The sequence below is a fragment of the Spirosoma arboris genome, assembly GCF_009754945.1.
In the GTDB taxonomy this organism is placed as follows: Bacteria; Bacteroidota; Bacteroidia; order Cytophagales; family Spirosomataceae; genus Spirosoma; species Spirosoma arboris.
The window spans coordinates 1-57,671 of the sequence record NZ_WPIN01000028.1; the positions used below are offsets into that span (position 1 = coordinate 1).

The following is a 57,671-nucleotide window of genomic DNA, read 5'->3' on the forward strand; positions in this document are numbered from 1 at the left end:
TGCCGAGTTCACGGTAAAATGCTTTCGTCAGTTCGTATCCACTGCCAACCATGGGTAATAAAGTTTAGCGATTCGGCAGCTATAAAGCTTGCAGGGCGCGTTTGGAAGAAAGAGAATTTAGCCAGGTTTGCAAACTCTGAGTATCCGAAACGACGTGAGTTTGGTAGCTCGGTTCCGACGGTATACTGCGAGAAGATTGGCATGTAGAAAGTGAAATGATCCGACATTTGCTTTGGCCGACCTCAGCAAAAAAAACGTATCCGAATGGCTGATTTCCGCAAAGAAGAACATGACCGCCGACATTGCGAATGGCTTGGCTAATAGCATAGAGGGTCATACGCTTTTTTGTCCCCCCTTACGTTGATGCTGACTGGCAAATTGTACGTCTATTTCTTGCGCTAATGTTTTGCTCGACTTTCTACGCTTCTCGATCTGATCTTGTTCTATCTCATCTCGATCCAACAGAATGCGTTTGCCTACTTTCGTGCGACTTAAATGAGCGGTAAGCTGTCGCACAGTAGATTCAGGAATATTGGGGTAGTACTCGTCCCTAGCAGCCTGAAAGTCAATCTTTTTGCTCCGGCTTAAGGATTGTGAAGTAGGGCCTGGGCTTGGCCTGTGCTTAATATCAAGCAGTAGGTCTTCAATATTGCTTAACCGCCGGGCAATTATTTCAAATGGATTTTCCATTGCATCAGTGTTTGTTTGACAGATGCAATGTTAAGGGCCTAAATAGGTGGTAAGGGGCAGGTAAGGGTTACGTAATGGGGTTACGAGTTTGAGCTACCTTTAAATCATCTTTTGCCAATTCTAGGACTTCAGGGTAATCCTGTAACATCTTTATTGCCTCTAAGAGGGCTTTTCGGTTGCTTTCTGCTAACCGGTTAGCCCTTTTTTTAAACCGGTTGTAATGTTGCTGAAATGGCTTCCAAGCTAAATTATACGGGGCAGTAGCATCCTTATATGCTTGTACCAATTTTCCAGAAGGAAAAGGAGGCAAACTATCCTTTTGGTGACAATAAAAATAGAATAAGGCTAATTGTGCTTGCGTAACTGTTCCCTGTTTGGCGTTAGGTGACTGTACCAGAACACTCGATTTCTTATTAGCTTCCGTTAGGGTAGATTCATCATAGACCTCTGGGGATTTTAGGGAGGCCAACTCCATTTTCTGAAGATCGTTTAGTTGTAATATCAGGAAATAGCTAAAATAGACACGGTAAAGCTGCATTATAACCTCTCCTGCTTTTTCAAAGCCTCCCATGTTGAGATACCTCATTCGCACACTATGAGCTAAACCTATTAGCATTTCTTCGCTGTAACCACCTTTCTTTTGCCAATGATCAGTAAATAAACTTTGGGGATTTAGTTGTCTATGCCGTTCCAAAATCTCCTTCCGATATTCTTCAAACAGAATAATCCGACTACTAGGGTTTATTGGACTTTGCTCTAACGCAAGTCTACATTTAAATAGTCTTATTGCCTCGGATGCATCATCATCAGCCTTGACAAGAAAACTATGTACAGTCTCCTCTATCCATTTTTTTTCCCGAAACCAATCAGGTTCACCCTGAACAAAATCTTCAGGTGGGGGCGAAACAATAATAAATCCACCTTTGGTCAGCTCGGACTCATTCATATCTTACAAATTATCAAAAGCCTCGTCAATCAATTCATTCTCAAACGAAGCCAGGTAAGTCTGGGTAATCCCTTCGGTTTGGTGTCCCATCGCTTCGGATATTACAGCTGTTTTTACACCGGAATATTTTAGCGCTGTAGCAAAGCTATGCCGGGCTACATACGTGGTTAGCGGCACGTCTATTCCGGCCAGTACACCCAACTCTTTCAGGTCTTTATTTACCTGTCCAATTTTCTTGTGTACGCGATTGCTGATCTGTATAGGGGTAAGGTGTTTCTGGCGATCAAGAATTGGAAATACGTAATTGGCCATATTACTACCAGTCAACGGATAATAATACTCCAGAATAGAGCGGGCCGAATCAGCTAGCTTAAAATTGAATAAATGGCCGGTCTTCTGCCGCTCATAGCGTAAACGCCCCCTCTGCACGTCCTGCCAGGTCAGATGAGCCAGATCAATGAAGTTGATACCGGCCCCATAGTAGCTGAATAGAAACAGATGCTGAGCTAATAGCTGCCTGGGTGTTTCCAGATTTAAACCAGCAATAATCCCGATATCTGCTTTGCTTATAGCTCGCTTGCGGGTACGCAAATCAAATTGGCTAACCTTAAATTCGTTAAACGGGTAGTGTTTGGCAGCAACCATAGAGCGCTTAATGGCCTGGTTGTAGATCTGCCGAAGCGTTCGAAAATAAACAGCCATGGAGGTCTCGGCTAATCCTCTCTCGACGAGGTATACTCGAAAGTCATCCAGATAGGCAGGTGTAAGGTCGGTAAACAGTAATCCATTCTTTCGTTGGCTTTTCCGATTTGTGTGCTCCTCATAACGCACTAAGGTTCGGCGGATACTCTTCATGGTATTAGCCGTACCTAACCGCTTTTCACGGATTAACCGCTCGACAGTCTCATCAATGAAATCGAAGAGATTAGCTTTTCGGATGACCTTTACTAATTGGGTAGCAACGCTTGAGGCCGTAAAGGGCTTTTCTTCCTGTTTTAAATCAGCCGCTGCCGAAGCATATTTAGTCGTCCAGGTCCTGATTACCTGCTCAATGTAGGCGCGGTTGGGGTGATTACGCCGAGGAGTGTTCTTCTCCTCATCCCAGTGTTTTAGAAAGCAGCTCTCCCCTACTGCTATGTATTTACGCTGCCGGTCTTTGGTGATCCGTACCATAAGCGGGTGAGAACCATCGGCCAGTGTCTTTGATTTAAACAGGATAACCTTTACGTTCGCATCGCTATCTTTATGATCCGTCGCTTTACCCATCAATAGGCCGGTTTACACAGTGGTTTACACAAATCTACATAAACAACCGTAAATAACCAACAGTATCCGGCAACGATTTAGAATTAAAAATACTGTAAATCAGAGCATTAAATACTAATAAATTTTATCCATCACTTAGGGGCACAGTTACTCTTAATCAATGGGTCGACAGTTCGAACCTGTCCGGGGTCACTTAGTAATTAAGCACTTAGCAGAAATGTTGAGTGCTTTTTTTGTGGAATTGTATTAGTCATGAAGTTATCATGAAGTTATCATGAAGTTAGGTCATGCCCGGGTTTAACGGCTCTGGCACGGTACGCCGTCGCGGGCACGGCCAAGATCAAAACCTGTCTCTTCAGTTAGATGCACTGAAAGCAGCAGGCTGCCGAAAATCTTTCAGGACCGGGGTGGCGGACCACAAAGCTAGTGGTAGTAAAACTGAACGGCCCGAATTAAGCAGGCTATTAGAAATCATTCGGGAGGGTGACACCTTAACTATTTGGAAGCCCGACGACACCGGTGACCCGGCGATTGGGTCTTTCCCTAAATCATTTAATCGAGATTGCGACTCAGTTAGAGGAACAACATATTGGATTAGTCAGTCTGAACGATCCTATCGACACAACTACTGCTTTATACCTCATACATAATCGTTGTTGTACTTTTTTTTGCCCATATTATTTTTGCACCACAAACCGATCATCAAACAAGGTTGCCATGCTTACCCAGGAGGAAATCGAGTTTTTAGATACCTTCGGCTATCTAAATTTAGGGCAACTATTGACCCCTGAACAAGTGGCTCAAATCAATGACCGATTAGCCCAATTAATGGAATTAGAAGGTGAACAGGCGGGCCATGAACTGGCTCAATCCAAATACATTCGCCATCCCAAAGAAGAAGGGGCTGACCGGTTGGCCGATTTGGTCAATAAGGGGCCGGTATTCGATATCTTTTATACTCACCCACGAGTGCTGGCGGGCATTGAAGCCGTTCTGGGAGAGCAATACAAGCTGTCGTCACTGAACTATCGGGCCGCCAAACCGGGCAAAGGACATCAAAAACTCCATGTCGATTGGAAAAATACGGTGGTCAATGGCGCTTACCAAGTCTGCAACAGCATCTGGCTGTTAGATGATTTTACCGAATCCAACGGGTCCACACGCATCGTACCGAAAACCCATAAACTGAACCGTTTGCCCGACGAAGCCATGGCCGACCCCAATGAGAAACATCCCAACGAAATTCGTATCCTTGCGCCAGCCGGTTCGGTCTTTATCTTTAACTCGCACGTTTGGCACGGGGGCACAACCAACCTGACCGATCAAGACCGACGCAGCATTCACAGCTATTTCTGCAATCGAGACCAACCGCAGCAAATCGACCAAAGTCGATACATCACCGAGGAGACTCGGCAACGCATCGGGGAAAAAGGCCAGTATATTTTAGCTGTTTGAAACTGTTATCTACTTTCTTACTTCTGTAACGTGTTCACAAAGGTCCTTCTAAACGGCGACAAACTTTAATTCAATTCATGCTGATGGAGTGCCACACTACTTCACCAAACAAACATATTTCGGATCTTTACAAACTCGCCATGTTGGGCTGCTAAGCCGCCAGACAGGTGGAATATACAGGGCGATACTTATGAAATTAAAGATACGCCCCAGCGTGTAACCTGTAGAAAACAATGATTAAAAAAAGGAGCAGCGCTAAATAGACCCACACTTTCCGTTTCGACAATTCAGCATTGTCGTCATAGTAATTTTTAGGCTCAAGTAAGACAATAAACTTTAGTTTATTCCAATCCCAGAGCAGCAAATAAATGTTGGCCAGCAACATTAGGCAGGTAATGATAAACACACTTATAGAGTCAAATGAAGTCGTTATCATAACAATATTGAGCATGATTGGAAAAAAGGCAACTGCCCCTAACGTACTAAGAATCTGAGACATCAAGAGGAAGCCTACCACTAGCTGCCCCCAGCCTATAAAATACCAGTAATAACCCGATTGGTACATAGCCTCTAAAAAGTGAGGAAGCGAATCAATGGGTGCATTTTCACCGGATTTAGGGGTAAATCGTATGCCCAGTATCTTGAAAACACTAGCATAAACAAAAGCGGAACCCAGTAAATAGCGAAGAAAAATGGTAAAGAGTTGAAGGGCTATGGTCTGCTTTAGTTTTGCGATTAGCTTCTCCATATTACTTTCTGGTCACGCAAATATTAGTAGTCAGCTTTGTATTTTACTGCTCTGCTTCTTGTTTCTTTATGAGTTTCGACTTGCTTAATAAGTGAGTCAACATAGGACTCAAAGTCTATTTTCCAATTTGAATTTATCCAGGGAGATTTATTTTCCGCATTCTGTCCAAAAATTAAATGGAAGTCGTAAGTTCTATTGGCCCACTCATTATCAAGTTCACTTAATGTAACTAACTTATCCTTGAAGAATTGTTTTGTTTTTCAACTAATGACATTTTTGATCTGTTTGAGTGATCCTTAGGGAGCATTCGCCCTACTCTCTTGATTGACTAATAATCCGCCGAATTTCAGAAACTAATTGATCCATTTTAAGGGAAGCAAAGAAGTCTTTTTGTGTAAAATGGAATCGTAACGAACACGACTACACATCGGCGAAGTTACTCCATAAAGGATGAAGGATCGGCGATGAAACTACATAAGAAAGCTGCCCAGATAAATATCATACGTTCACAAAAATCAAAACTTAGCTAAAAACCGTGAGCTACTAAACTGAACGGCTTTATTGAACACAAAAAGGCCAATTCCCCCCCCCTTCCCTCCTACCCAACCATCGTTCATTTAAACGTCCAAATAAATCACGGACAAGACAGGTTATGAAACTAATCTTTTTGATAGGTTTACTGAATGTCATAAATCCTTCTTATCCTAATGGCTTCGCTTAATCAAGTCACTGGTTTTCATAACTATAAAATTTGAGTTTACTTCGTAGCGGATTTACAGTATTGATTACACGGCCAACGCTACCGAGGATACGCGGTACCAAGTTCAACCTCCGGTACGTACGTAATGATTACATGACAACTGATCAACAAATAGAATGGACACCCCGTTGAAGTTGCTCGTCGTGGAGGACGATATGATTATTGCCGCCACCATTGCCCTGCAACTCAGCAAGCTCGGCTACGAAGTGAGCGGGATTGTACCTCGGGGCGAAGAAGCCATCTTACACGCCGAAACCAACCGACCTGACTTGATTCTGCTTGACATTAGCCTCAAAGGCACGCTCGATGGGATCGACACGGCCCATGCGATCCATCAGCGGTGGAATATCCCGATTATTTACGTCACGGCCAATACCGACGAATCCACTTTTGCCAGAGCAAAAAAAACCCATCCCTACGCCTACATCTCCAAGCCGATCCGGGCAATTGAGCTACAACGGGCTATCGAACTGGCTATCAGCCGTCTGGCCGACGAGCATCACGCTACTACCGACCCTGCTCCTGATGCACCTTTTGTGCTCAGTGACCGGATTTTTGTGCGGCACCGCGAAAAGATCGTCAAAATTTTTATCGCCGATATTCTCTACGTTGAAGCCGACCGTAACTACTGCCACCTCTGCACGGCGGACAAAGAATATCTGTTGACGACCACCCTGAAGCTGATGGAAGATAAACTCCTGGCCAACTATTTTGTGCGGGTGCATCGGTCCTATCTGGTGAATCTGACGCAGGTCGATGAGGTAGGCGAAGGGCATGTTGTTATCAGGGGTAAAAAGATTCCTCTCAGCCACAACCTGCGTGAGGCACTGTTGAAGCGAATCCAGACCATTTGAGACTCAATATCAGTCACTTAGTAAATCAGAATCCTATCCATCCTTTTCTTCGGTAAGTAATTCCCGACCTTCGGACAGTAAAAGGGGATGTTCGTCCGGGCAAACTTGGTTTGGGAGTACGTTGGCAATAGTTTAGACCTGTTGTCGGCCAGGTCGCTTTTTCGAATTGATTGGGCCGCTCATTTCTAACCCATCCAATCAGCAATCTCAACCATGCGGCTCCTTTTTACTCTGGCTCTGGCGATTTTATGGCTCGTGCCTACTGCGGTGTTGCAGGCTCAGACCACGCCCGCTAAACCACAGCTCTTTCACATTCACGAGGACCCCGTTATGCCGACGATGGTGGACGAGTACGAACGGGCGTCGAAGGAGCTGGTCAGTCAATGCCGAAAGTACGGCATTCATGTTGGCTGGCTCACAGTTCAGGACAATGACCATCGGTATTACATCATTGAGCCAATCGAGCACATGGCTGACCTTGACAAAGACCCACTGGCTCCCTTGCAGGAGAAGATAGGCAAAGAGGTCTTCAGTACCCTATTAGCCGATTTCGACAAGTGCTACCCCAGCCACCGCGATTATATACTGATATACCTCCCGCAGTATTCCTACGCAACTGACCAAAACAATCCCTCAGAGTACGCCTACCGTGGGTATGATTACTTCTATTACGAACCGCAGCATCAGCGCAAGATAGAGGATCTATTCAACCGGTTTAAGAAACTCTACACCAGTAAAGCGGGCAAGATTCCGTACAACGTATATATGAGCCGGTTCGGTACTACCGAAAATTTTATACTAGTCGAAGACCTGGCCACGAGTCAAGCCGAATTTAAAGCGAGAAATACGGCTAATACGGAAGAATTCCGGGTTGGGTTCAAGAACCTCTTTGCCGAAATGAAGCCCTTCATCCGGCGCATAGAATCGAGAATTGGCCACTTTCGGCCCGATTTGTCGTATTCAGCAACGAAATAAATACGCCCATTTCCCAATAACCAATTCTACTCAACTCCTGCCGGGCTATGAACCACCCGGCGGCTTAAACCCAAAACATCATGCAAACAGTAGGCATCATTGGTGGAGCTGGCTTCATTGGTAGCTACGTCACCCAAAAATTTCTGAACAAGGGCTATACCGTGAAGGTATCCACTACTGAGCTTGCCAAACCCGAAAAATACCAGCATCTACATCAGCTTTCCCACGCTGAAAACCTAACTATCAGGGAACTGGACGTAACCAACGAAGCAGCCCTTGGCGAGTTTTTACGGAATTGCGACGTTGTGGTTCATAGCGGCACTCCCTTTCAATTAGCCGCCGAGAATCCGCAGAAAGAGGTGTTCCTGCCGACCGTCTGCGGAACCGAGACCTTCCTGAAGGTAATCAGCCAAACGCCTTCGATACAGAAGGTGGTGTTCGTGGCCTCAGTAGGTGCACTCAACACAGCCTACCCGATGCCCGTCCCCCATTATCCTGCCGACCACCTGTATACCGAAGCAGACGAGCCGTACCTGGACCCTGAAGCCATTCCCTATGCGCAGGCCAAGTACTACACCGACCAGGCCGTGCGAGCATTCGTGGCCACGTATCCCCAACCCAGTTTCGAGATCGTGAGCGTGTCGCCCACGGGCGTGATGGGTAAACCGCTGTCGGCCCGTGAGGATTCGACGTCGGTGGGTCTGCAATACCTTATCAAGAATAAAATTGCCCCCAATCCGTTCGTGCAGATGATGTTTGACCACGACGTGGAGATGGCCATTGTGTCGGTTTCCGACGTGGCCGAGGGAATTTTTCGGGCCGCAACCACCGCCGGGCTGCATGGAAGGAACTACCTGCTCAATAGCGAAAGCTATAAAATATCGGACATGACGCTCATGCTGAACGGCAAAGCCCCGGTCAACGCTGCCCGAAACGTGTATAGCAATGCGCTGGCCACCCAGGAGCTGGGAATGCAGTTCCAACCTGCCCGCGTGCCGCTCAACGAGTGGGCCTACGTTTGATCCTGATACTGGATTTTAACGTTCGCTTAAACCCGTTTTTTCAGTCAATTCAAATTCAAAAACCGATCAAATTAAGGCTATGAAAATTAATCAATTATCGCTGGTGCTGGCTGCACTTGCTGCTGCGCTTTTATTCACTGCCAGCTGCAACTCGCCCGCCAAAGAAAAGCCTGCCACTGCCGAGGAGCTCTCAAAAGTAAACCGCGATTTTGTGAAAGCGTTAAACGCCAGGGATGCCACAGCAGCGGCTAATTGCTACGCAGTAGATGCCATAATACTGCCTCCCGGCCAACCCAACGTGACGGGTCACGAAGCCATTCAGAAGTATTGGCAGGGCTTTTTGGATGGTGCAGGCTATGTTGATGGCACTGTCTCTACGATCGCCACGGGCAGCAACGGCGACTTAGGTTATGAAATCGGGACAGCTGACCTGCACCTGAAAGGCCCTGACGGGAAAATCATGACCGAAAAAATTAAATATACCATCGTTCTCAAACGCAATGCCGAGGGCAAGTGGCTCCAAACTTATGATATGTGGAATCCGGTTGCTGAGCCTATGGCTAAGTAGGTCAATAACATCAATTAATTAACCCTGCTAAAAAACTCCATCTTAACTTCTCAAGCCCCAGTGAAAACCCAACCCGCTTCGCACATACTGGCCATTTTTGCCGCCCTGCTTCTATTTGCCGCCGGTTGCAATACACCCGCCAAAGAAACGCCTACCCAGACGACCGACGTGTCGGCCATGACAAGCGCACAAAAGCAAGCGATTGAACAGGAAATTTCTGGCCTTATCAAAGAATTCTTCCAACAGGTGGAAAAACTGAACATTGAAACGTGCATGACCTACTTTGAAAATACGCCTGATTTTCAGGCCGTCAATCCCGATGGCACCCTAGGCAATTACGACGCGCTAAAAAAGCTCAACGCAGACGGATTTAGCCAGATGAAGACGTTAAGCATCGGGCCAAAGAAGGAAGCGATTCGGGTTTTGACTGACTCGCTGGTGCTTTATACGTTCTCGATGGAACAGAATGCAACGCTCAAAACCGGCCAGAAATTAACGTTTGAGCACGTAGCGGGAACAATGCTCTTCACCAAAATCAATGGCGCGTGGAAAGCGACGTTTTACCAAGAGTCTGCATCGGCACCAGTAGCCGTCAAGTAGCAAAGACTAAGCGTCTATAAAACCTGTAGCCTCGCAGCCTTTTTTCTGTTCGATAGACCAATGAAAATCAACCAATTTCTACTTTCGCTGTTACCGGCCCCTTTTGCTGTTTTGCTCATTGGACTGACCGTTGCAGGCTGTGACCCAAACCCAAACGCCGACAAGGCTAACGCACTCCAAACCTACTTTGCCCCCGCCGATACGGGTATGCAAACCGGGGGCGTGAAAATAATTCCGATCAAGACTCCGAAAGGCACATTCAACGTGTGGACGAAGCAGGTTGGCAACAACCCAACAGTCAAGGTTTTGATTCTGCACGGCGGTCCCGGTGCAGGGCATGAGGCCTACGAGGTGTTCGAGAGTTTTCTGCCTAAAGAAGGCATCGAGTTCATTTATTATGACCAACTCGGCGCGGGTAATAGCGACCGCCCAATCGACAAGAACTTGTGGGTGCTGCCCCGTTTTGTCGACGAACTGGAGCAGGTTAGGGTCGCTTTAGGGCTAAATAAAGACAATTTCTACCTCTATGGCCACTCGTGGGGCGGCATTCTGGGCATAGAGTACGCACTCAAATACGGGCAAAACGTCAGGGGCTTACTTATCTCAAACATGATGAGCAGTGCACCCGCCTACAGCCGCTATGCCAACGAGGTACTGGCCAAACAAATGGACCCAGAAGTGCTGGCCGAGATCAAAGCACTTGAAGCCAAAGGCGACTTCGCCGACCCGCACTATATGGAACTATTGCTGCCCAATTATTACGAAAAGCACATCTGCCGTATACCAACGGCGCAATGGCCCGAACCGCTGAACCGGGGGTTTGCCAAACTCAATCAGGAGCAGTACGTGACTATGCAGGGGCCAAGCGAGTTTGGCATGGCGGGCAATGCCAATCTGAAAAACTGGGATCGTAGCAAAGACCTGCCCAAAATTATCGTGCCGACGTTGGTTATCGGGGCTACCTACGACACGATGGACCCCAAACACATGGAGTGGATGGCCGGACAAGTGAAAAACGGCACTTTTCTACTATGCCCCAACGGTAGCCATTTCGCGATGTATGACGATCAGCAAACGTATTTCACCGGGCTGATTTCCTTTCTGAAAAAAGGGAATTGAACCGAATCGATAAGCCAAATGACCCTGCGCTATCCCAAAGCCGAAGGCAGCCTCACCTCAGCGCCTTCATTAATTAAAAGCCGCATCGAGTCCATCGACGTACTGCGGGGCCTGATTATGATCATTATGGCGCTGGACCATACGCGCGATTTCTTTCACGCCCAGGCCTGGACCGACGACCCGCTCAATCTCGATACCACCACGCCGTTCCTGTACGTCACCCGCTGGATTACCCATTTCTGCGCCCCTACGTTTGCCTTGCTATCCGGTACGTCCATCTACCTGCAGGGGGTACGAAAATCGCGTAGGGAGTTGAGTCTGTTCCTGCTGAAACGGGGCCTATGGCTCATTGTAGCCGAGGTACTCCTGATTGCGCCGGCGGATACGTTTACCCTGTTTAATACCATCACACTGGCCGTTTTCTGGTCGCTGGGCATCAGTATGGTGTTCATGGCCGGGCTGACGTGGCTGCCATTTCGGGCCATACTGTGCATTGGTTTAGCGATCGTTTTAGGCCATAATCTGCTGGATGCGGTGGAACAGGCACCGGGATTTACGTCGGGGTTTTGGTGGGCGCTGTTTCATGGTGGCAGTCACCGTGTGTTTGAATACGCTCCCGGTCGGGTCATTGATGTACTGTACCCGTTTTTTCCCTGGCTAGGGCTAATGATGCTGGGCTACTGCCTGGGCCGTTTATTTGAGCCAGCGGTTTGGGCCACGAAGCGTCAACAGTGGCTGGTTTATCTCGGTGCCGGAGCCATTGGGTTATTTGTGGGGCTGCGTTTGCTGAATGAGTACGGCGACCCTTTCCCCTGGAGCATCCAGAAAGATGGCCTCACAACGCTGTTCTCGTTCCTGAAGGTACATAAATACCCCCCATCGCTGCTGTATATGTGCATTACGGTAGGGCCGGGACTGCTGGGACTGGCGTTGTTGGAGAACGTACACAATCGCGTTACGGGCGTGCTGCGCACCTACGGACGAACGGCCTTTTTTTATTACACGATCCATTGGTACATCCTGCATACCCTACGCATGAGCCTCTTTTTTGCCGCTGGCCATACCATGACGGAGGCCGATAAAGCGCTGCAAACCATACCGATGCGGTTTGTGCTACCCGGCAATGGAGGCTACAATCTTGGGGTGGTTTACCTTATCTGGATAGCCGTTGTCGCGTCGTTGTACCCCCTGTGTCGCTGGTTTGATGCCTACAAGACAACGCATAAAGAGCAGTGGTGGCTGAGCTATCTGTGATCAATCAATTCGGGATAGAACACCCCATGACTGAAGGCGTCAATCGGCGAGTTAGCGGCAAGGCTACCACAGAAAGTAAACAATCAAAACCTAGTCAGGAAATGAACACAAGTGAAAAAGTAAAAACAAGAATTGTTGTTATTCCTGACGACTTAGAAGCCGTTAAACAATTATGGTTTGACTATTTAGTTTGGGGTAATGACAAAATGCAGGAACTCTATGGCGTTCATCCTCATAATCCCACAGAAGCAGTTGAACAGGATATCCAACAGATTGGCAAGTTTCAACCCCCTTATGGACAGCTAATCCTGGCTATTTACGATGGTAAGCTATGTGGGCTTGGAAGTCTAAAACGTATCAACTCCGATATCGGTGAAATAAAACGAATGTTTGTTGACCCAACCAGTAGACGAATTGGGGCTGGACGAGCTATTCTTAAAGGCCTTTTAGTTGAAGCGAAAAAAGTCGGTTATAAAAAAGTTCGGCTTGACAGTCCGAAGTTTATGGAAGCCGCTCACGCCTTATATAGAAGTTTTGGATTTCGTGATATTGAAGCGTATCCAGAAATGGAAATCCCCGCAGAATTCAAAGACTATTTGTTGTTTATGGAATTGGATTTAACGGACGACTAGTTATCTATTTAAAAATGCAAATCGATTCACTATGCAAAGACGAAAATTAGTTCGGTTGTTTCTTTCGATAGTACCGATTGCAACAATCACACCTTTTCTAACAAAGGCGCAAGAGAAACTTAGATTATTAAAAGGAGGATTTAAAGTACAAGCTGATAAAGACCGATGGAATGAGGATACGATTTTTGGAAAGGAAAAAAATATGAAGTGTAAAGTTTCAGGTAAAGACACTAACAATAGTTTATATGTTGTAGAGGAGAATGACCCCGTAGATGTTGGCCCACCTTTACATATTCATCCTAATCAAGATGAAGTGTTCTTTATCACAAAAGGAAATTACCTTGTAAAAATTGGGGATGATGTATTTAATCTTAAAAAAGGCGACACTGCGTTTGCACCAAGAAATATTCCTCATTGTTTTCTTACAATTGGAGAAGGTCCTCACCAAATGATTCTCACCTACCAACCTGCGGGTAAAATGGAAGAGTTTTTTTACAATAGAAAAAATCCAGCATATACGGACGGAAAAACTCTTGAGCAGCAATTTAAGGAATATGACATGGAGATTGTCGGCACTAAACTCACTAAATAAAAACGGCGCTTGAATGCTCATTGCCAGTTCATATCACTTTTTTCTGAAGAACAATTAAATCAACGCACCCACAAAACGTTGGATTATCTAAACTCAGCTGAATTGGCTCAGAACAAGCTTTATGCACTGCAAATGTGAATCCGCGTTGTGCTTTGAAAAAAGAAGACGGGAAATGAAAATTATTCAGGGATTTTTTAAGTCAAACTTACCTGATTCAGCATCTAAATAACTAATCACTAAGTAGCTTTCTTTCGATTCAAATTAATAAATAAACTGAAAAGAAACAACGTTCACTTTGCCCTTTTGTCAACAATATTATTGACACCTGATTCATAGTCGAGTAAAACAAATAAGCCCAGCCTATAGTGCTGGGAGATCGATCTTAAAACAGTTAAACTAACCAATCAAATCCATGAAACAACTCCTGATTTCGCTATCTGCACTTTGGCTGCTGGTTAGCCTCGGCATGTCGGCCTCTGCACAGGCTCAGCAAACGTCAACGACTCAACTCAAAAGTATCCACCTTTTCGATATGCCAGCCGGTGTAACGGAGGCCCAGCTGTCGGCGGTGATTGGCGAGTTGAACACGATCATTACACGTCTGGGGTATAGTAACTCCGGGTACACACTCTACAAAGTAGCCGGAGAAGGAGCCGACAAATACCGCTACTACTTTGAGGGCAATTGGCCCAATACCGAAGCGTACCAGAAAATCCACGACGACAAATCGTTTCAGGAAGCAGATAAAAAATTGGGTATGGTGTACGAGAAAATAAAAGCCGTTGAACTCTACCGTCGCTTAGTGAGAGTGCCCTAAATCGTTTAAACCAGAGCCATGAAAACCAATCCATTTACCCTATTGCTGGCCGTTGTTGCCATTACGTCTGTCTGCGTTACCGGTTGCAACGCTCCCACCCAAAAAACAGAACCTACCACTGAGCCGATAGCGGCTAAACCCGATATGACCGTCATCAAAACGGAGATACAAGCCATCGAAACCGAATGGGCCAACGCGACAACCGCTAAGGACATCGACAAAGTAATGGCACTCTACGCAGACGATGCCGTAGAAATGGCCGACGACGAACCCATGTCCGTGGGAAAGGCTGCTATCCGGCAGGTGTTGCTCAAAAGTATGAAAGCGCGCAAGGCCGGGACTACGGTTTCCTACGAGACGATGGACGTGTACGGCGATGGCAACGTAGTGACCGAAGTCGGGAAGACAACGATTAAAGACCCAGCTGGCAACGTAGTAAGTGCCGGCAAATACATGGGCATTTTTGAAAAACGCGACGGAAAGTTTATCTGCATCCGCGATATTAACAACGAGGATCAGAAAGACAAGTGAAGTAGCTTGGGCTAACAAACCGGTCAACATGAATGGATACGTTGTTTTTGGGTGGCTCCTCCTGCTATTGTGCCTGTCCGCGTCTACCGGGCAGGCACAATCCACGGTGCTTTACTTCGACGAACCCCCCAAAGAGACGCTGGGCCGCAACCGAAATCAATTAACCATCAATCGATTCTTTACTGACCGCGACGATTTTCTCTGGTTCCTCACCGGCAGTGGCTTGAGCAGGTACGACGGCCATGAGATCGTAACAGTGCGCTCCGATCCGGCGGATTTGAACTCCCTCTCCTCGGCGCGGGTGGCGGATATGATTCAGGATGAGCGAGGCACGTTCTGGATAACCACCCGCGACGGGGGCCTTAATGCCTACAATCAGCAAACGGGCAACGTGACCCATTTTCAGCACCTGCCTACAGTCAAAACCAGTTTATCATCCGATAAGCTCCGATTTCTTCAGCGCGATGAATCCGATTATCTCTGGATCGGGAGCGATTGGGGCATGAATCGGTTCGACCCCAAAACGGGCCGTACTGTCCGTTTTTTGCCCGAACCGGGCGAGTCAGGGCAGTTACAGGGCAACCCGTTGTCACCTATTCTGGTAGCCCCCGGCCATATTTACGTTTGCACCACGGCTGGGTTCGAGCAGTTTGACCGAACCCGTAACCGTTGGCAGTGCTTTCCGACGGTAACTAAATCAGGGTTACCCGTTATCAACGCTACGGATGGTCTCAATACGATTAACGGACTCTGTAAAGATCGTCGGGGCCTGATCTGGATGGGTGTTCCGGATCAAACCGGGCTGCGGGTTTTTAATCCTAAGACCGGGCAAATCAATTGGTTCGATAAGCGAACGGCCGATGGCAAACCCATTCCGTTTCCAAATGTGATTCTGGAAGATCGGGCGGGGCGGCTTTGGCTTTGCTGCGATAACGACATCTTCCGCATTTCAGCCGACCGAACCGTCGTGGAGCAATGCACACCCGTAGCCATCAGCAATGGGGAACAGCTCAAGGAATTTATAACCCTCTACGAAGATGGACAGGGGTTAATCTGGCTGGAGAGAGCAAGCGATAAAAATCCGCTTTTTTTCGACCCCCGTCAGGAACGCCACCCCAACATTCCACTGCCAACATTTACGAACACCGCCGGTGGGGTTCCGGCCCGACCCGTAACGGAGTCCATCATGCCCGACTCGGAAGGCTTCCTTTGGATCAGTACCGATCTGGGCCTGATTCGATATCAGCCAGGCCACGCCAGGCCGGGTCAATCCAGACCGGGCCTGAATGAGATGAAGGTTGTCTTGAAACAACCCTTCACCTATTTCACCAGCCCGCTGCCAGATGTGGCCGGAACCAGCCACGATCCATACCTGCTGGTAGGAGCGGAGGCTGGTCTGTTCGTTTACAACAAAAAGACGGGTCGTCTCAAACTTGTTCGTTTGGATAAGGCTGGGAGTAAGCCGATTCAGAACGCCATCGCTTCGGTTATTGACCGGGATGGTGACCTCTGGATTTCGACTTGGGGGCAGGGGCTCTTCCGCATTCCAAAGGGCGGCTTATCAGTCGAGACAGGGCTGGTGAGTACATATGAACAGTGGAAAAACGACCCTACCAATGCCAACAGCCTTTTGTCGAACACGCTGCAAAAGATTGCGGTCGATGCCCAGAATACGGTGTGGGTGTGCGGAGCCGCTCACGGCCTTAGTCGGGTAAACAAACGAACCCGACAAGTGCAGCGGTTTGTGCTCCGGCAAGGCGACCCCTATGGACTGGCCAGCAACTACACCTTTGCGCCCGTGATTGATAAGCAGGGTGATGTCTGGATAACGAGTGGGTATGCAGCGCCCTTACAGAAGCTGTCGGTCAAAACGGGGCGATTCAAAAAATATGGCATCACCAATGGGTTTACGGATGATTATTTTGCCCACGCTACCCTCGACAGGACCGGCAAAATCTGGTTCAACCAGCATCAGGTGGTATCCTGTATCGACCCCCTTACGGAGCGCGTAACCACGTTTCCCCAGTTTGTCGGCAACTCGGTTTACTCTACGCCCATTACAGCACTGGCGACTACCGGCGAGATTTATTTCGGTTGCCAGAACAACTTACGGCGATTTGGGCCAACCGATACCATTCACAACATTCCTAAAGCTTCATCACCGCTGCGGTTGGTGGGCGTTTCCTGCTTCGACACCGACGGGACGCAAACCATGCAGCCCATGCCCCCGGATCGCTGGCAAGCCAACGAGCTGACCTTGTCGCACCGGGAAAACACGGTAGAACTAAAATTTGCGCTGCTGGATTACCGCAACACCAGCAGTCGTGCCTATGCCTATTCCCTGACCGGACCGGATGACGAGCCACAATGGGTAAGCATAGGCCTGAAAAACACCGTCGATTTTGCCCAGATGAAGCCGGGAACGTACCTGTTCCACCTGAAAGCCCGCAATAGCGACGGAATTTGGACAAATCTTACGCCCCTTCGCATACACATCAGCCCACCCTGGTGGCAAACCCTTTGGGCCTATGCGGCTTATGGGCTGATGCTGTTACTGGGCTTTTGGTACCTATTGAAGGTCCGTCTGCGTGAACAAGCCCGCAAACTGGCCCTGCAGGAAGCTGTAGTCATTAAACAACAGCGCGACGAGATTGCTCAGAAAAACGCCCAGAACGAACTCCTGCTGAAAGAGATTCATCACCGGGTCAAGAATAATCTGTCAGTGGTGTCGGGGCTGCTCGCATTGCAGTCGGCTAAAGTTACTGACCCCAACGTACAGGAAGCTATACAGGCCAGTCAAAACCGGGTGCAGAGTATGGGCATCATTCACCAGAAACTGTACCAGGGTAAGCATTTAGGTGCTATTGAAATGCACGATTATTTTCACAATCTGGGCGAAAGCATTCTCGATTCGTTCGATGCCGCCAGTCGCATCACCATCGATTGTTCGATGCCCGAGCTGGTACTGGATATTGACACGGCGGTTTCCATAGGACTAATAACGAATGAGTTAATAACGAACTCGCTTAAATATGCATTTATCGGTAAGGACAACGGCACCATTCGCATCAGCCTGACGCGGATGGGCGACGATTCGTTGCTGTTGATAGTAGCCGACAATGGTATTGGTAAACAGCCTGTGGAAGCAGTCAATGAAACCGGTTTCGGCACCCAGTTGGTGGAACTACTTACCCGCCAGCTTGAAGGCACGCTGACCTACGAAAACCAGAATGGGACGTTGGTCAAACTCCGCTTCAACCGGCCAGCCATTGCCTAAGTCCAGTCAAAATCAGAACCCTGTATTCGACCGTTTGCTTATCTGGCAACTAATTTCCGGCTTTCGATAGGGTCGTTTTGTTATGTAACGAACCTGTTGAATATCGTACCTTTTCGTCTCCTCCCTCTGGCCCTTTTCGACCACGAAAAGGGTGGTTTTATTGGTCAAATTGCAATATAATTTACTACTATATAGTAGTTTACATTATTTCTAGAAGTCACAAAAAAACGTCCTAATGACATCAGAAATAGGCAACATGTATCGGCCGAAATGGACTTAACCAATACCAGAGCTAGAGCCTGGGCTAAACAGCCAGAATTCGGCTTCGGCCACTTCATCTGCTACTTTGCAGAAGCCCTTACAACCTCAACGGGTAGACTTGAGTCTGCGCTTATCACGGGTTTGCCAAACCGCAGGAGCACAAATACCAGGCAGGCTTTCGAGTAGTTGTGACGCCCTAATAATCGCTTAGCGAAAATCGGATAGATTGTCCCAAACGGGATAGCTTCTGTCTCAAACGGATTAGGTTGGCCTCCCAGCCCTATCCTACCTTTGGTCTATCCATTAATCCTGTTGTCCCATGCTTATTTCTATGGAAGGTTATTTTCGAAAATGAAACGCATAGCTCGGTAATTCCGGCGAGCATGATTCGAGCCGTTCGGGTATTGTATGGGCCAAAGTCCAAATAAACAGGTTACGGAACTAGCCATAAACTACGATTCACCAATCGGCCCGGGCGGTTTTATAGTAGGGTAGATTATAGCAGCCCAGGTTGTTCTCACTTTGAGTAGACAAGATGCACTGGTTTGACGAACCAGAATAGCTGTTGACGTTTGCTTGGTTTTAGCCCCATATCCTATGCCTCGATTATCCTTTTCTGGTTTGCTGACTGCGCTCTTTCTCTGGTTGCCTTTATACCAGTCCTGGGCGCAAGCTGTTCTTCGCATCGATAGTTTACCGATCAGCGGTGTAGTGCTGGATAAAGCCTGGAAATGGCACCTGGGTGACAACCCTGATTGGGCCAAACCCGATTTTGATGACGCCCGCTGGGATACGATTAACCCAACTCAGGATGTTTTAGCCTTAGATAAACTCCCCCGAAAGGGTATTGGCTGGCTCCGTATCCGCCTACACGTGCCACCCAAATGGCGAAAACAGAAGGTGGGGATGCGCATAGATCAGGCAGGGGCAATCGATTTTTTTTTAAACGGAAAACTCGAGTTTCAGAATGGTAAAATAAGCCCTCGAAACGATATCGATTTGGGCAATCTTTACCATTTCAGCCAAACGATTGACTTTGATGCTGATTCTGTTCAAGTAGTTGCGATCCGCTACGCTTTTTCGAGAGATAAATTGCCTATCGATCGATTCGATTACGCCTTCTTATACCTAGAGCTGCGACCAACCGAAGTAGGTGAAAAAATCGAATCACAACTATTGGTAGGTATCATTATAGAATTTGTTCTGTTTGGCATATTTCTGGTATTGGGGCTTTTACAACTATTGCTTTATGCTGTTTCTACCGAACAACGAGCCGCTCGTTCATTAGGCTTATTTCTGGTTACCCAAAGCATTGTTCATCTTATAAATGGATCACTTAACGGGTCCGACGTTTTCTTTTTTAAATTATTTGGAATTACCAACGTTCTTGTTGCTATCGATTCAGGCTACATTGGCTTTATTATAGCGATTGCCATTTCTTCGGTTTATTACCTGCTAGGGATTTATCAGTATTTCGAGCAACCTAGAAAAACGCTCTTTTTTGTAGCCGCCAGCATTTCGTTACTGACGATTCCAACGGCTCTCTTTGTGGACGGCCCTATTGGCTTTCTTCCTCAGTATGTTCTGGCCATTGTTATTCCCTGGCTGGAGATTTTACGAATTGGATTCATTTCCCTAAAGCAAAAGAAAACAGGAGCAAAACTATTTACGCCTGCTCATGGTATTACGCTGGTTGTTTTTATCGGGTGGACAACTACCATTTTCTTACCATCCATTAGTAGCTTTTTAGCGACCAATGTGCAATCATTATTTACGATAAGCTTTTTAGGACTTGCCCTTACTATTTCACTGTTGCTCTCGCAAGAACGGGCTGCCATTAATAAGCTCCTGCGCAAACAACTTCTTGATCTGGAGACTCTTTCCCGGAAAACTATTGCTCAGGAACAGGAGAAGCAGCAAATTCTGACTACTCAAAATGAGCGTCTTGAGCAACACCTCCGTACTACCGAGTTAAATCAATCACTCACGGATCTGAAAGCCACCCAAGCTCAACTCATCCAGAAAGAAAAACTCGCCAGTCTGGGCGAGCTAACCGCTGGCATTGCCCATGAGATTCAGAATCCGCTCAACTTCGTTAACAACTTCTCCGAAGTCAGTACTGAACTGATTGATGAATTAAAGGAAGGGCCGTTTCTGAAATTACCCGATTCTGAAAAAGACTATGCCGAGGAAATCCTCGGAGATTTGACCAGCAACCTTCAAAAGATCAACCACCACGGCGGCCGGGCCAGCAGCATTGTCAAAGGCATGCTCGAACACTCCCGTACCGAATCCGGAGAAAAACGGCCTACCGATCTGAATGTGCTGGCTGATGAGTACCTCAAGATTGCTTACCACGGGCTGAAGGCTAAGAATAAAGACTTCAATTGTGAGCTAGTGACCGACTTTGATCCAGCTTTGGAACCCGTGGAAGTAGCCCCTCAGGAGATCGGGCGGGTGTTGTTGAATCTGTATAACAATGCGTTTTATGCGGTGGCTGAGCGAGGGGCTCGGAGCAAGGAGCAGGGCATAGTTTATCAGCCAGCGGTTAGGGTCACTACCCAACGTAGTGAATCAGGCATGGAAATTCGTGTGAAGGACAATGGCACGGGTATTTCAGACGTAGTGAAAGCCAAGATTTTTCAGCCGTTCTTCACTACCAAACCCACGGGTGAAGGGACTGGCTTAGGGTTGTCACTGAGTTATGACATCATTACCAAAGGCCATAGTGGGATGCTGACCGTGGAAAGTACATCCGGCGAGGGCACCGAATTTAGTATTCAATTACCATATATCTATTAAGTTGTACTCCCTACTTGACCACCATGAGACCTCCTATTCCTGATTTTCTCCCGATTCCTACCCGACGCTTGTCGCTCCTGTTACTCCTGGTCCTGCTGGCCCTTGCCACCTGGAGTATTTATCTCACGAACCCGCCCCAGGCGAAACCCGCTTCAGCTCCGATCACCGAATTTTCAGCAGGGCGGGCCATGCAACCACTGGAACATATTGCTCAGGAGCCCCACGCCATGGGTACGCCCGGTCATGCCCGTGTGCGAACGTACCTGCTCGATGCGCTGCGCGGTCTGGGACTTGAGCCGCAGGTGCAGGAGGCTACCTACATCGAGCCAACGATACAGTCGGGTTACGCAGGAATGTTTTCCGCCGTGACCGAAGGTGCCTACGTCTATAACATCATGGCTCGACTGAAAGGCACACAAGCGGGTAAGGCAGTCCTGCTGCTGGCTCATTACGATTCGCAACCCAACACCCTGGCTGCTGCTGACGACGGTGCGGGTGTAGCGGCTATTTTGGAAACGGTGCGCGCAATCCGCCAGAGTGGGCCGTTGCAACATGACGTGATTGTGCTGCTGACCGATGGCGAGGAATATGGTTTGTTTGGAGCCAAAGCGTTTCTGAAACACCCCTGGGCGAAAGATGTGGAACTGGTGCTGAACCTCGAAGCACGCGGAAACAGTGGCCCCAGTTCCACGTTCGAACTTAGTTCAGAAAACGGCTGGTTAGTGGAGCAACTGGCGAAGGCAGCTCCGTACCCGTTAGCCAGTTCCCTTGCCTATGAAGTGTATAAGCTATTACCCAATAGCACCGATTTTACCCCCTTACGGGAAAGTGGTTATGCCGGGCTAAACTCGGCGATTGCCGATGGATTTGCCAACTACCACAAACTCACCGATTCGCCCCAGAATCTGAACCAGAATAGCTTACAGCATCATGGCGAGAACTTACTCGCGTTAACCCGCCACTTTGCTAACGGACCCCTCAATGCGGTAAAGGCTCCCGACCGGGTATTTTTCAATGGCGCGGGCTTTTGGTTAATCCATTACCCGATGAGCCTTGACATCCTGTGGATGGGACTGCTGACACTCGCGGTTGGGGCCGTGCTATGGCTGGGCTATCAGCAACACAAACTGACGATTGGGCAGGTTCTGGCAAGTTTAGTCCTACAATTAGTACTGCTTGGCCTACTGAGTGGGTTGTGTTGGGGCGTAAATATGCTGGTTCAAAAAGGCATACCCTACTGGCACTTTTTCAACGGCACCTATAGTTCGGCCCTCTTTAGTGGGGCGTTTGCCCTGCTGACGGTCGGTGCGTTTGGCGGACTGATCGGGCTGGCTCTCCGCTGGCTACGTCCCCTGTCGCTGGTGGCGGGCGGGTTTGTGCTCGTTTATGGACTGACCTGGGCTGCTTTCCTGTTGCTACCTGCAGCTACCTATATTGTCCTGTTTCCGTTGCTGGGCGTATTAGCAGGAGTGGGGATAGTGCTGTGGCAAAGCCGCAACGTAGTGGCAGGGGCTGATGTCCCCACTACCCATTCATGGATGGTTGCCGGTTGGCTAGTGGCAGGTGCCTTACCCACGCTATTTATGCTGTTGCCCCTGATACAATCGTTGGCGGTTATCTTCGATCTTCAATTACCCGTTGCTCCAGTGGTGTTACTGGGTCTAGCCTTACTTCTGCTACTGCCCCTGTGGCTGCTGATTGAGCCGGGATTGCGCTGGCGTAAACTAGCTACGTTACCCATTGCCTTACTGGTGCTGAGTATCGGGTTGATGCTGATTGCCATTGATCGGGAGCAGCCGAGTGCCAGCCATCCGTTGAACAACCAGTTATCGTACTATCAGAACACCGACACCCGACAGGCATTCTGGGCATCTTACTATTTCAAAACGCCGAATGACTGGTCGAAACAGTTCTTTCCAACCCCATCGTACGGCAAGTTAACGGAAATGTATCCCAATGGGCACCGCAATAGCCGGAATGAATACCTGAAAAATCCGGCACCGCTTATCGACGTAGCCACGCCAATAGCCACGGTCTTGTCGGACAAAACGACGGATTCGACCCGGCATTTAACGCTGGAATTACGGTCGGTGCGGGGAGCGGCTCATCTGGAAATGGGCTTGTTTGTGCCAACCGCTACCGACCTGCGAACGGCCCAGATCAACGGGCAACCGCTGCCCCTCAAAGCGGAACAGACTGCCCAGGGGCCAGCCTATGATTTGCTGTTTATGGGACTCCCTGTCAGCAAAACCATCCAGCTTACCCTTGAGCTTCGGGCTGGCAGTCCACTCCGACTCCTCCTCTACGACCAGTCGATCGGCCTGCCCGCCGGGTTAATAAAAACCCCTATGCCCGCCTGGGTTATTCCCGAACAGGGACCACGTAGTAATTTGACCGTCCTGCGTAAAACGTATATGTTTTGATCGAATATCGTATTGAACTTCCTCTTCATTCCATGCTTCGACTTATTCTGATTTGTCTGTTCTTCTGCCCGACAATTCGCGCTGCCCTGGCACAGGACACGATCATCGTGCTGACTAATAAGCGCTTTGGGCCCAATGCCCTTAACCTTGGTGACAATGTTAACATAGGCCATTTAGGATGGGTCTATAAACCCGGTCATAATCCGGCCTGGGCCAGTACGGAACTGAACACCTCGGACTGGACGAAAAAAGCGCCGGACTCGTTTTCGGCTCAGGATGCCGACGCCAATGGTAAAGCCGAAGGCTGGTTCCGACGCCGTCTTCGGATTGACTCGACCTTCAATCTGCTGCCTCTGGGGCTAGCTAGTGAAGGTTGGGCCGCCAGCGAGGTGTATATCAATGGGAAACTCGTGGCCGAGTTTGGCAGTACAGGAGCTCGCGGTAAACCCTATGCCGAATATAGGTCTTATTCTTATTTTAACTCTCCCCTGCCTGTTCAATTAGAGGCCGGCAAAGACTACCTGATCGCCATGCATATGGTCGATTATGTCGCTCCCCTTCTGCCTTTTGCACCTAAAAAACTTAAATCAGAAGTCTTCAATAATATCCATACTATTCTACTCCTATGCAGGCCTCAACAGATGGCTGATCGCTTCATTAAGGCAACAAGATTAAATGCCGGTTTTTTAACACTCTGGCTAACCGTATCGCTTCTGTTAGCCCTGTTGTTCTGGTTCTTGTCGATTCAACAGTTGCCGGAAAAAAACATTATCCGACTTTGGGCCATTGTGGAGACGTTGCTTGTCATCATGACACTATGTGGTTTTAGTAATCTAGTAGCCATTTCTTTTACTTTTTTATATGTCACGTACGCTATCTCTATGCTAGCTCAATGGCTGATTCTTAGCTTATGTATGATGGCCTTTCTCCGGATATTTGGGTATGGTATCCCCAATAAATGGCTCAGGGTAAGTGTCGTGGCTTCGCTTGGATTAGGTATTCTAGATATTTATTTTGACTCAAAAGCTGTTCTATTTTCTGCTGGCTGTATCTGTCTGCAATTGGTTTTTATTTATGTGATCATTATTTCGTGGAAACGGCTGAAAGGGGCGCAATGGGCCATTGTCGTGGGGTTAGGTTTCAGTGTTTTATTTGCCGCATTCGTATCGGTCGTTACACTGACCAAAACCAACTCTATAGTATTCTCGAATGTTCTCGTTGCGTATATTCTCCAATCGGGTCTACTACTGTCACTTCCCTTGTCGTTTCTGGTTTATCTGGTGCTACGGTTTAAGGAAACGTTAGCGGAAGTGCAGATCAATGCCGCTGCGGTGGTGCTGGTCACCGAAGAGAAACGAGCCTTGCTGGCCGATCAGAATGAGCGACTTGAACAGCAGGTCGAAGCGCGAACCACTGAGTTGAAAGCCTCCCAGGCCCAACTGATTCAAAAAGAAAAACTCGCCAGTCTTGGCGAACTGACCGCAGGTATCGCCCACGAGATTCAGAATCCCCTGAACTTCGTCAACAACTTCTCGGAGGTTTCCACTGAACTGATTGACGAGTTGGAAGACGAGCTCGACAAAGGCGACACCGACGAGGCCAAAGCCATTGCGGGGGATATTCGTCAGAACCTCCAAAAGATCCATCATCACGGTGGTCGGGCTAGCAGCATTGTCAAAGGCATGCTCGAACATAGCCGCACCGAATCGGGCGAGAAACGACCGACCGATTTGAATGCGCTGGCTGATGAATATCTCAAGATTGCGTATCACGGTTTGAGAGCTAAAAACCAAAGCTTCAACTGTGAGTTGGTCACTAATTTTGATCCAACGCCAGAACCTGTAAACGTAGCTCCTCAGGAAATTGGGCGAGTCTTGTTGAATCTGTACAACAATGCGTTCTATGCGGTGCATGAGCAGGGGGCTCGGTGCAAGGGGCAGGGAATGACGTATCAGCCTAGAATTGACGTCAGTACCCAACGTAGTGAATTGGGTGTAGAAATCCGCGTGAAGGACAACGGTACGGGCATCCCTGAGTCGGTGAAAGCCAAGATCTTTCAGCCTTTCTTCACGACCAAGCCCACAGGTGAGGGGACGGGACTGGGCCTCTCGTTGAGCTATGACATTATCACCAAAGGACATAACGGGACACTGACGGTAATGAGCAAGAAAGGCGAAGGGACGGAATTTGTGATCACATTACCTGTTTAAATTGCCTACCATGAAAACGCATTTGATTGGCTGTTTGCTCCTGTTTTTCTTCTTTAATCGCTCGCTGGCTCAGGACACTACGTTGGTGTTGAATAAGGGGATGATGCCTGATCAGCTAATAGACCTTGCTATGACAACGGGCTGGTTCTATAAAGCAGGGCACAATCCAGCTTGGGCAAGGCCTAATCTAAACACATCTAATTGGTTAAAACGCAATCCCAGTACGTTATCTATAAAAGATGCTGACTCAACTGGGCGGCTCGAGGGATGGTTTCGGCTTCGAATCAGACTGGATTCGTCATTTAGCAACCTGCCGTTGAGTCTGAAAAAATTCGGCTGGTCGGCGGCTGATTTGTATCTGGACGGTTACTTGCTGACTTCATTGGGTAGCACAGGTGCCTTGGGAAAACCCTACCAGGATTATAACACTGGCTCATGGAAGAGGGGATTTGATCCTCCTTTTTCGGTTCAACTAATCCCCCAACGCGAGCATCTATTAGCGATTCATTGGGTGGGTCATGTCTCGCCACTGTTATCGACCAGACTGAAATCTTCGGAACAAATCTTTCTAGTAGGCCCTCAAGCGGCAGCGAATATTCAGAATGAAATTAAAGCGGATGCAATTTATTTTACCATCTGGCTGATTATCCCGTTGCTAATGACGGCCTTGTCCCGGTTAATTCCGGCTCAGAGCATCCACGAAAAAAACATATTCCGGTTATTAACTATCTCAGGAACGCTCTACTCGCTCTCTTATCTATGTCTATTTATTGAACTGTTTAACGTTCGTTTTGAGATTCAGTTTATCACATTTTATCTTTCCTGGTTTCTTTTTTACCTGGTTGCCGCTTTCTCTGTCATTACGTTATCGCACATTCTGGGACGGCCTTTATCTGTCTGGTTCAGTAGTCTTGTTATGTTCATTTCCGTAATCGGCGGTGGCTGGACGGTTTATACCAGAGATAACATGGGAGGCTCGGTGTCCAATATTCTACTTGCTTTCGTAGCTGTATGGTTGTTGGGGAGCTCTTGGAAAAATGTACGGGGTGTCCAATGGGCTACGGTTGTAGGCACTATCCTTAGCTTCTTTTTTTATATAGTCTATGCCAGTGTAATAGTTGGTCTGTTCTCATTCGATGACGAGTTACCGCAGACGGGGGCCGCCATTTCCGAACCACTGGCCTTTTTGGTTTACATCGTTCTGCGGTATCGGGAAATATTGACCGAAGTTCGCGTTCAGGCAACCGCCGTCGTGCAGGTAACGCAGGAGAAAAACGAACTCTTAGCGACCCAAAACCAGCGACTCGAGCATCAGGTCGAAGTCCGCACTGCCGAACTCAAAGCTTCGCAAGCCCAACTCATTCAAAAAGAGAAACTGGCCAGCTTGGGCGAACTGACAGCAGGCATCGCCCACGAAATTCAGAACCCGCTCAACTTTGTCAATAACTTCTCAGAGGTGTCAGCCGAACTCATTGAAGAACTAAAGGAGGAAGCTCAGGCAGGTAACACCGACGAAGTGATGGCCATTGCCGATGACCTCACCAGCAACCTCCAAAAGATCCATCATCACGGTGGTCGGGCCAGCAGTATTGTCAAGGGCATGCTCGAACACTCCCGAACTGAATCGGGCGACAAGCAGCCCACGAACCTAAATGCCCTCGCCGATGAATACCTCAAGATTGCTTATCACGGTTTGAGGGCAAAAGACAAGGATTTTATCTGCGAGTTGGTAACCGACTTTGATCCCAGTCTGGGGCCAGTAGACGTAGTATCTCAGGAAATCGGTCGGGTGTTGTTGAATCTCTACAATAATGCCTTTTATGCTGTTTATGAAAAACAGAAAACGGCCCCGGCCGATTACCAACCTGCTGTTAGCGTCCGTACCCAACGTAGTGAATCAGGGGTGGAGATCCGGGTGAAGGACAACGGTACGGGCATCCCTGAGTCGGTCAAAGCCAAGATTTTTCAGCCTTTCTTCACCACTAAGCCCACGGGGGAGGGTACGGGCTTGGGGCTGAGTTTGAGCTATGATATTGTCACTAAAGGGCATGGGGGAATCCTCACGGTCGAAAGTCTACCAGGCCAGGGAACCGAATTCGTCATCACCTTACCCACAAAGGTTTAATCAGTACACCATGAAACTGACTCCACTTTTTGTTTGGCTGTGCCTGGTTAGCCTACCAGTTTTTAGCCAGTCTGCTTTTCACATCGACAGTTTACCCGCAGACGGTGTGAGGCTGGATAAAAATTGGAAATGGCATTTGGGCGATAATCAGAGCTGGGCCAAACCAGATTTTGATGATTCGCGCTGGGATACAATCAGTCCTATAAAGGACATTAACCTATTGGATCAATTGCCTCAGCAAAGCATTGGTTGGCTCCGAGTTCACTTGAGCGTATCTCCTGCATTACGGGGAAAGATGGTTAGCTTGGACATCCAACAGGTTGGAGCGTCCGAATTGTTTTTGAACGGTAAACTCATATTCAGAGCGGGAAAAATAAGCGCTGAAAAGCGCTTGGAAATAGGCAGTGTTTATCCATATAATCAACCTATCAGCTTAGATACCAGTGCAGTACAAGTGATCGCAGTTCGATATGCTTTTACTAGAGAACAACTGATTAAAAATAGATTTCCTTTATCCTTTTTCAGATTAAATCTGAAGACGTCCGCAGTAGCCGAAGCACTCGAAACAAAGCAGAATACATTCGTCGTCGTAGAATTTATTCTTTTTGGCGTATTTCTGGCTTTAGGCCTTTTGCAACTACTCCTTTATGCGACTTCCACTGAACAGCGGACTGCTCTTTTGTTAGGATTGTTTCTTGCCACCCAGAGCATCGTTCACCTCTTAGATGGAGCCTCGTCCGCGTCGGATTACCTATTCAAGTTATTTGGTATCAACAACTTCCTATTAGTTTTTTACTTTTCCTATATACTCTTTATCATAGCCATTGCCGTTTCTTCGTTTTTCTACCTGCTAGGCATTTATGAGTACTTTGGGAAATCAAGAAATTGGTTTTTTGGGCTGACTGTTACCATCACCTTTTCGTCGATTCCAATGGGTTTGTTACTCGGCCCTCTTTACGGATTTCTGGCTCAATTCATTCCAGCCTTTATTATACCTTTTTCTGAGATCCTACGAGTTGGACTTCTGGCTGTTAAGCGAAAGCAACCGGGGGCCAAATTATTTACGCTCGTCCACAGTATTACCTTATTTGTTTTTATTGCCTGGACGGTTAGCGTATTTCTACCGTTTGTTAGTGGCTTTTTGGCGCAAAATGTAACCTATTTGTTTAGTATTAGTTTCCTGGGGCTGTCTTTGGCTATTTCATTACTGCTAGCTCAGGAACGGGCTGCTATTAATAAGACGCTTCGTAAGCAGCTGCTTGAATTAGATAATCTATCTAAAAAAACGATTGCCCAGGAGCAGGAGAAGCAACAATTACTGGCCACTCAAAACGAGCGACTTGAACAGCAGGTGGAAGCCCGCACCGCCGAGCTAAAGGCCTCCCAGACCCAACTCATCCAGAAAGAAAAGCTGGCTAGCCTGGGCGAGTTAACAGCGGGTATTGCCCACGAAATCCAGAACCCCTTGAACTTTGTCAATAACTTCTCGGAAGTGAGCACCGAATTGGTCACAGAATTAGAAGAAGAGCAAAGTAAACCGGAACGGGATACCGAGCTTGAAGCAGAATTGCTGACTGATTTAAAGCAAAACCTCAAGAAGATAATGCATCACGGCGGTCGAGCTAGCAGCATTGTCAAAGGGATGTTGGAGCACAGCCGCACTGAATCGGGCGAAAGACGATCTACTGACCTCAATGCCTTAGCCGATGAATACCTCAAGATTGCTTATCACGGTCTAAAGGCTAAGGACAAGTCCTTCAACTGCGAATTAGTCACTGATTTTGATTCCACCCTGAAGCCAATGGAAGTTGCCCCTCAGGAGATTGGACGGGTGCTGCTGAATCTGTACAATAATGCGTTTTATGCGGTGCATGAGCGGGCTCACCAACGTAGTGATGCCAATTATCAGCCCAAGGTTGAAGTCCGTACGCAACGTAAAGAATCGGGCGTGGAAATCCGGGTGAAGGACAATGGCACGGGTATCTCCGAGTCGGTCAAAGCGAAGATTTTTCAGCCATTTTTTACCACCAAACCTACGGGTGAAGGCACAGGATTAGGCCTTTCACTGAGTTATGACATTATCACAAAAGGGCATGGCGGTACGCTCACTGTGGAAAGTACAGGAGGGTCAGGCACTGAGTTTGTCATCATACTACCCACTACCTAACCGCCTAAACTCTATGAAAAACTACGCTTATATCCTGCTGTTAATAGTTGCTCCATTACTGGCTCCTGCTCAATCAGCTGAACACATCCTTGACAGTCTCCAGCGTGAGCTTGGTAAGGCGAAAGCCGACACCGCTCGTATGTGGCTACTGTATGAACTAGCGAAGTATCAGTCCTTCCAAACTCCCGATTCCGCGTTTTGGTACACGCGTCAGGGGCTTCAACTGGCCCGTAAAACAAACCATCAGAAAGGAGAAATGGAAGGCAAAGGCTGGTTAGCCTATCTTTTCGCCGAACGGGATATTCCTAAAAGTATGCGCCTTCGTTTAGAGGTTCTCCAGCAGGCTCAGCAAGCCAACGATCGGGTACATATAAGTTTCACCTACGTACAACTCGGCATATTACAGATCTATTTAGAGAATTATCGACAGGCGATCGTTTATTATAAACGGGCTAAAACTTTGGCCGTTGAAGACAATGATAAGCAGAACCAAGCTGGGTTAAGTACAGAATTGGGGGGAGCTTACTGGTTACTTCATCAACCTGATTCGGCCCGCTATTATTTAACCCTAGCGGCTAAAGAAGATCCGGCCATAAAACAATTTTCCGTTTATCTCAATTATTTGGGTCGACTGGAAGGTGATTACAACCCCACTAAAGCCAATGCCTATTTTCGCCAAAGTATTCAGATGGCCAAAGCCCAGCAATTCCTACGGGGATTGGGCTATGTCTATCGGTGGTACAGTGAGTTTTTATGGAAACAGAACCAGCCTGATTCCAGCATTCTGATGGCTAAAGCGGGCTTGCAGGCTGGCCAAACGGTAGCAAATTTTCGCAATATTCTCTAGTCGTCTACTGACTAAATACTACCAGGCACTAGGTCGGCCAGACAGTGCCTATAAATATCAGAGCATCATGGTGGCGGTTCGGGACAGCCTGTTCAGCCAGCAGAAAGTTAACCAGATTCAGTCGACGTTGATTGACGAGCAGCAACGGACTCAATTGCTGGAGGAGGAGAAAAGTCGGTTTGAAAGTCGGGTCAAAATCTACGGTTTGCTAGGTATAGTAGCCGTCTTATTATTGCTGGCGGGAGTGTTTTACCGAAATGATCGGCTGAAGCAAAAGACGAATGAACAGTTGCAGATGCTCAATCAGGAAGTGCGGCAACAAAAGGAAGAGATCGAAACCCAGCGCGACCATCTCGAACAATCCCTCACAGACCTTCATGCCACGCAGGCCCAACTCATCCAGAAAGAAAAATTAGCCAGTTTGGGCGAACTGACCGCAGGCATTGCCCACGAGATTCAAAACCCGTTAAACTTTGTCAACAACTTCTCCGAGGTAAGTACTGAACTCATTGATGAACTCAAGGAAGGGCCGTTCCAGAAACTCCCTGAATCGGAGAAAGATTATGCTGAAGAAATCCTGGGAGATCTCACCAGTAACCTCCAAAAGATCAACCATCATGGTGGTCGGGCTAGCAGCATCGTCAAAGGCATGCTCGAACATAGCCGCACCGAATCGGGCGAGAAACGACCGACCGATCTAAATGCGCTGGCCGATGAATATCTCAAGATTGCTTATCATGGCCTGAGGGCTAAAAACCAAAGCTTCAACTGTGAGTTAGTGACCAAGTTTGATCCAACGCTGGAACCCGTAAACGTAGCTCCTCAGGAAATTGGGCGAGTGCTGTTGAATCTGTACAATAACGCGTTTTATGCCATCGGCGAACGATCCCGGAAAATGAATGGTTCAGATTACCAGCCTATGGTTACCGTAAGCACAAGCCAGGTTAAGGACAACGTAGTGATTCGGGTGAAGGACAATGGAACGGGGATATCTGAGACGGTTAAAGCGAAGATTTTTCAGCCATTTTTTACCACCAAACCTACCGGTGAGGGCACGGGATTGGGGTTGAGTTTGAGCTATGACATCATTACCAAAGGACATGGGGGTACATTGACGGTATACAGTGCTGAGGGCCAAGGGACCGAATTTATCATCACTTTGCTCATTGGTCCTGCTACATATGACTGGACATTAAGTTAAGCATGATCTAACTTCGTGAACCATGAAAACAGCGGCTAAATTTGGGTCGATCCAGAATCATTCGCCTTTGGTAGCTACTGCCGAATATAATCGGTGGGCGTTTGGTTGTAAAACTCTTTGAAGACCCTCGTAAAATACGACGGCGATTCAAAGCCAACCATATAGGCCGTTTCGGAGGCATTATGACCAGCCCGTAATAGGTCGATGGCTTTACGAAGCCGATATTGGCGAATGAGATCATTGGGCGACAGTTGCATCAGCGTCTGTACTTTGCGATAAAGCGTTTTGCGGCTTACCGCCAATTGATCGGCTAGCCACTCCACACTCAGCGACGAATCGTCCAGGTGATCATCCAGCAAGTGATACAGCCGACGTAAGAACTGATCCTGAATGGTTTCCAACGGAGTTGATTGATCAGGCTTAGTAAATTGCTGACGATATTCTTCCCGTAACTTATCCTGACGGGTCAACAAATTGCGCAGCCTTAGGCGCAACTCGCCCAGGTGAAACGGCTTGGTCAAATACTCATCCGCACCCTGAGATAGCCCCTTCAGTCGACTGTCGGCTTCAACGCTGGCCGTTAGCAGGATGACCGCAATATGATCGGTGGCGGGATCGGCTTTTAGCTGACTGATAAGTTCATAGCCATCCAGACGAGGCATCATCAAATCCGAGATGATCACATCGGGTAATTCTTCTTTGGCTACAACCCAGCCTTCGTAGCCATTGGCGGCAGAGCGAATTCGATAGGTAGTGGCTAATTCGGCCACGATAAATTCCCGGAGTTCTGCATTGTCTTCTACTACCAGCACCAGCGGTGTGTTGTCAGATTGCGTTTCCGTAGTCGGGTAAGTCAATTCAGCGGGCAATAGGGGTACATCAACCGTTAATCGGGACTCTATTTTCTGCGGAACAACCGCATCTGCCTGCTGAAGAGGGATTTCCAGCAAAAAATGGGTTCCCGACTGTCCGCCGATTTCCTGTGTTTGGCTTTGAACGGTAATTGTTCCGCCCAGCCTGGTCGTTAATTCATGTACCAGCGCCAGACCAATGCCGGTTCCTTCGTAAGCGCGGCTACGGGACGGATCGACCTGATAGAATCGGTTGAAAATATGCGGCAGCTTGTCAGCGGCAATACCAATCCCAGTATCACTGACGGCTAGTTGAGCCATCCTTGAGGTATGCGTTAGGCGGACATTGATGCTGCCTGTTTCTGTAAACTTGATGGCATTCGACAGTAAATTATAGAGAATCTTCTCCCATTTGCCAGCATCGAACAGGTAATTTCCGGGTGGCAAATTGGTTTCGTAGGTCAGTGCCAGTTGCTTGATGGTAGTCGATGGACGAAACAGGTCTACGATTTGGCCCACAAAGCCGGTTAGGTCACCAACTTCATTGACCAGATCCATTTGCTGGGCTTCCAGTTTGTTGATGTCCAGCAACTGATTAATCAGCCGCAGCAATTGCCGGGCATTACGCTGCACAGTCGACAACTGGTTCTGGAAAGTAGTTGGTAAATTAGGGGTCTCCAGCAGGTTATCGACTGGCGATACAATTAAGGTAAGGGGCGTACGGAGTTCGTGTGTGATATTGGTAAAAAAACGAGTTTTCATCTCGTCAACTGCCTTTATTTCAACCGTTTCCCGAAGCTGATTGGCCGACCGAATTGTTTTGTCGAGGGTTATCTCCAGATCCTTAAAGTTGATAGGTTTGGTGATAAAGTCGAAGGCTCCCCGGTTCATGGCCGTTCGAATATTACTCATATCCCCATAGGCCGTGACGATCACAGTACGGATAATGGGGTTAATTTCCGACAGTTTGGCCAGCAAGGTTAGTCCGTCCATCCCTGGCATATTGATGTCACTGAGGACCACATCAATATCGGGCTGTTGCTCCAGAACGGTTAAGGCTTCCAGACCATCGCGAACAAAGATAAATTCATAGGTATGATTATGAATCTGACGTCGGAATTGTTGTTTGAAGAGATCGTCAAGGTCACTTTCATCATCGGCCAGTAGAATTTTGGTCTTCATGCAGGGTAAGCCTGTTTTGTGGAGTAGTTAGCTCAACAAAAATAACTGAGTTGGTCAGGAATTCAAGAGATAATTTAATGATAGTCAGAAGTTTGTTGATAAATAAGTTGCACAATCAATTATTTAGTAACTGATTTAATAGATACTGATTATCAAGCAGTTTCTTACCTAATAGTTAGTAAAAAAGTATAATCAGTTGTAACGGTTTAGCTGACCAGGGACTTAATAGGTAGTATGCTGGGGACGGGGCTGTGGATCGATGGTAATTGAGTCGATCAGCAACACACCTGGTCGGGGCAACTCGTGAACCAGGGAATCCACTGCATGGACCTTTGGCGCTAAGTGAACGAGTTCTGGTCGGGAAACAGGCACAATAGTAGTTGACTGGCAGGCCACTATAGAAAGGAAACCAGCGCCTAAGCACAAAGCAATGAACAAATGACGGGCGGCAGGGCAAACGAGCGTTTTCATGGTTTGGAAGTTTAAGGGTGAGTTTACGGAATGTCCAGAGCGTCAGCAGTTTGGCGCGTTGGACATATCAAAAGTCTCCTTTCTCTTCTAAACAAACTGGCAGTTTTGAGTCAAAAAATAGTTCGTTTGAGTCAGCCTGATGGGCGGGTTGATTTACCCTCCTGGTGGCTGGGGCGGTAGTTAACCTCTGCCAGGATTAACTACCGCCCCAGTTATGTCATGCAACAACTTCTGCTTTTACCAGACCTTCGCCTGATCCACTTCTGGCTTATATAGTTTCTGACCCGGCTTTACGTCAAAAGCCCGATAAAACGGCTCGAAATTGGCCAACGGGCCGTTGACTCGGAATTTATCGGGCGAATGAGGGTCAATGGTAATCCATACGCGGGCCGACTCATCCCGCACTTTACTGCGCCAAACCTGGGCATGACCCAGAAAAAAACGTTGATCGGGTGTAAATCCATCGATCTTGTCGGTCCCCTGGCCCTGCTTGGTCAGTTTAAACGCCTGATAAGCCAGGGTGATACCACCCAGATCAGCCAGATTTTCGCCTAAAGTCAATCGACCATTTACTTGGAGATTATCCAGTACAGTGAAGGTATTGTATTGATTCACAACAACCTGTGTTTTTTTACTGAATCGTTCGACGTCCTGCTTGGTCCACCAGTCACGCAGGTTTCCGTTGGCGTCATATTGGCGCCCCTGATCATCAAACAGGTGCGTCATTTCGTGGCCGATCACGACGCCAATACTCCCATAATTGATGGCATCATCGGCGTCTTTGTCAAAGAAGGGGAATTGCAGGATGCCCGCCGGGAAAACGATTTCGTTATTCGTGGCATTAGCATAGGCATTGACCGTGGGTGGGGTCATACCCCACTCCATGCGGTCGACGGGTTGATTAACTTTGGCAAAACCTTCCCGAAACATATGCGCACGGGCACGTTGTACATTGCCGTAATAATCATCCCGTTTTACCACCACATCGGAATAATCTTTCCATTTGTCAGGATAGCCGATTTTCTTCAGGAACCGATCCAGTTTTGTCAGTGCCACTTTTTTCGTTTCGGGAGCCATCCAGTCGAGTTTTTCGATTCGGACTCGATACACTTTTTGCAGGTTATCGACCAGCGTTAGCATCCGCTCTTTGGCTTCGGCCGGAAAATATTTTTTGATCCACAATTGCCCCAAAGCCTCACCTAAGGAACGGTCGACACGATTGGCCATGCGTTTCCAGCGTTCACTCTGTTTTGGCTGTCCCTGAAGTGCTTTGTCGTTGAAATCAAAATAGGCCTGCTCAAATTCATGGCTGAGCAGACTCGCATTGTAATCCAGACAGTCGAAGGCGAGTCGATCTTTCAGTAATTCGATAGGTGTGGTGGTCAGCAACTTATCAAAGTCCTGATAATAAGCAGGTTGAGCCATCAACACCGTATCTACTTTCACCAAACCCATGCTATCGAGCAGACGACGCCAATTCAGTGCTGGCATTTGTTTAGTCAAGGTGCTCACCGCAAATTTGTTGTAATTAGCCACCGGATCGCGCAGATCAGCAGGTGCCTTATGAGATTTAGCCAGATTTGTCTCGAAAGCCAGAATAGTCTGCGCTTTGGTTCTGGCCAGGGTGGAGTCGACGCCGGTCAGCACGAACAGCTTCGTGATGTAGGCAACGAAATCTGCCCGAATCTTTTTGGTGGCCTCGTCGGTGCGGGTGTAGTAGCCTTTTTCGGGCAATGACAAACCCGCCTGCCAAAAATTGATTCGGTTAATGGTACTTTGTCGGTCATCAGCTCCTACATAAATATTGATAAATTTCCCACCCGGATTACTTTTGTCAACAGCCAGATAAGTCATGACTTGTTTATAGTCTTTCAGACCAGCAATTTTCGCCAGTTCTGCTTTTACAGGTTCGAAACCAAGTTTATCAATGGCAGCGCTATCCATGCCGCTGGCATAAAAATCACCAATCTGCTGCTCAATACTGCCCGCTCTGGAGGGAGCCGCTTCGGCACCCGCTTTGGCCACTTCTTCCAGAATGGTTTTCGTTTTTAGCTGATTGTCTTCGGAGAGTTGCGCAAACGATCCCCAGGAAACTTGATCATCGGGAATTTTGGTTTTTTTTAACCAGTTGCCATTGGCATAGGTGTAAAAATCATTACCGGGCAACACCGTTGTATCCATTCCCGACTTATCGAAGAAATTGGTTCGCACGGCGGATTCGTCATTCATTTTTTGCTGACAGGCTACGACAAGTGGGGCCGCCAGACCGAGAAAAAGGGTTTGTTTCAGATAAATCATGACAGGCGATAATTGAAGAATACCGGATTAGAAGAAAAGGGTGGATAGAAGCGTATTATACCTGTCGGTGCATAGGTTGGCGTTGCCAGTAGGTCAAACTCCGCCACACCCATTCCAACGGGCCATATTGAAAATACCGCAGCCAGATCGGGCTGACAATCAATTGCAGCAGCCAGATAGCGGCCACCAGAAAATAAAGCTGGTAGAACTGCCACTCGCCATACTGATTGAGCCCGTATCCAAAGAAGACGAACGTACAAATGAGCGTATGCATGACATAGTTGGTAAAGGCCATCTGACCTACTGCCCCTATCCGATTCAGGAGTCCTTGCACCACCTTCGATTTAATGAGCAGAATAATCAGACTGGCATGGGCCATCACCAGCAGCATCCGCTGGAACGGATAAATCAAACGCGTCCATTGAATGGGATGCTCCTCCAGATACGCCAGAAAAGCTTCCGATGTGGGGAAATGCTGATAACCGAAATAGAAACTGTATGTGACCAGCGATAGCCCCAGTCCGTAGCCAATCAACAGGGTTTGCCAGTAGCGCCGACGTGACCATTGCCCCGTCACAAAGCCCCATTTATAAAGAGCCATGCCCAACAGCATCAGCGCCAGCGAATCCCAGATCATCAGTGGTAGGTGCTTGGTCTGTAGATCCCACACTTCCTGCCGATACCGAGACGCTACGACAAAATAGTTGTTGGATTTCATCAGCCGAGTATGCTCAGCGGCTTGTACTTTGTTGGGAAAAAACTCGTTCGCGGCAGCCTGCCAGTCTTTTATCGCTTGCTGCTGAGTAGCTGTCAGCGTACGGCCCTGCTGTTGAGCCGTTTGCACCGCCAGATACGCCAGGCGTTTGTCGCGGATATTCTGAAAAAATAGGGTCATCAGCACGAAGCCAATAATGGCCACCAGGGGTACGCCCAGTGCTAGCAGGCTGGGTTTAAGATTTCGAAACCAAAACGCAATCATGCCAACCACGCCGTAGAAGTAGAGAATGTCTCCGAACCAAAGCAAAACGTGGGAATCCAGTAGCCCGAACAGCACAAGCCAACCCATCCGACGGAAGAATAAACCGATCGCGCGGTTCCCCGCCGGGACCCGACCCGTTGCCGCTTTTTCTTTTCGGGCCATGAACAACAGGATACCCACGCCAAAAATCAGGGAGAACATAGCCCGCATTTTCCCTTCAAACAAGATGGTGATACCGGCGTTGAGCCAGAAATTAATAGTAGTCGGATCATTTCGGAATACTTCATCAAAGTTATCGGGCATGGCAAAGCCGGGAATGTTCATCAGCAGGATGCCCAGCAGGGCTACACCCCTCAGGATATCGATAGTCTGGATGCGATCGCCCTGCGAAACAGGCCGGTGGTCGGCGGTTTCTCGCTGGGTCATGTTGTAGATTGATTCGGCTTCTGAAGCCGTGGTTGGCAAGGAAGTCATAAGAGGGAGTTTAAGAGATTGATTGTATAGATTAGCCAGATACTGTGTTGGGCTTAAATGACCTACCGGTATTATATATACGTCATGCTGAGCGATAGGTTTGTCCTTGTCCGGTTGGGTTCTACTACCCGTGATTTTGGGTCATTTTTCCGGAGCTACAGCTGGTTTTCGGACTCCAGACCGCCCGTCGGACCGCTGAAAATCGGGATGGTCTGAACGAGTCAATACAAGGTGAATGGTGTGCTGGCCGGAGTGGTAACTGGCTTTGGCTGAGTGCGAGCTGGCTTTAACTGACCAAGAGATAGTTCTCTCTCCAAATAAGACAACCACTCCATCAGTTCCGGTAGAGAAGTTGGGCGGGGATAAGCCGCAGCCCAGTATTGCACCGATTCCGGAACGGTGGTTAGCAGTGCGTCGATTTCCGTTCGGACGAAGACATCAGGAGCCAGCAACCGCCCGTCGAACCAGACATAGTAAGGCTGTTCAGTTTTCCAGTTTGCCGTGCGGGGTTGGGGCAGGCCCTGAATGATGGTCCCGTGCTGACCATTCGACGAGGGAAGTTGCAACAATGGAATCGGCGCGCCGGGAATCAGTTCTTCGAGTAACATCGTCCGGGTCTCACCCGATGCCAGTTGCACCGCAAAAGCCTTTATATAATGTGTCCGATCATCGGCCCGGTCGGTGTAGCTGAAATGCCGTAGCTGGTCAGCCTGATAAGTGTGCCAGCTGTTGGCTTGTTGAACCATCAGCGTATTGGTGAGCGGCTGATAGCTCAGTTGTCTCCAAAGCCGTACACCAGTGGCCAATACCACCTCTCCCTCATTGGTGATAACCGGCAAGCGAGTTGGCAGCACCTGGCCATAGCTAGTCATCACACACAAAAGCAATAAAAAAACAGACAATCGACAGAGGTTGAATCCGATTTTCATAAGGATAGAAGGTTTAATAAGTGTTAAAATAGAGACAGACAATCAGGGAGATACGAGCGGAGCCGACTGACCTAATTACTTTGCACTCGGGTACGTTCTTCTTCCGAACCGGTGGCCCGGTTTCGAGCCGCTTTCACGGTCTTGCTGCCAAACGAACGGGTATAAGTAAGCCGGACTACGCGCGGCTCAGATAGAAATGTAAGCGTTGTATTAATATTCAGGGCGGGAATCGTGCTGTTATATCGACCAATGTTCGTCCAGAAAATATCACTCATCGTCAGCCTCAGCGTACCCTTATCGTTTGGTAGCGGTTTTTGCAGTCCCAGCGTTACCTGCCCGAAGCTGCGGCCCCGATACAGACCAAACATGGTAGGACTGTAATAGAACCCCGTCAGTTCAGCAGTGAACTTGTGGGGTAATGTAAAGGTGTGCGAGGAGTTCACCTGGGCGTTCCAGATCGTCCGGCTCACGGGACTGTCCTGGTATACCGTCGTCAGGTTTTGCCATAGACCCGTCAGGTTGGTCTGGCTTTTCCACCAGCGGGTTACCTGCCAGGGCAGACTGGCGGCTATTGAGAGTGTTTGCTGGTGGTCAATATTTTCGGCGTAATACTGAATTCGGTTGGTGGCTGCATCGACGTGCGGCTGAAAACCGGCAATCACGTTCTGATCAAAGCTGTATTTGAGCGAAAAAACGTAGGATTCCTTATACGTGTAGCTTCCCTGCACGGCATCGGAAATGGTGGGGCGTAGAATTGGATTGCCGGACGAAAAGGTGCTTAAATCAATAAAACTCACAAAGGGAGCAATGTCGCTGTAGGAAGGTCGGGTAATGCGTCGACTGTACGAGAGGTTAGCAATATGATTTTTCGACAGTTTCCGCGATAAAAACACACTCGGAAACAGGTTGCCATAGTCCCGGTTGATTAACGACTGGCCGTCGGGCCGGTGAATGTCGGTATGGGTATGTTCGTAACGCAACCCCGCCTGAAGCGTAGTCTTACTGTCTAAAGGCTGGTTTACACTCACATACCCGGCCAGAATATTTTCGGCTAACTGGTATTGCTGTGTATAAAACGAATCAACTTTCCAGCCCTCGGCCATCAACCTATCCAGGTCTACGGCATTGTCTAGGCGGGTGGTAGTAGCCTTCAGGCCCGTTTCCAGTCGGCCTTTGGTGGTGAGTGGCTTGATGAAATCGGTTTTCAGAACCCAGGTCTGGACGGGCGTTTTCTTACTGATCCGAATTTGCTCATTCGTTTGGCTACCGGTCGTAAAATCCTGTTTTGTACTGACATAGGCGTTGGGATCGTCGTTGTGATAATACAATCGGTCGATGTCAATGCTCCATTCCTGTTTGTTGCTGAAAACATGACGCAGATTCAGGTTTAGCAGCAGGTTCTGCCATTTATTGGCTTCAGTGTTGAGGAGGCTGCTTTGTTGCGTCCGCACGCCATTGGTAAACGTTACTCCCAGATTATCAGCGTTGTCGATAGCATAGGTATTATCAAACCCCGACACTAAGCCGTTCAGCGTTGTTTGTGGACTCAGCGAATAATCGAACCCAATCTTGGCGTTGTAGTTCGAAATGGTCGGAAACCGATTCGTCTCCGTGTTTGTCACCAGCGTCTGGTTAGGTTGCTCCACAATTCGGTCATATTGCTGTTTTTGCCAGAAGTGACTGTGGAGAAACGAAGCATTTCCATAGATGTTGAGTTTCTGATTACGGTAGTTAAGGTTGAGCGTCCCCGCCGGACGAGCATACCAGCCATAACCAAGTGTGGCTGAGAAATTGCCATTCATGCCGAAGTTGGTGTTTTTCTTGGTGATGATGTTGATAATCCCCGCATCGCCTTCCGCATCGTAGCGGGCCGGGGGCGTGGTGATGAGTTCAATTTTTTCGATATCATTGGCCGCCATGCCTTCCAGCATCTGTACAACGGTTGCAATGGGCAGCCGGGTCAGTTTGCCATTCATCATCACCATCACACCGCCTTTTCCACTCATGGTCAGGCTGTTGTTCTGCCGGTTTAGGGTAATCCCCGGCGAGCGCTCCAGGACTTCAAGCGCCGTGCCGCCAGCTGCCGTAATGCTGTTCTGCACATTCACCACCAGGCGGTCCACCTGCTGTTCGTACATCGGTTTTTTAGCTGCCACAGTCACCTCGCCCAGTGTTTGAGTGGATTCACGTAATGTTAAATCTGGCAGCGTAATAGACCCCGTACCGACTTGCACGGTAGCCGACCGGGCTGGTACATAGCCGACTGCCGAAGCAGACAGCCGGTACTGTCCCGGTCGGATGTTTTCAAACGTGTAAAATCCAGTTTCCTGGCTAATTGCCCCTTTCACTAAACTCGAATCGCGGGCGTTGAGCAGAGCCACACTGGCAAAGGGAAGGGGCTTGTTATGGGTGGTGAGGACAGAACCGGAAAGCGTGGTCTGGGCAATGGTAATGGTTGGTAAACAAGTAATGAACAGGGCTAAAAAGAGGTGTGACGTTTTCATGGAGTTAGGTGTGGATTTAGAAAGGATTAATCGTAATGATCGGCATCTGCAGGTGAGTGAACAGGAACCAGCTAGCAGCTAGCAAAGCCAGGCTGGCAGCGAGAACGAAGGTGGTCAGCGCGAAGGCAAGGGCGGTAGTGGAAATTCGAGACATAATGGTAGTGGTTTAGGTGATTGGCATTGAACAGGTCAAAGGTCACCTTCTCCTAGTTGTCTCTTTTTCACGTTTGAGTCAAAAGCTGCTAAATTTGAGTCGATGGGCAGAAGTGTATCGCCAGCGACAATGTGCTCAATACAGGAGTAGGCGCGCTGGTTTTCAGCGGCTTCACCATTGGCCTACAGGAAGCGATCTATTACTTTAACCGGCTGCTTCACTCCGAGTGAGAAGCAGATGCTCTGAAAAAGGAAAATTTATAAATCCAACAGGATAGCCTTAAACAGCAGGTCAATCCCCATTTTCTGCTTAATAGCCTCAAGACCTTGTCGTAGTTGATCGGAGTTCCATACCGCAAAAAGCCAACGTTGAAAAAGGTCTGGAAGATTTGCCGCTTAGCTATGGCTGCCTCAGTTGTGAGGATTTGCAGGATAATTCTCTGAAGAAGCCTCACTCGATTTTGGTCACGTAACAGGTAGGGATGCAGTAGAATACCCACAAAGCCACGGCTAAATAACGCTACGGTCCCATTCACACCCAGTAGGCAGGCAATAACGGTTAACGCTCCCAATATGGCAAGCTCCGTACTTTTCAATGCTTTCTTTGCCAATGGCATTAAAGCCGATACAATCAGGGCAACAACTGCTGCAATCACCCCATACAGAAAGGGTTGTACCTGTGGCAATTGGCCGTACTGCTGGTAGAGACATGCAAAAGGGGCTAATCCATGATTGATTTTGACTAGTATAGGTGCGTAGCCCCCCGGTACATCGATGCACCCAAACACGATCAATCACGCGCAAACATTCTGATAAACAGGACACTTACGCGTGATTGTAATATAGTTATGGACTGAACTCTCGATCTACCTACAGTTAGTCCCTCTTAACTAATCGTAGCGTATAGCTCCGGGCACCAATCTGAATCTGATAGAGGTAAACGCCAGCGGCTAAACCAGTTCCAGTCAATGTTACCTGATGAGACCCTTCGCTCTGCTGGCTAGCCGCCGTCTGATGCACAAGCTGCCCCTGGCTAGTACGTAGTTCATACCCTACCCGTTCGCTTTGGGTAAGGATATACTCTATCAGCACTTGATCAACAAAGGGATTGGGATAGGCACTGACCGACAGGGAGCCTTCTGCTTTCCCAATGCCTGGTCTTTCTACTGGGCCAATAGTAGCCATAAATAGTGAGCCTGAGTGGGCCACAAAACCGGGCTGCAAGAGCACAGATTGTCCAGCTTTATACTGAGCAATGGCACTGGGCTTAATAACACTGCTGGATTCAATGGTCTGTACTGCCTGCTGCTCACTAAACTCGCCTGCTTCAACGAAACGAGTAAGGGTTAACTGGAAAGGATACTGCTGAGCAAATCCGCAACTGCCCACAAAAAGCAGCGTAATGAGACATAGACTTGTTTTCATGAGACGATACAATTAAGTAGGCCACCACCCAGGCCATATTGCCAGTTTATTTTTTATCGAGTACCTGGCCAAAAAACGAGCTATTAAATCCTGACGTTATACTTATTCCAGCGTCAGCCCCAACCAAGGTATTATTTACCGTTGGGTTGGTGGCATTGGCCGTGTTGGCCACATAATTGGTCTGAGCCAGCACGGACTGGCTTAGCAACAGTAAAAGCAAAGGGAGAAGTGATTTCATGGTTTAAAGCTGAATTGACGATTGGCCGTTTATGGCAACAAACGTACGTGCTTTGCTTAGGGTCCACAATCGGATAAATGTATGAGCAAGCTGAAAATCAGGCAATCTCGTATGACGTGTTGCCCGTATCATTACTTGTTTAGGAGCTATCATGATCGACGAATTCTGTTTTGATTGAATCTGGGCCAGCAACTAAGCCAATGATTATTTTTTATGAAAAAGCCCTATTGTACAATATATTGCTGAAAATACGGCCCTATATCCCATGCTCAAACCAGCTATTTGTAATCACCTGACTTCTCTGACAGAAATCCGCACCGCTCGCGAGTACGTATGTGAGGAGTGCATTAAAACCGGGGACTCATGGGTACACTTGCGTACCTGTCAAACCTGCGGCACTACCCTTTGCTGTGATTCGTCGCCCAACAAACATGCAACGAAACATTTTCTGGCTAGTGAGCATCCAGTCGTGATCTCCTCTGAACCGGGGGAACGATGGCTGTGGTGTTTTGTTGATGAGCAAATGGTCGGTTACTGAACAAGGAGAAAGGGAATTGGTTTACAGTATATGGTTTACGCCGGGCCGTCGCTACGATGGCTGACGCACCGGTTATACAAAGCCATATACCGAATCCGTAAACCACAACTACCGTAAACCTGAATGATTGCTGAACAAACGTTTACTGAACAATATTTTCGGGTAAGGAAGCATTCTGAAACGATTTGCCGGGGGCTCGAAACCGAGGATTATGTAGTGCAGCCCATCGTTGATGTTAGCCCTCCTAAGTGGCATTTAGGCCATACAACCTGGTTCTGGGAAACATTCGTCCTGATCCCCAACTATCCTGCTTATCGCCCATTTCACGAAGATTTTAGCTACGTATTTAACAGTTATTACGAAACAGTAGGCAAACGTGTACTTCGGACCGACCGAGGTAACTTAAGCAGACCGACGGTTGCGGGCGTATATGCCTACCGTGCTTATGTCGATGAGCATATGAGTAGGTTCCTAAACACCGCCGACGTATCACCAGATCTCTATGCACTTATTGAATTAGGGCTGAATCATGAGCAGCAGCATCAGGAATTGCTCATCACCGACATCAAGTACATTCTAGGCCATAACCCCTTACTGCCTGCTCTTAAGATGCCCATTATTGAGCATCAAAGGCAAGCGTCAAGACCGCCTGTTTCAATCAGGGAAGGTATCTATTCGATTGGTTATTCGCCGATCGTTGACTCATTTCACTTTGATAATGAACTAGGACGACATAAGGTATACCTGAATGAGACAGTACTCTCCGGAAATCTGGTCACGAATGGCGACTACCTGGAGTTTATCGAAGCGGGTGGTTATCAAAACTTTCGATACTGGCTTTCTGATGGCTGGGCGTGGGTCAATACAAATGCAATTCAGGCGCCTTTGTATTGGTATCAGATTGATGGCGACTGGTGGAACTACACATTCGATGGGTTAATACCTGTTGATTTAGCCGTTCCGGTTTGCCACGTTAGCCAATACGAAGCTGATGCTTACGCCCGCTGGCGGGGAACGCGGCTACCCACCGAATTTGAATGGGAAATTGCCGCCGTGGACTCGGCCGTCGAATCCACAGTAGCTGGCCAACTTAATTGGGGAGCACGCTGGGAATGGACAAATTCAGCTTACTTGCCTTATCCAGGTTTTATAACGGCGGAGGGAGCTGTAGGCGAATATAACGGTAAATTCATGAGTGCTCAACTAGTCTTGCGCGGGGCTTCGGTGGCTACACCTGAAGGACATTCCCGCCCGACTTATCGTAATTTTTTTCAACCAGACAAACGATGGCAGTACACGGGAATACGCTTAGTGGAATAAGCGTGGAGCTACCTGCATCTGACACTTCGCCCCTTGCCGACGAAGTACGGACAGGCTTACAGAGAACACCCAAGCGGTTGTCATCACGTTTTTTTTATGATGCTGAAGGGAGCAGGCTGTTTCAGGAAATTATGCATGCACCGGAATACTATCTGACCCGGTCGGAATATGAAATTCTGGACACGTATAAAGCGAATTTACTGGCTCAGTTTACAACCGGCGAGCGTGCGTTTGAACTGGTTGAATTAGGTGCGGGCGATGGACTTAAAACGAAAATTCTGCTTGGTTTTTTTGCCGATAAAAACGCCGATTTTACGTATGCACCGGTCGATATTTCAGTTGATGCGCTGGATGAGTTAGTGATCGATCTGCGTCAGAAATGGCCTGATTTACGACTTAATCCACGTCACGACGATTATTTTAATGCGCTCGAACAGCTTTCCGAAGAGTCGAATGCCCGGCGCGTTGTCTTATTTCTAGGCTCAAACATTGGCAACTTTACACCCGAGGATGCCCTTGATTTTTACCGTCAATTACACGACCGACTCCAACCTGGCGACCTCGTACTGACAGGTTTCGACTTACAAAAGCACCCTGCCGTGATTCATGCGGCTTATAACGACCGACAGGGGCTGACACGGGCGTTTAATCTGAATCTACTTCACCGAATCAACCGCGAACTGGATGCAAATTTCGATCTGGCAGCCTTTGATCATTATGAAGTATATAATCCAGAAACGGGCGAAGCGCGATCGTATTTGGTAAGTCAGAAAGCACAACTGGTTCAGATTGGCGCATTAGCTATGACTGTGCCATTTCAATACGGCGAAATTATTCATACCGAGATTTCCCGAAAATTTACGCGTACCCAGATCGAGCAGCTAGCGGAACAAAGCGGATTTTCGCTCACTGGCTGGTTCACCGATTGTAAAGGCTATTTTGCTGATGTGGTATTTGAGCGCTAACAAACAAGCCCAACCAGTTACGGTTGGGCTTGCGCACATAGTTTAGGTTAAGAAAAATTAGACTGGGTTATTGCTTATCCCACCAAACGTGGGTATCTAGATTGTCTGGGCCTTGTCGGGTAACAGCCTCCTGGCGGTTAGCGGTATTCACCGATTGCTCCGAGTCTGGATATGACAGGCGATAGATGAAACTCCCTTTGATTTCTTTACCCGGATAAGGATTGGGAGTCAGTGCAGGAAATCCACTACGACGGAAATTAGCGAACAATTCGGGGCCATTCAGGAAAGAAACAATCCAGTACTGGGTGTTGATTAGTTGGAGACCTTTTGTAGCATCGTAGGGATTCTTCTGTAAATAAGCGGCAATGTTCGCATCCGAAACCAGTGACGTAGCATCATAATCGCCCAACTGTTTCATATGCGCTGTAACGCCCGCATTGTAAAAGTCGGCAGCGTTACCCGTTGTCCAGGTCCGCTGGGCCGCTTCAGCCAGCAGTAATTGTGTTTGCGCATACGTAACTAAGTAGCAAGGCGCAAACTGACTACCCATTCGGGTTCGGTCCAGCTGCGAATAATCGTAAAAACTGGCCAGTCCATCGGCGGTGGCTTTTGCTGGGATCGTACCATTATCGTAGCCCATTGGCATACCAATTTGTACAGCAGGATCACGATTAGCCTTGGCAGCTGTTTGTTCTGGACCACTTTTGGCACCTACGTAGCGTACAGCAATAGAGACCAGGCGAGGATCTGAAGTTGCTTTGAGGTAATCCACAAACGCACCTGTGAGGTAATAGTTGGCAGCTTCGGTCGAGTTGACGGTAGCCCCCACACCATTCGTATAGTTGGCGTTATTGCGAACCAGTGCATTATCAGCGTTGGATGCCATCAGGCCACCGGCAACAGCTTTCTGAACCGTCGATTGGGCCAGCGTAGGATTCACTTTCGAGAGCCGCATACCAACCCGGAGCAGTAGCGAATTGCCGAACTTTTTCCATTTCGTAATGTCTCCTCCGTACGTAATCTCGCCCGCTTCTGTAGGTTTGGCTGCGTCTAAGGCGGTGGTTGCTTCAGTTAGCTCTTTGATAAGATCATTATAGATGCTCTCCTGCGTATCGTATTTCGGTATTACGTTTCCCGAAATATACCCTAGTCCAGCCTGGCTATACGGAATGTCACCATAGGTATCCGTAAGTACGGTAAAGACATAGGCTTTCCAGATGCGGATCATGTTGTAGAGATTAGTCCGGTTAGCATCTGTTTTGGTTTGATTGGCCGCATCGACCAAATAGCGAACTACGTTTTGGTAATACTGGCGCCAGAGACCACCATTGTTACCGGTGGGTCCACGATTGTCGATATTAAAATTACCCCCTGCATTGATACCAGAGTTTGGGGTGAATATCTGCTGAACGATAGGTTCCTCAAAAATCAGGATTGACCCTGGAAACGAGGTGCCAACCATGGCATTGTTGAACGTAAAAACAGGATTAAGCGCCGTTGCCGCCGTTGGGTTGACGTTCAGTTCATCGAACCCTTTGTCGCAGCTGCTGGTAATCAGAAGCAGAGCGAGAAGTGGTAGTATAAAAAATATCTTTTTCATGAAATTCTTTTAAAATTTAACATTCAGGTTGAAGCCGATGCTGCGTGTAGTTGGTAAGCCCGTTGATTCCAGACCAATCAGGTTATCCGAGCTAAAACCGAATTGTTCAGGATCGATGTTAGGCACCCATTTCTTCAGAATAGCCACGTTATTAGCTACGGCACTCAAACGTACTCCTTTGATAAATAAGGTTTTGGGCAGGAGTTTGGTGAAGTCATAGCCGAGGCTGATCTGGCGTAGTTTCCATAAACCTGAGTCATAAACCACCTGCTCTCCCAGGCTCTTGGAGCGGCCTACTGAATAGTAATCCTGCACAAATGCCCGAACGGCGTTGACTTCGCCTTTCTCGTTCACGCCAGGGCCAACCATCTTGTTGTCTGGGTCACCCCGACCTACCAGCGTTTCTTTTTGCAAGCCGTGCCGGAACGCATTCAGGTTGGTACCTGAAATCATTTTGCCGCCCAGTTTAAAGTCGATCAAAAATGACAAACTCACCCCTTTGTAATTGAAGCCATTGGTTATACCACCCACAAAACGAGGCAGAGCAGAGCCAAACGAGATCGGCGCATCGGTTCGAATAGGAAGACCGTCACTTCCATTGATAAGCTGTCCCTGCGCATTGCGCTTATAGCCATAGGTGTACAATTGACCCAATTGCTGGCCAACGACCTGCCGTAATTCACCAACGTAAATACCCGTGCCTACCACGATTTGCTCCGCTAGTTTATCATTATTGTAGTCTTTTCCAGGGGTGCCATCGTCATCGGTTATGAGCCGGAGTAATTTGGTCTGGTTATACGACCCGTTGAAGGTTACATCCCAGGAGAAGTTTTTCGTTCGAACTGGCGACAGGTTCAACAATACTTCGATGCCCTGGTTGCGGCTTTGCCCGCTATTAATCAACGAGCTTGTATAGCCAGAGGCATCAGACGATTGCTTGGCAACGATCTGGTCGCTGGTGATCTTATTGTAGACCGCTACATCTAAGCCCACCCGGTTGTTAAACAACTTCAACTCCAGACCTAACTCGGTTTCGGCTACACGACTTGGTTTGAGTGTGGTACTGGGAACCGTGTTGGAGGTAATATAGCCCAAGGGTTGTCCATTGCCAGCGGGGTTCGGGAAGAGGTTCGCATTGACGCCGTAGAACAAGTTATTCGAGTAGGGACCTACATCGCCATCACTACCAACTTCAGCATAAGCGGCCCGTAACTTACCGAAATTCAGCCAGGATGGTAAGTTGTTGAAGGCTTGAGAAAAGACGAAGCTACCCGTTACCGAAGGATACAGGATGCTACGATTGGCCGGAGCCAGCGTCGAGAACCAGTCGTTCCGAACAGTTCCGTTCAGGTAAAGGAAGTCTTTGTACGAAAATTCAGCAGCTGCGTATAACGAGTTTACTTTCCGTTCGCTCAGGCTATACTGTGGGTCTTTTACCCGACCGTTCTGTGGCGTATAAAGTCCTCGGACGACAAAATCTGTAGCCAAAACGCTATTCAGATCACTCCGACGATAGAGTTGGTTTCCACCCGCCGTAATATCGACACCAAAGACGCCAAATTTGTGGTTAGCACCAATCAGGAAGTCCGTATTCAGTTCCCGGAACCGACGAGCTTCCTGAACATAAGCACCATTAACAAAACCGGCAGGAGCTGCGGCTAACGAAGCCTGCCCCGTTGGAAAGTTATAATCCTGATCCCGCGACCAGTAATCCTGACCTACCCGGCCCTGTACATACAACCAGTCGGTTACGTTGTAACGGGCTGAAATATTCCCGAACAAGCGATCCCGGCGAATATTCTCGAACTTGTAATTCATGACGAAATACGGGTTCGTCCGGTTCATAAACCGCGAATAGATAAACTCGTTACCCGTTGCTGGATTGATCTGGTTGGCTTCCAGTACATCAAATGGCATCGAGTTCGCTAACGTGTAGATGGTGGTTGGGGTACTGTTGTCCTGTTGCGCAATCTGGGGCGGGTTTTTATTGTACTCGTTGGAGTAGTTCAGCGTACCCGTAACCGTAAGCCGAGGTGACAGATTATAGCTAAAACCCAGGTTGATGGTTTTACGGCTGAACGTGTTATTCCGGGTAATTCCTTTATTGTCCAGATTCGAGATCGACAGATTGAGACCACCTTTCTCATTACCTGTCGAGACGGCAATGGAGTTGGTCATCGTAGAGCCATCGCGGTAGAAGGTATTGATTCGATTTCGAACAGGCGCATAAGGAACCGTTACACCCCCAAACAAAACCTGCGTCTGACCGGCAAACTTTTCACCAAAACTCCATACACCAGAAGTTGGGTTTGGAGCCGTAGGCCGAACACCATATTCGCCCTGACCGTACTCATACTGATAATCAGTGTAGTCCAGCGGATGATCGGACGTGTAGTTCATGTTGTAGGTAACCCCAATTCCCTGACCCGTTCCTTTGGTTTTGGTCGTTATCAGAATGGCGCCATCTTTGGCCCGTGAGCCATAGAGTGCAGCTGCCGTACCACCTTTCAGAACGGTCATACCTTCAATATCATCGGGGTTGATAGAAGAAAGCCCATCGCCACCATCCGAATAGTTGCGATCGCGGCTGCCGATGGAGTTGTCACTACCTGTGTTTCCGTTATTCTGGCCGAAGTTGGTATTATCAATCGGAACACCATTAATAACAATAAGCGGGCTGTTTTGACCTGAAAACGACGACTGCCCCCGGATACGGATTTTACTGGTGCCCGCAGCCCCAGTGCCAAGGCTGCTGATATTTACACCGGCAATTTTGCCCTGTAAGGCGTTAATAAAGTTCACCGAACGGTTAGTCGTAACCTGTTCGGGGTTTACAATAGCCGTGGCATAACCTAAGCGTTTCGCTTCCTTTTTGATACCCAGAGCCGTTACGACCACTTCTCCCAGACTCTGTTCGGCTTCTTTAAGCGTGACAGTCAGCTGTGTCTGATTTCCAATCGCAATGGTTTGGCCAGCAAAGCCAATAGAGCTGAAAATGAGGGTAACGTTCGGCGCAACATTCAGGCTAAAATTACCGCTACCATCGGTAGTAGTACCTAACTGCGTATCCTTAACCAGGATATTCACCCCTGGAATAGGTTGCTGGTCTTTAGCTGACAGCACGCGGCCCGTGACTCGGCGATCCTGCGCCTGGACTACATGAGTAATTAGGAAGGCTGCCCAAAGAACAAAGCAATAGACCTTCATTCGTACATTATGTTTCATTATAGGACGGTAATTGGTTGTAGATTTATGTATCCAAAAAAGACAAAAAAATCTTTTTTAGTTAGTATGAAATAAAGTGTAAATTCGACACTATCTACTTTCTATTGTACGAGCAGCCTGAAAAAAATTTGGAATACTGAAATGTGCTATTCATCTTTGCCCATAAGTCTAGCAGAGTAATCCCCTTCTGGAACACGGTTTGTGTAGATTTTAGTAGGCAATTAGTTGATTAATAGAGCTATACGTAAGGGCGATATTTTTTTTAAATATGAGCTCAGTATCCTTCTAAATATCGTTTATACTAAACACATTGCCTTATTTTCTATAGCAAATCAGCCCTGAATCGTAAGTAGAATTACGTTAACGACCTGATTTTTTTGGCAAACGACAGTTTGCTTTTCATTATCAAGTTTAATATACTAATTCTATATAGTAAATAGTTAAATGGATTTTTCATCAATTGAATACATCAATGGTAGTATCTGAACATCCTGTTGCTATTCAGCCATCAGCAACACTAACCGACAACCAAACGGCCTTTTTCAACAAAAACGGCTTTCTACACATTAAAAACTTCGTTAGTCGCGATACAGTACAGCTTTTTTTACAGGAGTTACAGCGAATTGAAGCGAATTGGCTTGCCGAAAAAGTAGATAAAATAAACGGAACACCCCTTAAATTTGGTCGTGATGAAAATGGGCAGACGATTGTGCAGCGGTTTGCTTTTGCCTCGTTGTTCAGCCCCATGTTGCGCGAGTTTTTACAGGATGAGCGCTTGCAGGCACTAACTACTCTATTACAACCCTACGACGGTCGTATTAATGAAATAGAAAAAGACGGATTAGTGGTCAATCACTACGTACGAACTCCCGAAAGTAATTTCTCCCGCATGGGCTGGCATACCGACAGCCCGCGCGATTTGTTTCTGGGGCATCGTATTCGACCTATGCTGAATGTGGGGCTGCATTTAGACGATTGCCCGATTAGTAACGGTGGCCTGCGCGTGCTACCCGGTACCCATAAGCAAAACACGCTGATGACCCTATTCCGCAAGCGCCAGTTCATCGACCATCGGCCCGATCCACGCGAAGTAGGTTTTGATATTGAAGCCGGTGATCTGACAATTCATAATGGTAGCCTGTGGCACCGCGTAGAGCAATCACCAAAGCTTGGGGCCGAAAGTCGTCGGCGGGTTATGTACATCCCTATTATCACAGGCGAATACCAGCCGAAAAGTGCGTCTAGCAAAACGCCGTTTTATCACCGGTTTGCAGCCAGAATCCAGAACTAAATTTTAAACACGGAGACACAGAAAACACAAAGTATATAAGGGGTTGGGATGAATAAGTAAGCAATTAAAACTCAGTAGTCTCAGTGTCTCTGTAGACAATAAATTTGATCAATTACGTATGCAATTCAATTGGCTTGCATTTGCCGTTCCACTGTTCCTGTTCTTTATGGGCGTGGAATATCTTGTCGCGAAAAGGCAGAAGAAGAGTTATTTTCAATTCAATAATTCAATAGCGAATCTGAACGTCGGTATTGCCGAGCGACTGCTGGATAGCTTCACGGTTGGTGTGTTTTACTTCGTGTACGACTACCTGCATCAGCATTACGCACTGCTCGACATCCGGTCTAATGTCTGGGGTTGGCTAGGCGTGTTCATCGCAACGGACTTTGTCTGGTATTGGTATCACCGATTGGCGCACGAAATCAACCTATTTTGGGCAGTTCATATCGTACATCACCAAAGCGACGACTTCAACTATACGGTTTCTGCCCGAATTACCGTTTTTCAGGCCATTGTACGCACGGGTTTCTGGTCTATTTTGCCTGTTATTGGTTTTCCAGCGGAGATGATTACGACCATTCTCCTGCTTCACGGCTTATATCCTTTTTTTATACATACCCGCACAATTGGCAAACTGGGTTGGCTTGAGTACGTATTAGTTACGCCCTCACACCACCGGGTTCACCATGCCAGTAACCCCGAATATCTGGACAAAAATTACGGCGACGTGCTTATTATCTGGGACAAACTATTTGGCACATTTAGGGAAGAACAGGCAGAGCCAGTTTATGGATTGACCAAGCCACTGGATAGCCATAGTTTTTTATGGCAGCATTTTCACGGACTACTCGAAGTGCTCGTAGCCGCTCGGCGGGCAAACGGCTGGTCAGCGAAAGTGCGTGTGTTGTTCGGTCGGCCTGATTCGATTGATCCCGGCATTCGGGAGGAATTGGAAGGGCGTTTTTTATCAGCCGATACGGCAGGGCGTTTAACTATTCACCATAAAAGCCGCCGGTTTAAAGGGTATGTAATTGGGCAAATGGCTGGTATCCTCATGATTCTGTTCGCTTTTCTGCTGATTGAAGCCTACGTTCCTGCTTATCTTCAGTTGCTGACGGCTTTGTTTATATTACTCACCCTGATCAACTGCGGTGCCTTGCTTGAACAGCGTCAATGGGTACTGTATCTTGAAATTGGTCGGGTGGCAGTCCTTTGGCTTGCTCTTTATACTGTTTTAGGTTACCCCATGATCATTGTGCTGGGCTACATTGGGGCCCTGTCGCTTTGGGCGTATTTCTCTGGCATTCAAAAACGATATTTTCACTTACTCTACGGTTCCTCACTATGAAACGCACTGATTCATCAAACAAGACGCTAAACATCTATTCGGGTAGTTTTTTCGGTTTGTGGTTATTAGCTATGCTAGCCACAGTGGGCTGGCGAGCCACAGATGAACCATCTTACAAAGCACAGATTGACGAGTGGCATCAGAACCGACTGAAATCGCTCAAAAGTGAATCGGGCTGGCTGAATGTAGCGGGCTTGTTTTGGTTGAAGGAAGGCGAGAATAAAGTAGGTGGTGATCCTGGCAATGATATTACGTTTCCGTCTGGCAAGTCACCCGCTCAATTGGGTACGTTTCAACTCACCAAGGGTACAGTCACATTTACGCACGCGCCCGAAGCCGCTGTACTTGTTGACAAACCAACTACCGGTACAGAAAAGCCGCAACCTGTTCTGACAACAGAAACGATTTTCTCACCTGAAAGTAAAAAGGTGGTAACCCTGCAACATGGATCGCTCCGATGGTTCATTATTAAACGGGGTGAAAAATACGGCGTTCGGTTGCGCGACCTGGAAAGTCCACTTCTGAGCGAATTTCACGGAATCGACCGCTATCCTGTAGACGAAACCTGGAAAGTAAAAGCTCGTCTGGAAGTGCCATCGGAGCCCAAAACGATTCCAATTATGGATGTGATTGGCCAAATTTCGCAATATCCACTAGCAGGTACGCTCGTGTTTGAGCGGGCGGGTAAAACGTATCGGCTGGATGCTGCGGGCGAAGGCGAAAAGCTGTTTATTCTATTCGGCGATCCGACCAATACGCACGAAACCTACGGCTCTGGTCGGTTCCTGTACGCGGCTAAAGCTGGCTCTGACGGTACAACAACACTCGATTTTAATCAGGCCATCAACCCACCTTGTGCCTTCACTGCATTTGCTACCTGTCCGTTGCCGCCTAAACAAAACAAGCTGGCACTGGCAGTTACCGCGGGTGAAAAACGCTACGGCGATCACTGACAGCTATGCAACGTAATTTCGATAACAATGGCGTCGACTACTTTCATAGCCTGGCTTATCAGGATCAGTTAAATCTGATTTGGCAACAAGGCACACTCCTCGAAGCGCGACGGATTCCTGGTTTCTGGCTGCATTTGTACGCCGTTAATACATTTTTTGTGGAGATGTGGATTTGCCAGCGAAAGTATAGTGCTAATTTGGTGCGCGTTCTGGCCGACACTAACGAACTTGACCCTTATATCGACAAGCTATCGCTCGGTGAACTGTTTTCCGATGGCTACAATACGGCTTTGTAAGTACCAATGACTAACCACATAACTACACTGGCGAATCTCAAATCCAAACTACCGACTGTTGGCACGACGATCTTTACGGTCATGTCAAAACTGGCGGCTGAAACCGGCGCTATCAATCTATCGCAGGGCTTTCCGGGCTTCGATTGTTCGCCTGAATTAGTGTCGTTGGTTGAAAAATACTTGCGGAATGGGTTTAATCAGTACGCGCCCATGACGGGAGTTCCGGCTTTGCGAGAGGCACTGGCTCAGAAAACGGCCGATCAGTACGGGGTAAATTATGATCCCGAAACGGAAATTACGGTTACGTCGGGGGCGACCGAGGCCATTTTTGCGGCTGTCACGGCAGTGGTTCGTCCGGGCGATGAGGTACTGGTATTTGAACCTGCCTACGACAGCTACGTGCCCGCTATTGATCTGAACGGTGGTATACCCGTTTACGTCACGCTAACCCCGCCCGACTATAGCATTGACTGGCAGGCAGTGCGCGAGAAAATCACGGATAAAACCCGGCTGATTCTGGTCAATACACCCCATAATCCAAGTGGCCACGTCTGGACGACGGATGATCTGGATCAACTGGCGAACCTGATACGTGATCGTGACATCTGGATCGTAAGTGACGAAGTGTATGAACACATTCTGTTCGATGGGCGAATCCATAATTCACTCATGACACACCCCGAGTTGCGGGAGCGCACGTTTATCATCGGTTCATTTGGTAAAACGTTTCACATTACTGGCTGGAAAATAGGCTATTGCTTAGCTCCGAAAGAACTAAGTACTGAGTTTCGGAAGATTCATCAGTATCTGACGTTCAGCACAGTTACGCCAATTCAATATGCACTGGCCGATTATCTGAAAAATCCAGATCATTACCGTCAGTTACCAGATTTCTACCAGCACAAGCGCGACCTGTTTCTGGCTGGTTTGCAAGGTTCTCGATTTACCTGGAAACCGGCGGAGGGGAGTTTCTTTCAAACAGTTTCGTATACCGCTATTACCGATGAGCCAGACTATGATTTAGCCATTCGACTGACTAAAGAAATTGGCGTCGCTTCGATTCCGGTTTCGGTATTTTACCATCAGAAAAACGATTACAAAATTCTGCGGTTCTGCTTTGCCAAAGACGATGCCATTCTGAAGGAAGCCGCCGAACGATTGCGTAAATTGTAATTTTATTTGCTTATGCCCCGCATTACTCCCCTTCCGTACAACGAAGCAACGCCTGATGTTCAGGCCGCTTTTGATGCACACGTTGCCGATCATGCCGGCAGCCGCATCACCAACATGAAAGCCACACTAGGGCGCTCGCTGCTGGCCTTTCAGGTGTATATGCAGTGGTATCCATTGTACGAACAGGTGAAGGGGATTGTAGGTGATCGACTGGCGTATTTGTATGCCCATGCCATTTCAGAAGGGTCGGATTGCCCGGTGTGCACCACGTTTTTTCGCCGAATCATCATCGACAATGGCGAGCGACCCGAAGACATTCAGCTGACAGAGCATGAACAGGACGTCATTAACTTCGGAAGTGCCATTGCGCAGAATAAAGGCGACGTTTCGGATGAAATCTATGCACCCATTGCTGAACGTTATACCGATGCGCAAATCGTAGTACTGGTCGCTTTTGCGGGTCAGATGATTGCGACCAATATCTTCAATAATGTTCTGGAGGTAACTGTTGATGAATATCTCTATCCCTATCTTCCGCTAACCCAACCACAAACTCACCCGTAACTCATGGCTGATTTACAAGGCAAAGTGGCCTTCATTACGGGCGCTGCTCACGGTCAAGGTAGAGCTGTGGCGCTGACATTGGCCAAAGAGGGAATCCATATTGTGGCCTTCGATCTGGCTAAACCATTAACGTATCCGGGCTATGCCCTTGGCTCCGAAAGTGAGCTGGAGTCATTAAAACGAGCGGTTGAAGCCTTAGGCGTGACATGTCTGAGTGTGCAGGGTGATGTTCGACGGGATGAGGATATAAAACCGGCTGTCGATACCGCTGTCGCTGAATTTGGACGGATCGATATTCTGTTTAATAATGCGGGGATCTGTGCCTACGGACTGGTTCATGAATTGCCCGAAGAAGAATGGGATGCTACGATCGACATCAATCTGAAAGGCGCCTGGCTGGTAGCTAAACGCGTGATTCCGGTCATGATGGAGCAGAAATCGGGTGTTATAATCAATAATTCATCCATCGCCGGGCTGCGGGGTATGAATCGCCTGAGCCACTATGCAGCCTCGAAATGGGGGCTGGTTGGCCTGACGAAATCGTGGGCAATTGAGCTGGCTCCTTACACTATTCGGGTCAATTCCATTCACCCAACGGGTGTAAACACACCCATGAACGACGGACTGGCTGAACTGGAAGGCACGACTACGCAGGAAATAGCCGAACGTTCGGCGGGCAATCTGCTACCCGTTCCCTGGGTTGAACCCGAAGATGTTTCGGCTATGGTCTTGTATTTGGTTTCTGATGGCGC

At 48.0% G+C, this 57,671-nt stretch carries 47 protein-coding genes (1 of these 47 running past the window's edge); 31 read left to right on the top strand and 16 right to left on the bottom strand.

Annotated features, from left to right (window positions below):
- Nucleotides 1-333: 333 nt before the first annotated feature.
- The 3 genes from GO755_RS38025 to GO755_RS38035 form a co-directional block, all read right to left on the bottom strand.
- Nucleotides 334-690 carry a hypothetical protein gene (locus tag GO755_RS38025; protein WP_157590677.1) on the bottom strand — a complete coding sequence of 119 codons (357 nt, stop codon included), beginning with the start codon at nt 688-690 and terminating at the stop codon, nt 334-336.
- Nucleotides 691-757: 67 nt separating this feature from the next.
- The gene (locus GO755_RS38030) at nt 758-1,636 is read right to left on the bottom strand and encodes a hypothetical protein (protein WP_157590678.1); all 879 of its coding nucleotides are present in this window, start codon (nt 1,634-1,636) and stop codon (nt 758-760) included.
- Nucleotides 1,637-1,639: 3 nt separating this feature from the next.
- On the bottom strand, nt 1,640-2,902 hold the full coding sequence (locus tag GO755_RS38035; RefSeq protein WP_157590679.1) for a site-specific integrase: 1,263 nt from the start codon (nt 2,900-2,902) through the stop codon (nt 1,640-1,642).
- Nucleotides 2,903-3,189: 287 nt separating this feature from the next.
- On the opposite strand from GO755_RS38035, the gene GO755_RS38040 reads away from it, so the two are divergent.
- Both GO755_RS38040 and GO755_RS38045 read left to right on the top strand, forming a co-directional pair.
- Nucleotides 3,190-3,552 (top strand): recombinase family protein, encoded by a 363-nt coding sequence (locus GO755_RS38040; protein WP_227687264.1) that lies wholly within the window; start codon nt 3,190-3,192, stop codon nt 3,550-3,552.
- Nucleotides 3,553-3,619: 67 nt separating this feature from the next.
- A complete protein-coding gene (locus GO755_RS38045; RefSeq protein WP_157590741.1) occupies nt 3,620-4,357 on the top strand; it encodes a phytanoyl-CoA dioxygenase family protein in 738 nt (245 codons plus the stop codon).
- A 196-nt stretch (nt 4,358-4,553) separates the two neighbouring features.
- On the opposite strand, the gene GO755_RS38050 is transcribed toward GO755_RS38045, so the two are convergent.
- The gene (locus GO755_RS38050; protein ID WP_157590680.1) at nt 4,554-5,105 is read right to left on the bottom strand and encodes a DoxX family membrane protein; all 552 of its coding nucleotides are present in this window, start codon (nt 5,103-5,105) and stop codon (nt 4,554-4,556) included.
- 876 nt (nt 5,106-5,981) lie between these two features.
- Between GO755_RS38050 and GO755_RS38055 the strand changes: the two genes are divergently transcribed.
- The 19 genes from GO755_RS38055 to GO755_RS38145 all read left to right on the top strand — a co-directional run bounded on the left by GO755_RS38055 (nt 5,982) and on the right by GO755_RS38145 (nt 32,142).
- Nucleotides 5,982-6,719 (top strand): LytR/AlgR family response regulator transcription factor, encoded by a 738-nt coding sequence (locus GO755_RS38055; RefSeq protein ID WP_157590681.1) that lies wholly within the window; start codon nt 5,982-5,984, stop codon nt 6,717-6,719.
- Nucleotides 6,720-6,932: 213 nt separating this feature from the next.
- Nucleotides 6,933-7,694 carry a hypothetical protein gene (locus GO755_RS38060; protein ID WP_157590682.1) on the top strand — a complete coding sequence of 254 codons (762 nt, stop codon included), beginning with the start codon at nt 6,933-6,935 and terminating at the stop codon, nt 7,692-7,694.
- A gap of 80 nt (nt 7,695-7,774) precedes the next feature.
- On the top strand, nt 7,775-8,716 hold the full coding sequence (locus GO755_RS38065; protein ID WP_157590683.1) for an NAD-dependent epimerase/dehydratase family protein: 942 nt from the start codon (nt 7,775-7,777) through the stop codon (nt 8,714-8,716).
- A gap of 79 nt (nt 8,717-8,795) precedes the next feature.
- Nucleotides 8,796-9,284, top strand: coding sequence for a YybH family protein (locus GO755_RS38070; RefSeq protein ID WP_157590684.1), 489 nt, complete (start codon nt 8,796-8,798; stop codon nt 9,282-9,284).
- 60 nt (nt 9,285-9,344) lie between these two features.
- The gene (locus GO755_RS38075; protein WP_317166042.1) at nt 9,345-9,884 is read left to right on the top strand and encodes a nuclear transport factor 2 family protein; all 540 of its coding nucleotides are present in this window, start codon (nt 9,345-9,347) and stop codon (nt 9,882-9,884) included.
- A gap of 60 nt (nt 9,885-9,944) precedes the next feature.
- Nucleotides 9,945-11,003, top strand: a complete 1,059-nt coding sequence (locus GO755_RS38080) for a proline iminopeptidase-family hydrolase (protein WP_157590686.1) — start codon at nt 9,945-9,947, stop codon at nt 11,001-11,003.
- 18 nt (nt 11,004-11,021) lie between these two features.
- Entirely contained in the window at nt 11,022-12,257 is a 1,236-nt protein-coding gene (locus GO755_RS38085) for a DUF1624 domain-containing protein (RefSeq protein WP_157590687.1), read from the top strand.
- Nucleotides 12,258-12,283: 26 nt separating this feature from the next.
- On the top strand, nt 12,284-12,889 hold the full coding sequence (locus GO755_RS38090) for a GNAT family N-acetyltransferase (protein WP_227687265.1): 606 nt from the start codon (nt 12,284-12,286) through the stop codon (nt 12,887-12,889).
- 31 nt (nt 12,890-12,920) lie between these two features.
- Entirely contained in the window at nt 12,921-13,481 is a 561-nt protein-coding gene (locus GO755_RS38095) for a cupin domain-containing protein (protein WP_157590688.1), read from the top strand.
- A gap of 412 nt (nt 13,482-13,893) precedes the next feature.
- Nucleotides 13,894-14,298, top strand: coding sequence for a hypothetical protein (locus GO755_RS38100; RefSeq protein WP_157590689.1), 405 nt, complete (start codon nt 13,894-13,896; stop codon nt 14,296-14,298).
- Nucleotides 14,299-14,316: 18 nt separating this feature from the next.
- Nucleotides 14,317-14,829: a YybH family protein gene (locus GO755_RS38105; RefSeq protein ID WP_157590690.1), complete on the top strand. Its 513-nt coding sequence runs from the start codon at nt 14,317-14,319 to the stop codon at nt 14,827-14,829.
- A gap of 28 nt (nt 14,830-14,857) precedes the next feature.
- Nucleotides 14,858-18,106 (top strand): histidine kinase dimerization/phosphoacceptor domain -containing protein, encoded by a 3,249-nt coding sequence (locus GO755_RS38110; RefSeq protein WP_157590691.1) that lies wholly within the window; start codon nt 14,858-14,860, stop codon nt 18,104-18,106.
- Nucleotides 18,107-18,964: 858 nt separating this feature from the next.
- Nucleotides 18,965-21,169 carry an ATP-binding protein gene (locus tag GO755_RS38115; protein ID WP_157590692.1) on the top strand — a complete coding sequence of 735 codons (2,205 nt, stop codon included), beginning with the start codon at nt 18,965-18,967 and terminating at the stop codon, nt 21,167-21,169.
- A 23-nt stretch (nt 21,170-21,192) separates the two neighbouring features.
- A complete protein-coding gene (locus tag GO755_RS38120) occupies nt 21,193-23,592 on the top strand; it encodes a M28 family peptidase (protein WP_157590693.1) in 2,400 nt (799 codons plus the stop codon).
- A 32-nt stretch (nt 23,593-23,624) separates the two neighbouring features.
- Nucleotides 23,625-25,802, top strand: coding sequence for a sensor histidine kinase (locus GO755_RS42090; protein WP_198175051.1), 2,178 nt, complete (start codon nt 23,625-23,627; stop codon nt 25,800-25,802).
- Nucleotides 25,803-25,812: 10 nt separating this feature from the next.
- A complete protein-coding gene (locus GO755_RS38130; RefSeq protein WP_157590694.1) occupies nt 25,813-27,927 on the top strand; it encodes an ATP-binding protein in 2,115 nt (704 codons plus the stop codon).
- A 10-nt stretch (nt 27,928-27,937) separates the two neighbouring features.
- Nucleotides 27,938-30,094, top strand: a complete 2,157-nt coding sequence (locus GO755_RS38135) for an ATP-binding protein (protein WP_157590695.1) — start codon at nt 27,938-27,940, stop codon at nt 30,092-30,094.
- Between the two features lie 13 nt (nt 30,095-30,107).
- Nucleotides 30,108-30,941: a hypothetical protein gene (locus GO755_RS38140; protein ID WP_157590696.1), complete on the top strand. Its 834-nt coding sequence runs from the start codon at nt 30,108-30,110 to the stop codon at nt 30,939-30,941.
- A 67-nt stretch (nt 30,942-31,008) separates the two neighbouring features.
- A complete protein-coding gene (locus GO755_RS38145; RefSeq protein ID WP_157590697.1) occupies nt 31,009-32,142 on the top strand; it encodes a sensor histidine kinase in 1,134 nt (377 codons plus the stop codon).
- A 74-nt stretch (nt 32,143-32,216) separates the two neighbouring features.
- On the opposite strand, the gene GO755_RS38150 is transcribed toward GO755_RS38145, so the two are convergent.
- From GO755_RS38150 to GO755_RS38195, 10 genes are all read right to left on the bottom strand, one after another.
- Nucleotides 32,217-34,175, bottom strand: a complete 1,959-nt coding sequence (locus tag GO755_RS38150) for a response regulator (protein WP_157590698.1) — start codon at nt 34,173-34,175, stop codon at nt 32,217-32,219.
- Between the two features lie 222 nt (nt 34,176-34,397).
- Complete coding sequence (locus tag GO755_RS38155; protein ID WP_157590699.1) at nt 34,398-34,646, bottom strand: hypothetical protein; 249 nt, start codon at nt 34,644-34,646, stop codon at nt 34,398-34,400.
- A gap of 237 nt (nt 34,647-34,883) precedes the next feature.
- Complete coding sequence (locus GO755_RS38160; protein WP_157590700.1) at nt 34,884-36,944, bottom strand: M13 family metallopeptidase; 2,061 nt, start codon at nt 36,942-36,944, stop codon at nt 34,884-34,886.
- A gap of 55 nt (nt 36,945-36,999) precedes the next feature.
- Nucleotides 37,000-38,397: a DUF418 domain-containing protein gene (locus GO755_RS38165; protein ID WP_198175053.1), complete on the bottom strand. Its 1,398-nt coding sequence runs from the start codon at nt 38,395-38,397 to the stop codon at nt 37,000-37,002.
- A gap of 221 nt (nt 38,398-38,618) precedes the next feature.
- Nucleotides 38,619-39,326 carry a hypothetical protein gene (locus GO755_RS38170; RefSeq protein WP_157590701.1) on the bottom strand — a complete coding sequence of 236 codons (708 nt, stop codon included), beginning with the start codon at nt 39,324-39,326 and terminating at the stop codon, nt 38,619-38,621.
- 71 nt (nt 39,327-39,397) lie between these two features.
- Nucleotides 39,398-41,830 carry an outer membrane beta-barrel family protein gene (locus tag GO755_RS38175; RefSeq protein WP_157590702.1) on the bottom strand — a complete coding sequence of 811 codons (2,433 nt, stop codon included), beginning with the start codon at nt 41,828-41,830 and terminating at the stop codon, nt 39,398-39,400.
- Nucleotides 41,831-41,846: 16 nt separating this feature from the next.
- Nucleotides 41,847-41,984 carry a hypothetical protein gene (locus GO755_RS38180; RefSeq protein ID WP_157590703.1) on the bottom strand — a complete coding sequence of 46 codons (138 nt, stop codon included), beginning with the start codon at nt 41,982-41,984 and terminating at the stop codon, nt 41,847-41,849.
- Nucleotides 41,985-42,201: 217 nt separating this feature from the next.
- Nucleotides 42,202-42,771, bottom strand: coding sequence for a chromate transporter (locus tag GO755_RS42345; RefSeq protein ID WP_449448587.1), 570 nt, complete (start codon nt 42,769-42,771; stop codon nt 42,202-42,204).
- Nucleotides 42,772-42,859: 88 nt separating this feature from the next.
- Nucleotides 42,860-43,408, bottom strand: a complete 549-nt coding sequence (locus GO755_RS38190; protein WP_157590704.1) for a T9SS type A sorting domain-containing protein — start codon at nt 43,406-43,408, stop codon at nt 42,860-42,862.
- 46 nt (nt 43,409-43,454) lie between these two features.
- Nucleotides 43,455-43,646, bottom strand: a complete 192-nt coding sequence (locus GO755_RS38195; protein WP_157590705.1) for a hypothetical protein — start codon at nt 43,644-43,646, stop codon at nt 43,455-43,457.
- Between the two features lie 265 nt (nt 43,647-43,911).
- On the opposite strand from GO755_RS38195, the gene GO755_RS38200 reads away from it, so the two are divergent.
- From GO755_RS38200 to egtD, 3 genes are all read left to right on the top strand, one after another.
- Nucleotides 43,912-44,184, top strand: a complete 273-nt coding sequence (locus GO755_RS38200) for a UBP-type zinc finger domain-containing protein (RefSeq protein ID WP_157590706.1) — start codon at nt 43,912-43,914, stop codon at nt 44,182-44,184.
- A 123-nt stretch (nt 44,185-44,307) separates the two neighbouring features.
- Nucleotides 44,308-45,504: an ergothioneine biosynthesis protein EgtB gene (gene egtB, locus GO755_RS38205; protein WP_157590707.1), complete on the top strand. Its 1,197-nt coding sequence runs from the start codon at nt 44,308-44,310 to the stop codon at nt 45,502-45,504.
- Nucleotides 45,471-46,469 carry an L-histidine N(alpha)-methyltransferase gene (gene egtD / locus GO755_RS38210; protein ID WP_157590708.1) on the top strand — a complete coding sequence of 333 codons (999 nt, stop codon included), beginning with the start codon at nt 45,471-45,473 and terminating at the stop codon, nt 46,467-46,469. Before egtB ends, egtD begins: the two co-directional genes overlap by 34 nt.
- 67 nt (nt 46,470-46,536) lie before the next feature.
- On the opposite strand, the gene GO755_RS38215 is transcribed toward egtD, so the two are convergent.
- Both GO755_RS38215 and GO755_RS38220 read right to left on the bottom strand, forming a co-directional pair.
- On the bottom strand, nt 46,537-48,069 hold the full coding sequence (locus tag GO755_RS38215; protein WP_157590709.1) for a SusD/RagB family nutrient-binding outer membrane lipoprotein: 1,533 nt from the start codon (nt 48,067-48,069) through the stop codon (nt 46,537-46,539).
- A gap of 9 nt (nt 48,070-48,078) precedes the next feature.
- Nucleotides 48,079-51,276: a SusC/RagA family TonB-linked outer membrane protein gene (locus GO755_RS38220; RefSeq protein WP_394351061.1), complete on the bottom strand. Its 3,198-nt coding sequence runs from the start codon at nt 51,274-51,276 to the stop codon at nt 48,079-48,081.
- 490 nt (nt 51,277-51,766) lie between these two features.
- Between GO755_RS38220 and GO755_RS38225 the strand changes: the two genes are divergently transcribed.
- The 7 genes from GO755_RS38225 to GO755_RS38255 form a co-directional block, all read left to right on the top strand.
- Nucleotides 51,767-52,585 (top strand): phytanoyl-CoA dioxygenase family protein, encoded by an 819-nt coding sequence (locus GO755_RS38225; protein ID WP_157590711.1) that lies wholly within the window; start codon nt 51,767-51,769, stop codon nt 52,583-52,585.
- Nucleotides 52,586-52,703: 118 nt separating this feature from the next.
- Nucleotides 52,704-53,933: a sterol desaturase family protein gene (locus tag GO755_RS38230; protein ID WP_157590712.1), complete on the top strand. Its 1,230-nt coding sequence runs from the start codon at nt 52,704-52,706 to the stop codon at nt 53,931-53,933.
- Nucleotides 53,930-54,886, top strand: a complete 957-nt coding sequence (locus GO755_RS38235; protein ID WP_157590713.1) for a DUF1684 domain-containing protein — start codon at nt 53,930-53,932, stop codon at nt 54,884-54,886. Before GO755_RS38230 ends, GO755_RS38235 begins: the two co-directional genes overlap by 4 nt.
- Before the next feature lie 5 nt (nt 54,887-54,891).
- A complete protein-coding gene (locus GO755_RS38240; protein ID WP_157590714.1) occupies nt 54,892-55,182 on the top strand; it encodes a hypothetical protein in 291 nt (96 codons plus the stop codon).
- Nucleotides 55,183-55,188: 6 nt separating this feature from the next.
- Nucleotides 55,189-56,355, top strand: coding sequence for a pyridoxal phosphate-dependent aminotransferase (locus tag GO755_RS38245; RefSeq protein WP_157590715.1), 1,167 nt, complete (start codon nt 55,189-55,191; stop codon nt 56,353-56,355).
- 12 nt (nt 56,356-56,367) lie between these two features.
- On the top strand, nt 56,368-56,919 hold the full coding sequence (locus tag GO755_RS38250; protein ID WP_157590716.1) for a carboxymuconolactone decarboxylase family protein: 552 nt from the start codon (nt 56,368-56,370) through the stop codon (nt 56,917-56,919).
- A 3-nt stretch (nt 56,920-56,922) separates the two neighbouring features.
- Nucleotides 56,923-57,671: the 5' portion of a mycofactocin-coupled SDR family oxidoreductase gene (locus GO755_RS38255; RefSeq protein WP_157590717.1), read on the top strand. The gene runs 55 nt beyond the window's last position; 749 of the gene's 804 nt are visible here — the first part of the coding sequence; the start codon lies at nt 56,923-56,925; its stop codon lies off the right edge, out of view.

Bases quoted from the DNA above. Each gene is read 5' to 3' on its own strand.
- GO755_RS38145 (WP_157590697.1), top strand. From the start codon at position 31,009: ATGGTGGCGGTTCGGGACAGCCTGTTCAGCCAGCAGAAAGTTAACCAG.
- GO755_RS38165 (WP_198175053.1), bottom strand. From the start codon at position 38,397: ATGACTTCCTTGCCAACCACGGCTTCAGAAGCCGAATCAATCTACAAC.
- egtD (WP_157590708.1), top strand. From the start codon at position 45,471: ATGGCAGTACACGGGAATACGCTTAGTGGAATAAGCGTGGAGCTACCT.
- GO755_RS38070 (WP_157590684.1), top strand. From the start codon at position 8,796: ATGAAAATTAATCAATTATCGCTGGTGCTGGCTGCACTTGCTGCTGCG.
- GO755_RS38235 (WP_157590713.1), top strand. From the start codon at position 53,930: ATGAAACGCACTGATTCATCAAACAAGACGCTAAACATCTATTCGGGT.
- GO755_RS38090 (WP_227687265.1), top strand. From the start codon at position 12,284: ATGACTGAAGGCGTCAATCGGCGAGTTAGCGGCAAGGCTACCACAGAA.
- GO755_RS42090 (WP_198175051.1), top strand. From the start codon at position 23,625: ATGCTTCGACTTATTCTGATTTGTCTGTTCTTCTGCCCGACAATTCGC.
- GO755_RS38025 (WP_157590677.1), bottom strand. From the start codon at position 690: ATGGAAAATCCATTTGAAATAATTGCCCGGCGGTTAAGCAATATTGAA.
- GO755_RS38105 (WP_157590690.1), top strand. From the start codon at position 14,317: ATGAAAACCAATCCATTTACCCTATTGCTGGCCGTTGTTGCCATTACG.
- GO755_RS38050 (WP_157590680.1), bottom strand. From the start codon at position 5,105: ATGGAGAAGCTAATCGCAAAACTAAAGCAGACCATAGCCCTTCAACTC.
- GO755_RS38215 (WP_157590709.1), bottom strand. From the start codon at position 48,069: ATGAAAAAGATATTTTTTATACTACCACTTCTCGCTCTGCTTCTGATT.
- GO755_RS38130 (WP_157590694.1), top strand. From the start codon at position 25,813: ATGAAAACGCATTTGATTGGCTGTTTGCTCCTGTTTTTCTTCTTTAAT.
- GO755_RS38175 (WP_157590702.1), bottom strand. From the start codon at position 41,830: ATGAAAACGTCACACCTCTTTTTAGCCCTGTTCATTACTTGTTTACCA.
- GO755_RS38245 (WP_157590715.1), top strand. From the start codon at position 55,189: ATGACTAACCACATAACTACACTGGCGAATCTCAAATCCAAACTACCG.
- GO755_RS38220 (WP_394351061.1), bottom strand. From the start codon at position 51,276: ATGAAGGTCTATTGCTTTGTTCTTTGGGCAGCCTTCCTAATTACTCAT.
- GO755_RS38055 (WP_157590681.1), top strand. From the start codon at position 5,982: ATGGACACCCCGTTGAAGTTGCTCGTCGTGGAGGACGATATGATTATT.
- GO755_RS38190 (WP_157590704.1), bottom strand. From the start codon at position 43,408: ATGAAAACAAGTCTATGTCTCATTACGCTGCTTTTTGTGGGCAGTTGC.
- GO755_RS38065 (WP_157590683.1), top strand. From the start codon at position 7,775: ATGCAAACAGTAGGCATCATTGGTGGAGCTGGCTTCATTGGTAGCTAC.
- GO755_RS38140 (WP_157590696.1), top strand. From the start codon at position 30,108: ATGAAAAACTACGCTTATATCCTGCTGTTAATAGTTGCTCCATTACTG.
- GO755_RS38115 (WP_157590692.1), top strand. From the start codon at position 18,965: ATGCCTCGATTATCCTTTTCTGGTTTGCTGACTGCGCTCTTTCTCTGG.
- GO755_RS38030 (WP_157590678.1), bottom strand. From the start codon at position 1,636: ATGAATGAGTCCGAGCTGACCAAAGGTGGATTTATTATTGTTTCGCCC.
- GO755_RS38045 (WP_157590741.1), top strand. From the start codon at position 3,620: ATGCTTACCCAGGAGGAAATCGAGTTTTTAGATACCTTCGGCTATCTA.
- GO755_RS38180 (WP_157590703.1), bottom strand. From the start codon at position 41,984: ATGTCTCGAATTTCCACTACCGCCCTTGCCTTCGCGCTGACCACCTTC.
- GO755_RS38085 (WP_157590687.1), top strand. From the start codon at position 11,022: ATGACCCTGCGCTATCCCAAAGCCGAAGGCAGCCTCACCTCAGCGCCT.
- GO755_RS38250 (WP_157590716.1), top strand. From the start codon at position 56,368: ATGCCCCGCATTACTCCCCTTCCGTACAACGAAGCAACGCCTGATGTT.
- GO755_RS38080 (WP_157590686.1), top strand. From the start codon at position 9,945: ATGAAAATCAACCAATTTCTACTTTCGCTGTTACCGGCCCCTTTTGCT.
- GO755_RS38100 (WP_157590689.1), top strand. From the start codon at position 13,894: ATGAAACAACTCCTGATTTCGCTATCTGCACTTTGGCTGCTGGTTAGC.
- GO755_RS38240 (WP_157590714.1), top strand. From the start codon at position 54,892: ATGCAACGTAATTTCGATAACAATGGCGTCGACTACTTTCATAGCCTG.
- GO755_RS38195 (WP_157590705.1), bottom strand. From the start codon at position 43,646: ATGAAATCACTTCTCCCTTTGCTTTTACTGTTGCTAAGCCAGTCCGTG.
- GO755_RS38160 (WP_157590700.1), bottom strand. From the start codon at position 36,944: ATGATTTATCTGAAACAAACCCTTTTTCTCGGTCTGGCGGCCCCACTT.
- GO755_RS38060 (WP_157590682.1), top strand. From the start codon at position 6,933: ATGCGGCTCCTTTTTACTCTGGCTCTGGCGATTTTATGGCTCGTGCCT.
- GO755_RS38135 (WP_157590695.1), top strand. From the start codon at position 27,938: ATGAAACTGACTCCACTTTTTGTTTGGCTGTGCCTGGTTAGCCTACCA.
- GO755_RS38200 (WP_157590706.1), top strand. From the start codon at position 43,912: ATGCTCAAACCAGCTATTTGTAATCACCTGACTTCTCTGACAGAAATC.
- GO755_RS38150 (WP_157590698.1), bottom strand. From the start codon at position 34,175: ATGAAGACCAAAATTCTACTGGCCGATGATGAAAGTGACCTTGACGAT.
- GO755_RS38035 (WP_157590679.1), bottom strand. From the start codon at position 2,902: ATGGGTAAAGCGACGGATCATAAAGATAGCGATGCGAACGTAAAGGTT.
- GO755_RS38230 (WP_157590712.1), top strand. From the start codon at position 52,704: ATGCAATTCAATTGGCTTGCATTTGCCGTTCCACTGTTCCTGTTCTTT.
- GO755_RS38225 (WP_157590711.1), top strand. From the start codon at position 51,767: ATGGTAGTATCTGAACATCCTGTTGCTATTCAGCCATCAGCAACACTA.
- GO755_RS38040 (WP_227687264.1), top strand. From the start codon at position 3,190: ATGCCCGGGTTTAACGGCTCTGGCACGGTACGCCGTCGCGGGCACGGC.
- GO755_RS38110 (WP_157590691.1), top strand. From the start codon at position 14,858: ATGAATGGATACGTTGTTTTTGGGTGGCTCCTCCTGCTATTGTGCCTG.
- GO755_RS38120 (WP_157590693.1), top strand. From the start codon at position 21,193: ATGAGACCTCCTATTCCTGATTTTCTCCCGATTCCTACCCGACGCTTG.
- GO755_RS38170 (WP_157590701.1), bottom strand. From the start codon at position 39,326: ATGAAAATCGGATTCAACCTCTGTCGATTGTCTGTTTTTTTATTGCTT.
- GO755_RS38155 (WP_157590699.1), bottom strand. From the start codon at position 34,646: ATGAAAACGCTCGTTTGCCCTGCCGCCCGTCATTTGTTCATTGCTTTG.
- GO755_RS38095 (WP_157590688.1), top strand. From the start codon at position 12,921: ATGCAAAGACGAAAATTAGTTCGGTTGTTTCTTTCGATAGTACCGATT.
- egtB (WP_157590707.1), top strand. From the start codon at position 44,308: ATGATTGCTGAACAAACGTTTACTGAACAATATTTTCGGGTAAGGAAG.